This is a genomic window from Rhodosalinus sp. K401 (assembly GCF_041365735.1).
GTDB lineage: Bacteria > Pseudomonadota > Alphaproteobacteria > Rhodobacterales > Rhodobacteraceae > Rhodosalinus.
Genome location: NZ_JBGFSI010000004.1, coordinates 270,642 through 314,815, shown reverse-complemented (window position 1 = coordinate 314,815; position 44,174 = coordinate 270,642). Strand labels below are relative to the sequence as shown.

Sequence of the window (44,174 nt, the reverse complement as noted above, 5' to 3'; positions counted from 1 at the left end):
TCGGTGGTCATCTTCATGGGGATTGGTTCCTTTCGCGGGTTGGATGTGTGTCTCGGGCCGTCCGGGCGCCGGAGATGGCCGACGTCCTGTCCTCGAGGATGAGGTCGGACGCCTTTTCGCCGATCATGATCGCGGGCGCGTTCGTATTGCCCGAGACGATCTCGGGCATGATGGAGCAATCCGCCACGCGCAGGCCCGCGATGCCGTGTACCCTCAGCCGCGCATCGACGACGGCGTTGCTGTCCCGACCCATCCTGCAGGTGCCGGTGGGGTGATAGATCGTCGTCGAGTAATTGCGCGCCCAGTCGAGCGTGCCTTCGTAGTCGTCGATCTCCAGCGTCCGGTTCGGACGGAACTCCTCCGAAATCTTGTTGCTGAGCGGCGCATGGCGGGCGATGCGGCGGGCGATGCGGATCCCGTCCACGATGGTCCGGCAATCGGTTTCCGTGGAAAGGTAATTCGGATGGATTTCCGGGTAGCGCGCGCCGTCGGCGGAGGCGAGGCGGATCTGCCCGCGGCTTTCGGGGCGCAGCTGGCATACCGACATGGTGAAGGCCGAGAAGGGATGTACGCCTTCGCCGGGGCTGTCGGCCGACCATGGCTGCACGTGGAACTGGATATCGGGGGTCNGGATGTACGCCTTCGCCGGGGCTGTCGGCCGACCATGGCTGCACGTGGAACTGGATATCGGGGGTCTCGACATGATCCCCGCTGCGCATGAACCCCGTCGCGAGGCTTGCGGCCATGGCCATCGGACCGGCGCGGAACATCGCGTATTTCAGCGCGATCCGCGCCTGGTTGTAGAGGCTGCGCACCTCGTCGTTCAGCGTGGGCTCGTTGCATTTGAAGACGAGCCGCGCCTGGAGGTGATCCTGCAGGTTCCTGCCGACGCCGGGCAGATCGTGGCGCACCTCGATCCCGTGGTCCTGCAGATGCGCCGCGTCGCCCAGCCCGGAGAGCATCAGGAGATGCGGCGAGCCGATGGCTCCGGACGACAGGACCACTTCGGTTCCCGCGCGCACCACATGCTCGGCACCCGCGCGGTCGCGCCAGACGACCCCCGTGGCCCGCTTGCCCTCGAGCAGGATGTGGCTGGCCTGTGCCCTGGTCAGGATCGTCAGGTTCTCGCGCTTGCGCACCGGATTGAGAAACGCGACGGCGGCGGAACAGCGCCGCCCGTTCCGCGCGGTAAGCTGGAAGTAGCCCACGCCTTCCTGCGTGGCGCCGTTGTAATCGGGGTTGAAAGGGTATCCGGCCTCCTGCGCCGCGGCGACCCAGGCATCGCAGATGGGCCGCTGAAGCCGCATGTTGGACACCGACAGGGGGCCCTCTTCGCCGTGAAACGCGTCGGCGCCGCGCTCCTGTTTCTCGGAGCGCTTGAACAGCGGCAGGACGTCGTCCCAACTCCAGCCCGGGTTGCCCATCTGGGCCCAGCGGTCGTAATCCTGCGGCTGGCCGCGCACGTAAAGAAGCCCGTTCAGCGAGGACGAACCGCCCAGGACCTTTCCCCGCGGCCAGTCGAGCCGCCGTCCGTTCAGGCCCGGGTCCGGCTCGGTCCGGTAGCACCAGTCCACCGACGGGTTGTGCATCATCTTGAAATAGCCGACCGGGATATGGATCCACGGGTTCCAGTCACGACCGCCGGCCTCCAGCAGGACGACCTTGATCGACGGGTCGGCAGAGAGACGATTCGCGAGCACGCATCCGGCAGAGCCCGCGCCGACGATCACGTAGTCTGCTGAAATTTCCGACATTTGGCCGCCTTCTGTGCGTTCTCTGTGCGCGGAAAAGTTTTTCTTGCCAGCGCGACAATAGTTCGACGAATATTGAGACTGCAAGTATCAAAAATTTGCATTCTAGGGAGGAGACCATGAAAGTATCGAAAGCCCTGGGCGGGATTTCCCGTCGGGATCTGTTTCGTCTGTCGGGTCAGTTCGGCCTGTCTTCGGTGGTATTGGGCGCGGGCGCGCTGACGGGGGCGGTGTCTTTGCCGTCTCTCGCGCGCGCAGCCGAAAGCACGTATGAAAAGCGCTTCGCCAAGGAGCCCAAGCATACGTTGACGCTGGGTGCGTCCGGCTTCAACGCGCGCAACCTGCTGATCGAGCGCGCCGGCGTTCTGGAATTCGCCCGCGACCTGGAGGAGCGGACCGAGGGCGAGATCCGCGTGGAATTCATCGGCGACAACCAGATCTGCGGCCAGCTCAACTGCGTGGAAAAGACCCAGACCGGCGTGATCGACATGTACGCCGCCTCCACCCAGAATTCCGCTGGCGGAGCGCCTTACCTGAACGTACTCGACTACGCCTACATGTTCCCGAGCCGGGCATCCCAGTATTACTTCCTCTACAGCCCCGCGTCGCAGCGGATCCTGCGCGAGCCGCTCGAGCGCCGGCACGGCCTGAAGTTCCTGTTCAGCCATTGCGAGCTGCGCGGCATCCAGCTGGGCAACTCCTTCGCCGACAGGCCGACGGTGACGAAGCTGGAGGAGCTTTTCGGCACCAAGAACCGCGTCACCGGCACGCAACTCGGCCGGATCGCCATGCAGCAGCTCAACCTCAACCCGGTTCCGGTCGCGTGGGAGGAAACGCTCGACGGGCTCAAGCAGGGCCTGATCGACGGGGCAGAGACCTGGGCATCCGCGGTGGCCTACGCCAACATGGCGCCCGTGGTCAGCCAGTCGGTCGATCTGAGGTTCTTCTGCGGCACCGAGCACACGTCGATGTCGTTGCGGGTGTTCGACGCGATGGAGCCGCATCTGCAGGATGCGATCATGGAGTCGGCCTATCTGGCGCAGGTGCACGTTCAGGCGGCGAACGAGGCCGCGCTGGTCAAGACGGTCGGTTTCTCCGATCCGCAGCTGCCGGGCACGATCTTTGCCGAGAACAACGTGCGCCCTGCCTTCCTGCCGGAAGACCAGATCAGGATGGCCGAGGAAATGTGCTCCCCCGAGTTCAACCCGGAGCCGTGGGCACAGTGGCGCGAGCGGCTGAACAACTGGGCGGGTGGTATCGACACCTACCAGGAGATCTACGACGTCGCGCGCGAGATTCCCGTCGACATGCCGCCGGAGAACGTCGAGCCGCGGCGCTGGTGGCGCTCGGCCTGATCGGACGCGGCGATCGCGGGCTGCCCCTCTAAAGGGCAGCCCGTCTTCACGATCCGCGCGGCGCGCGGCAATAATCATACCGGACCCCCAACGGGAGGAGTGGGCATGACGGAGTGGTTTCAGGGCTCGGGAGAGATCCTGAGCGCCCTTGCTGCGGGCGACTCATGGATGTTGAGCGAGGCGATGCGGCAGCCGGCGGTCTGGCCGCTGGGCCTTGTCGCGATGCTTGGCCTGGCGATCGTGATCCTGGTGTTCTATCGCGTCAGCCCCTGGGCGGAGCGAAACCTGGAATCCACCGTCATGGTGGTGTCCTACCTCGGCATCGGCGGCATCATCTTCGTGGAGGTGTTTCGCCGCTTCGTGCTGCAGGAACAGGCGCCATGGTCGACAACCCTGCCACCGTTCCTCTTCCTCATCATGACGTGGTTCGGCTGTTCCTACAACGTCAAGCTGCGGACCCATCTGGCCTTCGCCGAGTTCCGCGCGGCCATGCCCCGCACCGGGCAGATGGCGTGTCTGGTGCTCGACGCCGTGCTCTGGATCGTCTTTTCCTGGGTCGTTGTCGTGACGGCCTCCAAGGTGGCGGCGAACTCCGCGTCCAACTTCCAGATCATGCTGGGCACCGACAACGTCATGCAGTGGTGGTTCCTCGTATCGGTTCCGCTGGCCTTCACCACGCTGGTCGCACGCGTGATCGAGAACCTGCTGGCGGACATATCCAACTTCCGAAGCGGCGAGGTTCTCGTCACCCAAGCTGTCATCGGGGGCGACTGACATGATGGATACGTCCACGCTCGTCACGCTCATTTCGGTCGGGGTGACGTTTCTGTTCATGCTCGGCGTGCCGGTTTTCCTGGTCATCGGCTACTGGGTGATCGGCGTCTCGCTCGTCCTGGGCATGCCGCTTCAGAATATCGGCGGCGCGCTTGCCGATGTCTTCACCGACGGCTTCGCCCTGCTCGCGATGCCGCTATTCATCCTCACCGGGGATCTCATCAACCGCTCCGGGATCGCGCGGCGGCTGTCCGATTTCGCCTATGCCTGCCTCGGCTGGATCCGCGGTGGTCTGGCGATGGCATCGCTCGGGGCCTGCGGGCTCTTTGCCGCCATCTCGGGATCGAATTCGGCCACCACGGCCACCATCGGCTCCATGCTGCATCCGGAAATGGTCAAGGGAGGATATGACGAACGCTTCTCGGCGGCCACCGCCGCGGCCGGCGGCACGGTCGGGATCATCATCCCGCCCTCGATCATCTTCATCGTCTACGGGTTCCTCCTGAATCTCCCGATCTCGGAACTTTTCGTGGCCGGTATCCTGCCCGGGGCCATGATGGTCGCGGCGATGATGCTGGCGGCTTTCCTGATCAGCTGGGGCAATGCGTGGGGAGTCGTGATCCCGCTCAGCCCGCTGCGCGTGTTCAAGACGGCGATCGGCGCGTGGCTCGGCTTCTTCGCCATCGGGCTGGTGCTCTGGGGCATCTACACCGGCAAGTTCTCTCCCACCGAGGCGGCTGGCGTGACCGTGGGGTTCTGCGTGATCGTCGGGTTCCTGAGCGTGCCGCTCTACCGGATGATGGGCGGGACCGGGGGACGCGACGTGTCGGAAAAGCGCATCTCGGAGATGCTCGTCGTAGAGGGGTTCGGCCCCCTCGAACTTCCGTCGATCACGATGCGCTCGGCGCAGATCACGGGGATCCTCGCCCCGCTGATCGCCGTATCCGTGGTGATGCAGCAGATCCTTTCGGTTCTCGGCGCGCAGGACGTCATCGGGGGTTTCGTCACCTCCATGGGCGGCTATTACGCGGTGCTGTTCACGTCGATGCTGATCGTCTTCATCAGCGGCATGGTTCTGGAAAGCCTGCCGGTGACGATCATCCTCGCGCCGATCCTCGCGCCGATCGCGCATTCCGTCGGCATCGATCCCATGCAGTTCGCGGTGATCTTTCTCGTCGGTGCCTCCATCGGGTTCGTGACCCCACCCTACGGGCTCAATCTCTACGTGGCGTCTGGGGTCACGGGCGTTCCCTATTTCAGGCTTTTGCGCTACACGGTGCCCTACCTCGTGGCCCTTATCAGCGTGTGGCTGGTGATCGCCATGGTGCCCCAGCTTTCAATCGCGCTGTTGCCCCAGCGTTGACGATGGATCGCGCATGGACGCCGACAGCAAGGAAACCATTCCGACGAACCTGCGCCTGCTTCTGGTGATCGAGCAGATCGCCGAGGCAGGCGTGCCCGTCACGCCCACCCATGTGAATTCGCGGCTGGGTCTGCCCAAGCCGACCATTCACCGCCTGTTCGCCACGCTGGAGGAGGAGGGTTTCCTCCAACGCGACATGGACGGGCGGTCCTACTCGCCGGGTCCGCGGCTGCGGCACATGGCCGGGGGCATCCTGTCCTCGCTGCGGATACGGACGGCGCGGCAGGCCATCCTGAGGCGCCTGAGCCGCGAAATCGGCGAGACCTGCAATATCGCGCTGCCGGACCGCGATGCCATGACGTATCTGGAGCGAGTCGAAACCGAGTGGCCGCTGCGCATCCAGCTGCCGATCGGCACGCGCGTCCCATTCTACTGCACGGCCAGCGGCAAGATGTATCTCAGTTCGCTGGACCGAACCCACCTGAAGAAATACATCGCCACCACGCGGCTGGAACGGCGGACACCCAACACGATCACCGATCCCGCGGCCCTGATCGAAGAGATCGCGACCGTTCGCAAGAACGGGTACGCGCTGGATCGGGAAGAGTTCATGCAGGACATGATCGCCGTCGCGGTTCCCGTTCTGGACATCAACCGCCGGCTCATGGTCACGCTTTCGTTCCACGCGCCCTCGCAGCGCTTCGACGTGGAGAGGGCGCTGGGCTTTCTCGAACCGCTTCGCGCGGCGGCCGAGGATCTTTCGCAACTGGTCATCGACGGTCGGAGCGACTGATAGGGTCGCAGCGCCCCACGAAGGGGACCGCCCGGATCGATTGGCCCGGTGCCGGGCCTGCCCCCGTTTTTCACCTGTGGCGCGCAGCGTCGGAACGCGTTTCGCTCGGGCCGCATTCGCGCTCTGCATGTGCGTTCCAGGAGCCGACGGAGGCTTGGGCGGCGTCGGCCGCCGGGATGGCGTATCCCGGGGTCGAGTGCGCGCGATGCCGGTTGGCGGTCAGCGCGCCGACGCGCGACCGGCCCCTTCCCCGATCGCGTCTGAGGGATGGCGTCTTAGTCGATGGCGCATTCCGCATTCCGCCTTCGAACGCCGCGCTCGAACGGATCGAGGGAGACCGGCGTTCGTCGAGAACCCGGCGCCGCGACCACCGATGACGAATTCCGGCGCGACCGCCCGGTCACTCGGTCCGCCCGCGCAGGCCCGCGATCAGGTCGGGCTCGACATCGAGAACCCTGTCGGCTTCTGTCAGGAGCTGGCCGTCCGGCAGTGGCGGGCTCAGGTCGAGCCCGGCGCCCAGCGTTCGCGTCACGATGTCGAGCGCCGCGATACGGGCGTGGCGCTTGTCGTTCGCGGGGATCACGTGCCAGGGCGCCTCCGGCGTCGAGGTGCGGGCGAACATCTCGTCGATCGCGGCGTTGTACTCGTCCCATTTCTCGCGGTTGCGGAAGTCCTCGTATGTGAGTTTCCAGCGCTTCAGCGGGTTGCGCAGCCGCTCCTCGAACCGCGCGAGCTGACGCGCAGGCGAGATATGGAAGAAGAGCTTCACCAGACGGGCTCCATCGTCGAGGAGCGACTGCTCGAAATCCCGGATTTCCTTGTAGGCCTGCCGCCACCGCCGCTCCGGTGTCAGGGCCTCGACACGCTCGACGAGGACGCGGCCGTACCAGGACCGGTCGAATGCCGAAATCGCGCCCCGCGGCGGCAGCCGTTCCATGAAGCGCAGCAGGTAGTGCCGGTCGAGGTAATAATTCCCGGGCGGGCCGATCGGCCAGACCTTGAAGCTTCGGGGGTCCAGCGCGGCCGAAAGGCGCCGGATGGTTCCCCCCTTGCCGGCGGCGTCCCAGCCCTCGAAGACGATCACCGCCTTGTCGCCGTTGAAGAGATAGGTCTGCTGGATCCGCGCGAGGGTGAGCCGGTGCCTCGAAAGCGCCTCCCGGTAGGCCGGTTTGTCGAGGCGCCTCGTGAGGTCCGCATCCGCAAGCCTCGGCGGCTTGGCGATCTGCGCGGCATCGCGCTCCTCCCCCATGCAGGTCTCCCGAGGTCATCCGCCGTGCGGCCGGCGCCGGCCGCCGCACGTGACGCAGACTGGGCGATGCGGGTGCGAAAATCCAGCCGCAGCGTGCGCCTCAGCCTTCGACCCCGGCGAAAAGGTCGCGGTAGCGCGCGCGAAGCGCGTTCTTCTGAACCTTGCCCATGGCGTTGCGCGGCAGGCTTTCCACCACGAGAAGCCTGCGCGGATGCTTGAAACGGGCGAGCGCGCCGCGCACCGCCTCCTCAATCGCGGCGATATCCGGGCGCGCGTCGGGCTCGGCCACGATCAGGCCCACCGCGGTCTCGCCGAGATCGGGATGCGGCACGCCGACCACCGCGCTTTCCAGAACGCCGGGCTGGGCGTCGAGCACCAGTTCGATCTCCTTGGGATAGACGTTGAGCCCGCCCGAGATCACGAGGTCCTTGCTGCGCCCGACGATGTGAACGTAGCCGTCCGCATCGATCATGCCCAGATCGCCGGTGATGAAGAAGCCGTCGGGGCGCAGCTCCTCGGCGGTCTTGTCGGGCATTCTCCAGTAGCCCTTGAAGACGTTCGGGCCCCGCACCTCGATCATCCCGATCTCGCCCCGGGGCAGGGCCGCTCCGGTTTCGGGATCGGTGATCTTCAGATCGACATCGGGCAGCGGAACGCCGACGGTGCCGGGCCGGCGCTCGCCCTCGTAGGGGTTGGAGGTGTTCATGTTGGTTTCCGTCATCCCGTAGCGTTCGAGGATGCGGTGGCCCGTGCGCGCCTCGAAGCGCCGGTGGGTCTCGGCCAGAAGCGGCGCGGAGCCCGACACGAAAAGCCGCATATGCGCGACGAGCTCTCCGCTGAAGCGCTGATCGTCCAGCAGGCGGGTGTAGAAGGTGGGAACCCCCATCATGGCGGTGGCCTCGGGAAGCCGCGCGATCACCGCGTCGGGATCGAACTTCGGCAGGAAGATCATCGCGCCACCCACCGCCAGCATGACATTCGTCGCAACGAAAAGACCGTGGGTGTGAAAGATCGGCAGCGCGTGCAGCAGCACGTCGTCCGCGTCGAAGCGCCAGGCTTCGGCAAGCGTGAGCGCGTTCGACAGAAGGTTGCCCTGCGTGAGCATCGCGCCCTTGGAACGCCCCGTCGTGCCCGAGGTGTAGAGCAGGCCCGCGAGATCGTCCTCGCTCCGAGCGACGGTCTCGAAGGCGGCCGGCATGTCCCGTGCCGCGTCCATCAGCGACCCGGCGCCCCGGGCGTCGAGCGTCTCGATCTGCGCGCCCAGGCCCGCGGCCACGGGCGCGAGCGCGGCTTGCTGCCCGGGGTCGCAGACCACCAGCCGCGCGCCGCTGTTCTCGATGAAGTAGGACAGCTCCTCGACCGTGTAGGCGGTGTTGAGCGGCAGGAACACCACGCCCGCCTGCGCGCAGGCGGCATAGAGGGCCAGCGCCTCGGGCGATTTCGGAACCTGCGCCGCGAGCCGGTCGCCGGGCGCGAGCCCGGCCGCCGCGAGCACGTTGGCCAGCCGCGCGGAGAGCGCGAGGAACTCCGCGTAGCTCAGCGCGCCGCCATCGGCGAGGTGCAGGAAGGTCTCCGTCCGCCCCTCATGCGCGGCGAAGAGGCGATCGTGGAGCGGGTTGGCCATGGCGCTCTCCCTGTCAGGCGGCGGTCGTCTCGGACGCGGCGGCGAGGGCGCGGACCTCGCGCGCGGCGGCGACCTCCCGCGTGGCGGCGAAACGCTCGTGGTTCTGCGCCAGGGCATCGAGATCGTAAAGATAGTTCACCATGGTTCCGAAGGACTGCGCGCGGCCCTTGTCGGAGGTGTCGGCCTCGGCATGGACGGCATGCACCACCGCGCCGTTCCCGAGATGGAAGCGCGCCACCGGGTCGCGCGGCAGCCCGTCCTCGCGCTTCGCGGTCAGCAGGTAGCGCGCGGCGAGCCGGCGCAGCGCCTCGGGGTCGCCGCTCTGGACGGTCTGGCCGGTCTCTTCGACCCAGCGCGCGAGCCCGGGGATGGGCGAAAGCGTCACGAAGGTCTTCAGCGATGGCAGTTCCGCCGAAAGGTCCGCGGCAACCTGCTTTATGAGCGAATTGCCGAAGGAGATGCCGCCAAGCCCCGCCTGGCAGTTCGAGATCGAGTAGAACACCGCCGTGTCGGCCTTCGCCGAGGGAAGCGGCGCGCGGTCCTCCGCCAGAAGCGCCTGGATCGAGCCGGGAACGCCGGAGGTGAGCGCCACCTCGACGAAGATGAGCGGCTCGTCCGGCATCGCCGGGTGGAAGAAGGCGAAGCAGCGCCGGTCCGCCGGCGCGAGGCGGCGGCGCAGGTCGTCCCAGCTGTCGATGGCGTGCACCGCCTCGTAGGCGATGATCTTGTCGAGGATGTGCGCGGGGCTTTCCCAGTTGATCGGGCGAAGCACGAGGAAGCCGCGATTGAACCACGACAGGAAGAGGTGCCTGAAATCGAGATCCAGCGCCTCGAGCTCGGGATCGCCCGCCCCGAGGCGCAGAAGGTCGGCGCGCATCCGCACGAGCCGGCCCGTCGCCCCGGGCGCCTGGTTCAGCCGGCGCAGAAACTCCTGCCGCGGCGCCTCGGCTGCGGCGACGAAGGCACGGTAGGTGGCCTTGCTCGGTTCGGCCTCGTAGGCCGCGAGCGCGGTGCGCACGGCGTCGGGCGTGACGTTCATGTCCCGTGCGAGGTGACCGAAGAAGGCGCGCTTCTCGGCGTCGTCCATCGTTTCGAAGCGGTTGAGGATATGCTGCGCGATGGCAAGGCCCGACACCTCCCCGGTCGCGCCGACGAGCGCCGAGGCGAGTTCCCCGGTGGACCGGTCGTCGCGGCCGAGCGGACGCGACGCCCGAAACCGGCGTTCGAAGATCGTGGAAAGAAGATCGGCAAAAAGCGTCATCTCAAGGGTTCCGTTGCGTGGCAGGTTTTCCCTGCGTCACCTGCCGGCGGAGGCGGCTTGCAGCCCGCCGCGCCGCGATCTAGGGGGATGGTGCGGCCGGCGGCCGGCAAGATCAACCCGATCCCGCATGGACCGACGGCGCCCGCCTAGACACGCGTGCGCGCAGCGCTAGCTCGCGCAGCGACGGAACAAGGGAAAAACCGATGGATGGACAAGATGTCTCGCCCGCCGCCACAGCGGCCGATTCCGCAGATTCGAGGACGGAGGCCCTGCGCCGTCGCCGCGAGCTCGCCATGGCGTCGATCGAGCGCGAGCGCCTGCGACGCGAAGCCGCGGGTTTCGTCGCGGGCGCCGCGATCATGAATTTCACCGCCGCCAACGAACCGGGATCCCTGCTGGCCCGCGCGGTCCATGCCAGCAAGCTATTCCTGATCGCCTTCGTCTGCGTCGCCCCGAACTACCTGGTCTGGAGGCTGCTGCTGGCGGGCTGATGCATGCCGCCCCCGTCGCCTGCGTTGAGGGCGGCGGGCCGGGCTGATTTCGGGGGATTGGTGGAGCCTACCGGGATCGAACCGGTGACCTCTTGCATGCCATGCAAGCGCTCTCCCAGCTGAGCTAAGGCCCCTTTGAGCGACGGTCGCTTCCGACCGTGCGCCGGTGTCTAGGCAAAGGCCGGGGCGGGATCAAGCGGAAAAATCCGCGGCCGCCACGACGCTTCCGCGATGGGCGTCAGCCCTCGTCGTCCTCGTTGGACACATCGGCGATATCGTCGAGAGAGACGTTGCTGTCCTCGTCGTCATCCTCGAGAACGTCGTCCCCCAGTTCGACGTCCACGTCGTCCTCCTCGATGACCGTGTCGTCGGTCTTCTTGGCCTTCGACTTCGCGGTGGCCTTGTCCTCCGCATCGGCCGCGATCATGCGCCCGCGGCTCTTGTCGAGCTCGACGACTTCGCCCGTGTAGGGGCTGACGATGGGATCGCGGTTGAGGTCGTAGAACCGTTTCCCGGTTGTCGGGCACACGCGCTTGACGCCCCATTCTTCCTTGGGCATGGAAATCCCTCGCAACTGCTCTTGCCGGTGACTCGGCGCTCCTGCCACAAGGCCGGGGGCGTGTCAAAGCCTTTGGCCGAGCGCGGAACGGAGATGATGGATATGGGTGAGCACGTCCTTCCGGGCAACCCCCCGATCCAGCTCACGCTGCGCCACTCGGCGCGCGCGCGGCGCATCTCGTTGCGCGTCTCCTCCCTCGACGGGCGGGTGACGCTGACCCTGCCGCCCGGCGTGCGGGAAAGCGAGGCGCTGGCCTTCGCCCGCGACAAGGAGGGCTGGCTTCGCACGCATCTCGCAAGCCACCCCGGAACGCTCGACGTGCGCCACGGAACGGAACTGCCGGTGGAGGGCCGCCCGCTCGTCATCGCCGCCGGGACGGGCCGCTCGGTGCGGGCCGAAGCCGGACGGCTTCTCGTGCCGGGCGCCGAGGCCGACTGCGCGGCCCGCCTGCGCGGCTGGCTCAGGGCACTGGCGCGCACGCGCCTCGCACAGGCCTCGGACCGCTACGCGGCGGTCCTCGGCCGGCCCTATGCCGGTCTTGCCGTCCGCGACACGCGCTCGCGCTGGGGATCCTGTTCGGCGCGGGGCACGCTCAGCTATTCGTGGCGCCTGGTGATGGCGCCGCCGGAGGTGCTGGACTACGTCGCGGCGCATGAAGTCGCGCACCTGGAGGAGATGAACCATTCGCGCGCCTTCTGGGCCGTGGTGGAACGGCTGCACGGCCCCTTCGACGGCCCGCGCCGCTGGCTGCGACGGAACGGGCCCACGCTTCACCGCTACCGCTTCTGAGAAGGCGGCAGGGGTGGAAAGCCGATTGACCCCCGCGGCGACCGTGATCACATTCCGGGTCGATGCTGCTGAACCCCCGACCCTCCGATGCGGCGCCGCCGGCCGCCCATGACCGCGTGTACCGCGGGCTGCGCACCCGCATCATGCACGGCCAGCTGGCGCCGGGCCAGGCGCTCACGCTGCGCGGCATCGGGCGGGAGTTCGATGTCTCGATGACCCCCGCGCGCGAGGCGTTGCGGCGGCTCGTGGCGGAAGGCGCGCTGTCGATGTCCGCCTCCGGGCGCGTCGCCACCCCCGAACTGTCGAACGAGCGGATCGAGGAGCTGGCGGCGCTTCGCGCGCTTCTCGAGGTGGAACTGGCCAGCCGCGCCCTGCCGCGCGCCCACATGGCGCTGATCGAGCGCCTTCAGACGATCAACACCGGCGTCGCCGAGGCCGTGGCCCGCCACGATGCCGTGGCCTATATCCGCGCCAACCTGGAGTTTCACCGGGCGCTCTACCTGCGCGCGCAGGCGCCGGCGATGCTGGCCATGGCAGAGACGGTGTGGCTTCAACTCGGCCCCACCATGCGGGCCCTCTACGGAAAGCTGCGGCGCAAGGAGCCGCCCCACTTCCACCGGCTCATCATCGCCGCGCTCAAGGCGGGCGACGAGCCGGGGCTGCGCCTCGCCGTGCGTTCGGACGTGACGCAGGGGCTGAAGATGCTCACGGCGTGACGGGCCACGGCGATCCCTCCGGCCTGGCGCCGCTTTTCGTGGCGCTCGGCGCGCTCTTCCTCTCGGGTCTGGTCGCGGATGCGCTGGGCCAGCGCACCTCGCTGCCGCGGGTCACGCTGCTTCTGGGGATCGGGATCGTTGCGGGCGGGTCGGGGCTCGACCTGATCCCGGCCGCCGCCCGCGAGGCGTATTCCTTTCTCTCGGTCACGGCGCTCAGCCTCGTCGCCTTCCTTTTGGGCGGCACGCTGAAGCGCGAGACGCTCGCCGCCCACGGCCGTTCGATCCTGCTGATCTCGCTTGCCATCGTGGTGGTCACCGTCCTGGGTGTCGGCGCGGGCCTATGGGCGCTCGGCCTGGCCCCCGGGGTCGCACTGGTTCTGGGCGCGATCGCGACGGCGACCGATCCCGCGGCCGCGACCGACGCGATCAACCAGTCCGGCGCCAAAGGCGGCTTCGTCGACACGCTGCGGGGCATCGTCGCCATCGACGACGCCTGGGGCATGCTGACCTTCGCGCTCGCCGTGGTGGCGGCGAAGGCGCTCGCCGGCGCGGCAGGCGGCGAGATGCTGCTTGAGGCCGCTTGGGAGATCGGCGGCGCGCTCGCCCTCGGGCTGGCGCTCGGCCTGCCCGGCGCCGTGCTCACCGGACGGCTGAAGCCCGGGGAGCCCTCCCTGACCGAGGCGCTCGGGCTCGTGTTCCTGGCCGCGGGGCTGTCGCTCTGGCTCGAGGTCTCGTTCCTGCTTACCGCGATGACGGCGGGCGCGGCGATCGTGAACCTCGCGCGTCACCACGAGCGGGCGTTCCATGAGATCGAGCATGTGCAGTGGCCCTTCATGATCCTGTTCTTCGTGCTCGCGGGCGCCTCGCTCGAGATCGGGAAGCTCCTGGCGTTGGGCGCGCTCGGGGCGGGGTACGTCGCGCTGCGGATCGCCGCGCGTCTCGCCGGCGGCTGGGCCGGCGGATGGCTCGCCGGCGCGTCGGCGCGGGACCGCGCGCTTTACGGCCCCGCCCTGCTGCCCCAGGCCGGGGTGGCGGTGGGCATGGCGCTCGTGGCCGCGCAGGAGTTTCCCGAGGCGGCGGACACGATCCTCACGCTGACGCTCGGGACGACGGTGCTTTTCGAGCTGATCGGCCCGGCCGTCACGGTCTGGGCGGCCCGTCGCGCCCGGGACGAGGGCTAGGCCATCCGGCGCAGGCTGTCGCGACTCGTGCGGGCGCCGCGCGACCGGCGGATGCCGCGCGTGCGGTTCTGGCGTAAGCGATGCCGCTCAGGCGGCCAGGCCGCGGGCCCCCATGTCGAGGAACTTCTGCCGGCGGTCGGCGCGCAGCTTGTCGCGATCCTGCCCGTCGAGCTCTGCCAGCATCTCGCGGAGCGATGCGCCCACCGCGTCGATCGAGGCGCCCGCATCGCGGTGCGCCCCGCCCAGCGGCTCCGGCACGATGCGGTCGATCACCCCGAGCTTCAGCAGGTCTTGCGCCGTCAGCCGAAGCGCCTCGGCCGCCTCGCGCATCTTTTCCGCGTCCTTCCAGAGGATCGACGCGCAGCCCTCGGGCGAGATCACGGAATAGACCGAATGCTCCAGCATCGCCACGCGGTTCGCCGTGGCGAAGGCCACCGCGCCGCCCGAACCGCCCTCGCCGATCACGACCGAGACGAGCGGCACGCCGAGCTTCAGGCAGGCCTCGGTGGAGCGGGCGATCGCCTCGGACTGGCCGCGCTCCTCCGCGCCCTTGCCGGGATAGGCGCCGGGCGTGTCGACCAGCGTGACCACCGGCAGGCCGAAGCGATCCGCCAGGTCGATCAGCCGGATCGCCTTGCGGTAGCCCTCGGGCCGGGCCATGCCGAAATTGCGTTCTATCCGGGATTTGGTGTCGAAGCCCTTCTCGTGGCCGATCACCATCACCGGCCGGTCGCCGAGCCGCCCGAGTCCGCCGATCACGGCATGGTCATCCGCGAAGTTGCGGTCGCCCGCGAGCGGCGTGAACTCCTCGAACAGCCGGCCGACGTAATCGATGCAGTGCGGACGCTGCGGATGGCGCGCCACCTGGCATTTCCGCCAGGGCGTCAGGTCCTTGTAAAGCTGGGCGAGCATGGCCGCGGCCTTGCGGTCGAGCGCGACGGCCTCCTCCTCGACATCCATGCCTTCGGACGTCCGCGCGAGCGCGCGCAACTCCTCTGCCTTGCCCTCGATCTCGGCAAGCGGTTTCTCGAAATCCAGATAATGGGTCATCGGCGTCCTCGCTTGCGGCGTGTATGCCGACCGCTGCGGCCGGATGCAATGCGCTGGATCAGAGAAGAACGGGCAACATTGACGCGATCAGCAGCACCGCCATGACCCGGTTGAAGACCCGCAACCGGCGCAGATCGGCCATCAGGCGTCGCGCGGCGGTGCCCAGCGTCACCCAGGCAAGCGCGGACAGGGTGCCGAGCGCCGCGAAGACCCCGGCGATCCAGAGAGTGGAGGAGAGATCGCGCTCGGCCGCGTAAAGCGTGATGGCCCCGAGCGCCATGGACCACGCCTTGGGATTGACCCACTGGAACCCCGCCGCCTGGAAGAACCCCAGCGGCCGGGCGTTGGTCTGCGCCTCGGGCGGCGGGGCGGCATGCGCGATCTTCCACGCGAGCCAGAGGATGTAGGCGACCGAGAAGACCGTCAGCAGCGTGTAGGCGGTCGGCCAGAGGTCGAAAAGCTGCATGACGCCCAGGCCCACGGGAACGATCATCAGCGGGAAGCCGAACGCCACCCCCGCCAGGTGCGGAAGCGTGCGCCGCAGGCCGAAATTCGCGCCGGATGCCATGAGCATCAGGTTGTTCGGCCCCGGGGTGAAAAGCGTCGCGCCGGCGAAAAGGGCGAGGGCGAGAAGGATATCGGGCGTCATGGCACAATACTTCGCCACTTTTCGTGGCGATAAATTGCAATCATGCGGCGCCCGAAGGTATGTACGCAATTCATGACCGAGTTGGACGACATGGACCGCCGGATATTGCGCGAACTGACCCGCGACGGCCGGATCAGCAATCTCGCCCTGGCGGAGCGGGTCGGCCTGTCGCCCTCCGCCAGCTTGCGCCGGGTGGCCGCGCTCGAGAAGGCGGGCGTGATCGCGGGCTACCGCGCCGTGCTGTCGCCGGAAAAGACCGGGATCGGTTTCGTCGCCTACGTGACGGTCGGGCTCAACCACCACACGAAGTCGAGCCAGGACGCCTTCGAACGCGCCATGGCCCGCGCGCCGGAGGTCCGCGAATGCCACAACATCACCGGCGCGGTGGAATATCTGCTGCGGGTCGAGGTGCCGGACCTGCCCGCCTACAAGCGGTTCCACACCGACATCCTGGGCGCCCTGCCGCAGGTGCAGACCCTGCAGACCTACGTGGTGATGGCATCGCCGAAGGACGAAAGGGGCTGACGGAAGGACGCGCCACCCGGCGCGCCCGCCCGGGCGCAGGGGCGCCCGGGCGGGCCTTCGAGGTGCGCCTTCTAGTGCGGTCTACTGCGCCTCGATCAGTTCGGACTGGCGCACGATCACCTCGGCCTGCTTGATCGACGCGATGTCGATGAGCTTGCCGTTGTAGGTTACAGCACCCTTGCCCGCGGCTTTCGCCTCCTCCATGGCGGCGATGATGGCGCGGGCGTTGTCCACCGCGGCCTGCGAGGGGGTGAAGATCTCGTTGGACAGCTCCACCTGGCTGGGATGGATCGCCCATTTGCCGACGCAGCCCAGCGTGGCCGAGCGCAGCGCCTGCGCCCTGAACCCGTCGGGATCCGAGAAATCCCCGAAGGGTCCGTCCACCGGCAGGAGGCCGTGCGTCCGGCAGGCCGCGACGATCGCCACCAGCGGATAGTGCCACGGATCGGCGTAATGCGTCTGGCGGGCGCCGTCCCCCTCTTTGGGCGACAGCATGTAGTAGTTGTCCTGCGTCCCGCCGATGTGGGTGGTCGCCATGCCCATGTAGGCGGCGTAGTCCGCGGGTCCCAGGTGCAGCGACTCCATCCGCGGGCTCGCCGCCGCGATCTCCTCGACATGGGCGAGGCCCGCCGCCGTCTCGATGATCGCTTCGAACCCGATGCGCTTGTCCTTGCCGCTGGCGGCCTCGACGGCCGTCACCAGCGCATCCACGGCATAGATGTCGCCCTCGCACCCCGCCTTCGGGATCATGACGGCATCGAGCCGCCCGTTCGTCTGCTCGAGCAGGTCCACCACGTCGCGATACCAGTAGGGCGTGTCGAGCCCGTTGATCCGGACGCTCAGCGTCTTCTTGCCCCAGTCGAGGCCGTTGATCGCCTCGACGACGTTCGCGCGCGCCTTGTCCTTGTCGTCGGGTGCCACGGAATCCTCGAGATCGAGGTTGATGACGTCGGCCGCGCTCGCCGCCATCTTCTCGAAGAGTTCCGGGCGCGAGCCCGGGCCGAAGAGCTGGCAGCGGTTGGGGCGCGCGGGCGGCTGCGGGGGGATGCGGAAGCTCATGGGCCGTTCCTCGTCTGATGTCACTGTCCGTCCGCACCGGGGCTAGACAATCGGCCCCTCGCGCGCAAGACGCTTTCGCGGGAGAGGCCGCGCGCGACGCGATCTTGCGCGAACGCGGGCGACCCGCCACCGGACCGTGGGCGAGGCCCGACGCGCATCCGGACTGGCGCACGCGCTTAGCGACGCCATTTCCCCAAGGGGCGGCTATCGTCGGCCGACCGCCGCCGCAATCGAAGGAAGTGATCCCTGGCGCTGCGAAGGGCGGAGCATCCTGCGCGGATTCGGGGCAACTTTTCGAAGAACCTTGCGTCCGGCCCCTCTCAGTCTTCAGCTTTGCAATGCAATTGCTTCAGCCCGCGGTAAGGTGGCAGAACGAAGGACGGGAGGCCCGCGATGATCGAAACACCCTATCTGCTCTTCCTTGGCGACGCGCCGGATCCGCTGGCCGCGAAGGTGGCGCAGGGCATCAAGGACTGGCGTCCCGAGAACGCCGTCGGCCAGTACCGGATGGAGGGCTGCAAGGCCGATCTCGGCCTCGAGGACATGGATCTCGCGGCTGCGAGGGCCGCCGGCGCGAAAACGCTCGTGATCGGCGTGGCCAACCGCGGCGGCGTGATCTCGAAGGCGTGGAAGAAGGTGCTGGTGACCGCGCTCGAGGAAGGGTTCGACCTCGCCTCGGGGTTGCACAACCTGCTGCGCGACGAACCCGATCTGGTGGCGGTGGCCAAGGCCACGGGCCGCGCGCTGCACGACGTGCGCGTGCCCGAGGTGAAGTATCCCATCGCCGACGGCAAGACGCGCTCGGGCAAGCGCGTGCTCGGCGTCGGCACCGACTGCTCGGTGGGCAAGATGTATACCGGGCTCGCGATCGACGCGGAGATGCGCGAGCGCGGCATGAAGTCGAGTTTCCGCGCCACCGGCCAGACCGGCATCCTCATCACCGGCGACGGTGTGCCGCTCGACGCGGTGGTGGCCGATTTCATGGCCGGCGCGGTGGAATGGCTCACCCCCGATAACGACCCCGACCACTGGGACGTGATCGAAGGGCAGGGCAGCCTGTTCCATGTCAGCTATTCCGGCGTCACGCTCGCGCTCGTCCATGGCGGTCAGCCGGATGCGCTGATCCTGTGCCACGAACCCACGCGCCAGCACCTGCGCGGCCTGCCCGATTACGCGGTGCCGAGCCTCGAAGCGCTGCGCGACACGGCGCTGCCGCTCGCCCGCGTTGCCAATCCGGCCTGCGAGGTGGCGGGCGTGTCGGTGAACACCCAGCACATGGGCGAGGACGAGGCGCGCGATTACTGCGCGACGGTCGAGGCGCGCATGGGCCTGCCCACGGTCGATCCGTTCCGCCACGGCGCGGGCCGTCTCGTGGACGCGCTCGCCGCCATCTGACGGCGGCGCGCCCGCGGAAAGGAGTCGGACCCTTGGCCATCGAAACCAGCCGCGACGTGTTCCCGCTCGCACAGGCGTTCACCATCTCGCGCGGCTCGCGCACCGAGGCGCGGGTTCTGACCGCGCGGGTGACGCGGGCTGACGCGACCGGGTGGGGTGAATGCGTGCCCTACGCGCGCTACGACGAGACGCTGGAGAGCGTGGAGGCCGAGATCGCCGGCCTGCCCGACGGCATCGACCGTGCGGCCCTGCAAGAGGCGCTGCCCCCCGGCGCGGCGCGGAACGCGGTGGACTGCGCGCTTTGGGACTGGGAGGCGAAGCGCGCCGGAAGGCGCGTCTGGGAACTCGCGGGATTGCCCGCGCCCGGCCCGGAGATCACCGCCTACACGCTCTCGCTCGACACGCCGGAGGCGATGGAGGCGCAGGCCGCGCGACATGCGCATCGCCCGCTTCTGAAGATCAAGCTCGGCACGCCCGAGGACATGCCGCGCGTGGAAGCGGTGCGGCGGGGCGCGCCGCGGTCGCGGATCATCGTGGACGCCAACGAGGGCTGGAGCGCCGAGGTCTACGCTGATCTCGCGCCGCATCTCGTGCGGCTCGGCGTGGAGATGGTGGAGCAGCCCCTGCCCGCCGGAGAGGACGACGCGCTCGCCGGCATGGCGCGCCCGCTGCCCGTCTGCGCCGACGAAAGCTGCCACGACAGGGCGAGCCTGCCCGCGCTCGCGGGCAAGTACGACATGATCAACATCAAGCTGGACAAGACAGGCGGCCTGACCGAGGCGCTCGCTCTGCGCGACTCGGCGCGGCAGGCGGGCTACGGCATCATGGTGGGCTGCATGGTGGGCTCCTCGCTCGCCATGGCGCCCGCGGTTCTGGTGGCGCAGGGTGCGGCGGTGACGGATCTTGACGGGCCGCTTCTTCTGGCAGAGGACCGCGCCGCGCCGCTCGCCTACGACGAGACCGGCGTGCACCCGCCCGCGCCCGCCCTCTGGGGCTGACAAAGGAGACTGCCCATGCGCACCGTTTACGTGAACGGCGACTACCTGCCGGAGACCGAGGCGAAAGTGTCGGTCTTCGACCGCGGCTTCCTTTTCGCGGACGGGGTCTACGAGGTGACGAGCGTGCTCGACGGCAAGCTGATCGACTTCGACGGCCACGCCGCGCGGCTGGACCGGTCGCTCACCGAGCTTTCCATGTCCTCGCCGGTGGACCGCGACGAGCTGCTGGAGATCCACCGCGAACTGGTGCGCCGGAACGGCATCGAGGAGGGGCTGGTGTATCTCCAGATCACGCGGGGCAATCCGGGCGACCGTGATTTCGCCTTTCCCGACGCGGAAGAGACGGCGCCGACCGTGGTGCTCTTCACGCAGTCGAAGCCCGGCCTCGCGGACAGCCCGCAGGCCGAAACCGGCCTCAAGGTGATCTCGATCGCCGACATCCGCTGGGGGCGGCGCGACATCAAGACGGTGCAGCTGCTCTACCCGTCGATGGGCAAGATGATGGCGAAGGCCGCGGGCGCCGACGACGCCTGGATGGTCGAGGACGGCAAGGTGACCGAGGGCACCTCCAACAACGCCTACATCGTCAAGAACGGCAAGATCGTCACGCGGCATCTCGGCAACGAGATCCTCCACGGCATCACCCGCGCCGCCGTGCTGCGTTTCGCCCGCGAGGCGCAGATGGAAGTGGACGAGCGCGGCTTCACCCTCGAGGAGGCGAAAACGGCCGACGAGGCATTCGTGACCTCGGCCTCGGCCTTTGTCATGCCGGTGGTGCAGATCGACGACGAGACGCTGGGCGACGGCACGCCGGGTCCCGTCGCGCGGCGCCTGCGGGAGATCTACCTCGAGGAAAGCCGGAAGGCGGCGATCTGATCGGCCACGCGGGCCGGGGCGCATGCGCCTGTCGCCCGCGCGCCGGGCGGCGTCAGCCCTTGTCACCCACGTTGGCGGCGAAACTCTTTTCGAAGGCGGCCTGCGTCTCCGCGTTCGCCTCCGTCTGGTTCCGAGCCTTCCAGTCGGCATAGGGCATGCCGTAGAAAACCTCGCGGGCCTCTTCCTTGCCCATCTCGATGCCGCGCTCGGCGGCGGCCTCCTGATACCAGCGCGACAGGCAGTTGCGGCAGAACCCGGCGAGGTTCATCAGGTCGATGTTCTGCACGTCGGGCCGGTCCTCCATGAGGTGCCGGCGGAGCCGGCGGAAGGCGGCGGCCTCGAGTTCGATGCGGGTCTGGTCGTCCATGGCGTCCTCCTCGGTCACGCCGGAAGCTGGGCTTCGGCAAGCGCCGCGTCAAGCATGGGCGCGAGGCGGGCCGCCCAGCCCCGCTGCTCCGCCTCGGTGCGGATGATGTCGTTGCGAAGCTCGATCAGCACGTTGAGCCTGCCCTCGGCTAGCGCGTGCCGCGCGATGGAATCCCCCGGCAGATGCCCGCCATAGGGCTGGTTGCGCCCGACGCAGAGGTCCGGCTCCGCCATCAGCCGCGCGATCATGGGATCAGCGAGCCGCCGGTCGTGCCCGTGCAGCACGCCCACATGCCAGGGCCGGGGCGGGCGCCCGCGCAGCTGGCGCGTGTAGGAATGGATGGCCACGATCACCGTGTCCGGGCGCCGCGCGGCCAGCCCGGCCAGCGCGGCGTGGTAGGGCCGGTGGAAAAGGTCGAGCCGGCGCTCCACCTCCGCCGCGTCGGCGCGGCGGTTCGCCGGGATGATCGTGCCGTCGTAGAGCTTCATCAGCAGCGTCGGATCGTCCTCGCCGCGGTTGGGATCTATCACGAGGCGCGAGAAGTTCGACAGGATCGCGGGCGCGCCCAGCGAGTCGGCCAGCGCGCGCGAGAGCCCCGCGGCGCCGGGGTCGTAGGCGATGTGGCGCGCCATCTCCTCGGCGGGCAGGCCCAGGCAGCCGCCATTCACGCTTTCGGGCACCGTGTTCGCCGCGTGATCGCAGGTCACGAGCCAGCGGCTCTCCCTCGCCGCGCCATGAACATGGAAGGGGTGATATGTCATTTCCGCGTCACCTTGCCGGGCCATTGCATAGGACAGTTGCGGGCGGAAGTGAAATGCCCATGATGCGCCGCGACGCGACGGGCATGCCCGGCCCGGTCCGGTTGAAGGAAACCCCATGAGACGCCTGCGCAACGTCAAGATCGTCGCCACGCTTGGCCCGGCCTCGAACGATCACGCCCGCATCCGCGCGCTGCACGAGGCCGGTGCCGACGTGTTCCGCCTCAACATGAGCCACGGCACCCACGAGGAGATCGCGGAGCGTCACCGCATCATCCGGCAGGTGGAAAAGGAGCTCGACAGTCCCATCGGTATCCTCGCCGACCTGCAGGGGCCGAAGCTGCGGGTCGGGACCTTCGCGGACGGCGAGGTCGAGCTTGCCGAGGGCGCGCGGTTTCGCCTCGACCTCGACGCGGCGGAGGGCGACGCCACGCGGGTGCGGCTGCCGCATCCCGAGATCTTCGCCGCGCTCGAACCGGGCGCGCAGCTTCTCGTGGATGACGGTAAGGTGCGCCTCCGGGTCGAGGATTGCGGCGCGGATTTCGCCGACTGCACGGTGATCACCGGCGGCACGGTCTCGAACCGCAAGGGCGTCAATGTGCCAGACGTGGTGCTGCCCCTGGCCGCGCTGTCCGACAAGGATCGGGCCGACCTGGAATTCGTCTGCGCGCTCGGCGTCGACTGGCTCGCGCTGTCCTTCGTGCAGCGCCCCGAGGACGTGATCGAGGCGCGGCAGCTCGTCCAGGGCCGCGCGGCGGTGCTGTCGAAGATCGAGAAACCCGCCGCGGTGCGCTGCATCGACGACATCATCGCCGCCTCGGACGGGATCATGGTGGCGCGGGGTGATCTGGGCGTGGAACTGCCGGTGCAGAACGTGCCGCCGATCCAGAAGCGGATCGTCCGCAAGTGCCGCGCCGCCGCGAAACCCGTGATCGTGGCCACGCAGATGCTGGAAAGCATGATCGAAAGCCCGATGCCCACGCGCGCCGAGGTCTCGGACGTTGCCACCGCGATCTACGAGGGGGCGGACGCCATCATGCTCTCGGCGGAGAGCGCGGCGGGGCAGTACCCGGTGGAGGCGGTGACGACAATGGACGCGGTCGCCCGCGAGGTGGAAAGCGATCCGACCTACACCGAGATCATAGAAGCCTCCCGGGTGGCCCGGCGCGAAAGCATCGCCGACGGCATCGTCGCGGCGGCGCGCGAGATCGCGGAGACCACCGAGATCAAGGCCATCGCCTGTTTCACCCAGTCGGGCACCACCGCGCTTCTGATCGCGCGCGAGCGTCCGCGCGTGCCGATCATCGCCATGACGAACCTGCGCGGCGTGGCGCGGCGCCTCGCGCTGACCTGGGGGACGCATTGCGTGATGACGGCCGAGCTCCACCGTTTCAAGCAGGCCGTCGTGAATGCCGCGCGCGCGGCGCGGGCCGCGGGCTATGCCGATGGCGACGACCAGATCGTCGTCACCGCGGGCGTGCCGTTCAACGTCCCCGGCACCACGAACATCCTGCGCGTGGCGCCCTGCGACGAGCGTTTGATCTACAAGTCCGATCCGGAGTAGCCTTCCCCTGCGGAAAGCCAGCGGAGGCGCGCGCCATGGACGCCGACACGGCGTTGGTCATCGGGCTTGGAATCGGGGTGTTCGCCATTCCGGCCATGGTCTCGGCCTATTCGGAAAGGCGCGTGTCACGCGTGGCCATGCTCGCCCTGCTGGGGGCGGGCGGGCTCGTGGTCTGGGCGCTCACGCAGAAGCCGGGCGGCTACAGGCTGGCCGACGTGCCCGAGGCGGTGATCGCCGTGATCGGCCGGGTGCTTCAGTAGCCCTTGCCAGAGGCGCGCGCGGCCTGTAAGAGGCGCGCTCGCACCGCGCGGCCGGCCGGAACGGCATGCCGAGTCGCGCGCCCACCGACCCTGAAGGAGACGGAAATGCCGAAGCTCAAGACGAAGTCGAGCTGCAAGAAGCGGTTCAAGGTGACGGCCTCGGGCCGGATCAAGTTCCAGCCGGCGGGCAAGCGCCACGGGATGATCAAGCGGACGAACAAGTTCATCCGCAACGCCCGCGGCACGGACGTGATGTCGAAGGCTGACGAGCAGATCGTCAAGCCGATGATGCCCTACCAGCGCTGAGGAGGATTCGGGATGTCGAGAGTCAAGGGCGGAACCGTCACCCACGCGCGCCACAAGAAGGTCATCAAGGCCGCAAAGGGCTATTACGGCCGGCGCAAGAACACCTTCAAGGTGGCCAAGCAGGCCGTCGACAAGGCCAACCAGTACGCCACCCGCGACCGCAGGAACCGCAAGCGCAGCTTCCGCGCGCTCTGGATCCAGCGGATCAACGCCGCGGTGCGCGCCCATGACGAGGCGCTGACCTACTCGCGCTTCATCGACGGGCTGAACCGCGCCGGGGTCGAGGTGGACCGCAAGGTGCTCGCCGATCTCGCCGTGCGCGAGCCGCAGGCCTTCGGCGCCATCGTCGAGAAGGCCAAGGGCGCGCTGGCGGCCTGATCGCCGCGGGCGGAAAGGCGACGCACCGCCCGTAACGCACGGGCAACAAACTGGTGCCATGATCGGGGCGCAGGCTTTCCCAGGCCCGCGCCCCTTTGCTATGGAACGCGCAGGGCAGGGAAGCCGGGCAACGAAACCGGTGCGTCCGGCCGCACGCGGTCACCGCCGCGACGGCTGGCAGGAGCAGGCATCAGATGCCGAATTATTCGGTCTGGGCGCTTGGCGCGTCCAACATCACGGTCAGCGGCGGCAAGTCGCTCAGCGGCGTCACCCAGGGCGACGGCACGCATCTGGTGGGCGAGACGATCCGCCTCGATTCGCGCGCGTGGCAGGAAACGCGCATCGGTGACAACGATACCACCTTCGACGACAACGACGGCAACCAGGTCCTGCGCGGGAACCAGAGTTTCGACGGCACGTCCTATTCCAACAACACGGTGGTGGAGGGCGAGTATCGCCTCACCCTGCGCAACGAGGCGACCGGCGAGGAATGGGACGTCGTCGGCTACAACATCAACGAGCCGGGGCAGTCGCCCGCCTACGGCACGGTCGAGGGGCTGGCCTTCGTCGGCGATCCCGGGGCCTTCCCGCCCGCCGGGGTCGATCTGCGCGTGGTCGGCGCCTTCGAGGGGCCGGGCTTCGCCGGGGAGCCCACGATCGAGGCCGGCGATCTGGTCTCGCCGATCTGCTTCGCCGCCGGCACCCGGATCGCCACCCCCGACGGGGAGGTTCCCGTCGAGAAGCTGCGGCCCGGCGATCCGGTGCGCACCGCGGCGGGGCAGGTGCGCCCGCTGCGGCTTTGCCTGTCGCGATGCGTTCGGCCCGAGGCCTTCGCGCAGGAGCCCCGCCTGCGCCCCGTGCGGATCGAGGCCGGTGCGCTCGGCGGCGGCCTGCCGCACCGGACGCTGCGCGTCTCGCGACAGCACCGGATGCTCGTCACCTCGCCGATCGTCTGGCGCATGTTCGGAACATCCGAGGTCCTGATCCCGGCCGTGCGCCTGCTCGGCCTGCCCGGCATCCGCAGCGAGACGCCCGCCGGGGCGCTGACCTATGTCCACCTCGTGCTCGACCGTCACGAGGTGATCCTGGCCGAGGGGGCGCCGAGCGAAACGCTCTTGCTGGGGCCCGAGGCCGCGCGCCGGCTGGAACCGGCGGCGCTGCGGGAACTCGAACTCGTGTTCCCGGGCGTCACGGTCACGCGTCTGTGCGATCCGGCGCGCCCGATCCCCGCCGGTCACCGCCAGCGCGGCCTCGTGCGGCGGCATCGCCGGAACGGCATGGCGCTGACGGGCCTGCCCGCCTGAGCCGCTTGCGCCGCCGCGGACCGCCCGCTAGGTAGACCGCGCAATTCCCGGGGGGCGGCATGGACGATCTGCGCGAGACATACCTCAACGCCATCGCGGAAGCGGGTGACGAAGCCGCGCTCGAGGCGCTGCGCGTCCAGGCCCTGGGCAAGAAGGGCGAGATCAGCCTGAAGATGCGCGAGCTGGGCAAGATGAGCCCCGAGGAGCGCCAGGTCGCGGGCCCGGCGCTCAACGCGCTGAAGGACGAGATCAACGCGGCGCTGGCCGCCAAGAAGGCCGCGCTCGCCGACGCCGCGCTCGACGAGCGGCTGCGCGCGGAATGGCTCGACGTGACGCTGCCCGCCCGCACCCGGCGGCAGGGCACGATCCACCCGATCAGCCAGGTGACCGAGGAGGTCACCGCCATCTTCGCCGACATGGGCTTCTCGGTGGCCGAGGGCCCGCAGGTGGAAAGCGACTGGCACAATTTCGACGCGCTCAACATCCCAGGCCACCATCCCGCGCGCGCCGAGATGGACACCTTCTACATGCACCGCGCCGAGGGCGACGACCGGCCCCCCCACGTGCTGCGCACCCACACCTCGCCCGTCCAGATCCGGGCGATGGAGATGGCGGGCGCGCCGCTCCGGGTGATCTGCCCTGGGCGCGTCTACCGTGCCGACTACGACCAGACCCACACGCCCATGTTCCACCAGGTGGAGGGGCTCGCGATCGACCGCGACATCTCCATGGCGAACCTCAAATGGGTGCTGGAGGAGTTCGTGCGCGCCTTCTTCGAGGTGGAGGAGGTGGAGCTGCGCTTCCGCGCCTCGCATTTCCCGTTCACCGAGCCCTCGGCGGAGGTGGACATCCGCTGCTCCTGGGAAGGCGGCCAGCTCAAGGTCGGAGAAGGCGACGACTGGCTGGAGATCCTCGGGAGCGGCATGGTCCACCCCAAGGTGCTGATGGCCGGCAACATCGACCCGGCCTACTGGCAGGGCTTCGCCTTCGGTATGGGGATCGACCGCATCGCCATGCTGAAATACGGCATCCCCGACCTGCGCGCCTTCTTCGACAGCGACCTGCGTTGGCTCCGCCACTACGGCTTCGCCGCGCTCGACGTGCCGACGCTGCATGGCGGATTGAGCCGGTAAGGCGGGCGCGTTTCACCGCGGAACGTCGCGCGCTTCGGTTTCCTGAATTAACCCTCTGTTAGCACATTCCCGCGACGGTGATGGCGACGGTTGTCGCATCCGCCTGACGATCGCGCCGTCATGTCTTGTTGCGCCATGAGCCGAGGGAAAGATGAACTGGACCAGAATACTTGTCGCCGTGCCGTTCCTTGTCGCTGCCTGCACGGAGGTTACCAAGGTTCCGGTTCCCACGGCCGGCAGTCGTGCCGACGCGAACGTCGTGTTGTCTTACCAGCAATCCTCCTACGAGATGGTCACGCCCGACTGGGAGGCCGCACAAGGGTCCGCGGATGCGCGCTGCCGCGCATGGGGCTACAGGAAGGCCGAGCCGTTCGAAGGCACCAACACGCAGTGCCAGGCTTTCGACGGTTGGGGCAATTGCATGATGTCGACGGTATCCAGAACCTACCAGTGCCTCGGGCGCGGATAACGCGCCGCATCGCGGTCACGGCTGGGGCGTTGCGTTGCCGCTGGGCACCCCGCGACCGCGGCGAGACGCCCGGACGCGGAACGGCAAGGCCCGGCTTTCCGGCCGGTGTCCCACTCCGACCGGCTCACCCCCGCATGACGTGCGCCGGCGTCGGCGTCGCGTCCTTCGAGGAACGTGCAACAGGGTCGCGATGGGGCGGGACATGAACCCGACCGCGTTGAGAGGGGCTGAAACCGGGCGATGACGCACGGGGCGGGGTCCGGTATCCTGCCGACCCATGCATACTGCCCTTCGCGCCTTCGCGGTCCTAGCCGTCCTTGCGGCACCGTTCCCTGCCACGGCAGAGATCGTGCCGGAGCGCGAGGACTGCATGCGCCCCTCGCCCGCTCTCGTCGCCGCGCTGTTCGACTGGATCGGGGCGGCGTCGGGCTACGAGGTGGCCGGGGTGAAGACGGACCCGCCGGCCATCTTCTTCTGTGACGAGGGCGACGTGCTGGACTATCCCGGCGGCAACGCGCTGGTGGAGCCCGGGGAGCGCGGCGTCTACGACTACGAGGCCCGGGTGATCTACCTCGTCGGGCCATGGGATCCGGAGGACCCGCGCCAGCGCTCCGTCCTGCTGCACGAGCTCGTCCACGACGTGCAGTTCGCCAACCGCGCCTGGGAATGTCCCAACGCGACGGAGTGGGAAGCCTACAAGCTGCAGGAAGCATGGATGGCCGAGCAGGGCCTCGTGGCGGAATTCGACTGGCTTCAGATCTGGTTCTGGTCGAAATGCGGGCAAACCCCGCACCCCTGACGCGGCGCGCCGGCGCGCTACCATCCCTATATGCGCATTCTTTTCGCAATCGGCGTCGTCGTGCTCGTGATCCTCGGGAATGTCGGGCTCTGGGCCTCGCCCCACGTGCCGCCGGAACTGAAGGCGGAGCTGACGCGGATCAACGTCCTGGCCTGGGCCGTCGTGCTTCTGCCGGCGGGCGCGGTGGCGCTCTGGCTGCGTGCGCACCGGCGCGACCGACAGGACCGGGCCGCCAGGGACGACGGACAGGCGCCGAAGGAAAGGTGACGCCTCGGCCCCGCGCCGCGGCGCGTGCCCCCTGACGCGGCGCACCCGCCGGCCCCCGCGCCCGCCCCACGCCGAGCATGCTTGACCCGGGTCCCGGCCCGCGCCAAGGGGGGCCGGTCCGCACGACACCGGAGGCGCCATGACCCGCACGCTCACCATCGCCGCCGCGCAATGCGCGAGCCATATCGGCGATCTCGAGGCCAATTTCGCCGAGCATCAGCGCTGGGTGGACGAGGCCCGCGCAGCGGGGGCGGATCTTCTGGTCTTCCCCGAGCTCAGCCTCGTCGGGCATTACGGCGCCGAGCGACTTCTCGACATCACCATGAAACGCGACGACCCCCGCCTGCTGGAGCTGAGCCGCGCCGCGGGCGACATGATCGTGGTCGCCGGTTTCATCGAGGAGGGGCCGGCGGCGCAGTTCTACAACGCGGCGGGCGTCTACAGGGGCGGGCGCTGCATCTACCTGCACCGCAAGATCAACCTGCCCTCCTACGGCAAGCTGATCGAGACGAAGTACTACGCGCAGGGCCGCTTCGTGGACACCCACGCCGTCGACGAGGACTGGCGTCTCGGGCTGCTCATCTGCGCCGATCTGTGGAACCCGGCGCTGACGCATCTTGCGTTCCTGCATGGCGCGACGCTCCTCGTCTCGCCGATCTCGTCCGGGGTGGAAGCCGTGGGCGAGGGCTTCGACAACCCGGCCGGCTGGGCGGCCACAATGCATTTCTACTCGATGATATACGGCGCACCCTCGGTCATGGTGAACCGCGTGGGCCCGGAACTCGACCTGACGTTCTGGGGCGGCTCGCGCATCCTCGGGCCTTTCGGCGAGGCGCTCGCCGTGGCGGGATCCGAGCCCGAACTCATCACCGCCGAGGTCGACTACGCGCAAGTGCGCCGCGCCCGGGCGCTTCTGCCCACGGTGCGCGACAGCAACATCGGCCTCGTCGCGCGCGAGACCGACCGCCTGCTCGACCGGCTCGGCGTGCCGGACATCATCCGCGAAGAGGATTGAGGGCGCGGTCTCGGACCTCGCTGGATGCGGGAGACCGCCCTCCCCTCGAACACGAAAGGCCGGCGGCATGAACGAACGCAGGGGCGTCAAGACCGGTGGGACCGCGCCGCGCAACATGCCGGCCGCCTTCGGGGGTGGCGCGGTGATCGGCATCCTCGGCGGGCTGATCGGCCTCGGCGGGGCGGAGTTCCGGCTTCCCCTGCTGATCGGCCTGTTCCGGTTCGCCGCCCTCGAAGCGGTCATTCTCAACAAGGCCGTCAGCCTTGTCGTCGTGGCGAGCGCCCTTCCGTTCCGGGCCGGGTCGGTGCCCTTCGCGGAGATCGCGGCCAACTGGCCGATCGTCGTCAACCTCCTGGCCGGCAGTCTGGCGGGCGCCTGGCTCGGTGCGGGGTGGGCGACGCGGTTGCGCTCCGAAACGCTTTACCGGGTGCTCGCCGTGCTGCTCGTGCTGATCGCGGGAGTGCTGCTTCTGGGCCATGATCCGTCGGCGCGGGGCGCCCTCCTTTCCGGTCCGGCCCTGACGGCCGCCGGCCTCGCGGCGGGTTTCGGCATCGGGGCCGTGGCGTCGCTGATGGGGGTCGCCGGGGGCGAGCTTCTGATCCCGACGCTTGTGCTGCTATTCGGGGCCGACGTGAAGCTGGCCGGATCGCTCTCGCTCGTCGTCAGCCTGCCGACGATGCTGATGGGGTTCGCTCGCTACAGCCGGGACCGCAGCTTCGCCGTCCTCGGGCGGAACAAGGGCTTCCTTCTGTGGATGGCCGCCGGGTCGATCCTCGGCACGTTTCTCGGCGGCCTTCTCCTCGGGATCGTCCCCGGCAGCGTGCTTCTTCCGGTGCTGGCGGCCATCCTGCTCCTCTCCGCGGTCAAGGTGTGGCGCCACGGGTAGAGCGAACGCGAGGGGCCCCGGCCGGGCGCGCCGGCCGTGGGCCGGTAGCGCCCCTTCCCCCCCGCCGGCGGATGGGCTATGCCCGCCCGCGACCGCGCGGGATCCGAGGGACGCTTCACGATGAAATTCACGCTCTCCTGGCTCAAGGACCATCTCGAGACCACGGCCACGGTGGCCGAGATCGCCGAGGCGCTCACCGATCTCGGGCTCGAGGTCGAGGAGGTGTCGGACCCGGCGACGCGGCTGGCCGGGTTCACGCTCGGCCATGTTCTCTCGGCCGAGCAGCACCCAGACGCCGACCGCCTTCGGGTCTGCCGGGTGCAGACCGACCTGGGCGAGAAGCAGATCATCTGCGGTGCGCCCAACGCGCGCGCCGGCATCACCGTGGTGGTGGCCCATCCCGGCACCTACGTGCCCGGCATCGACACCACGATCCAGGTGGGCAAGATCCGCGGCGTCGAGAGCGAGGGCATGATGTGCTCCGAGCGCGAGATGGAACTCTCCGAAGAGCATGACGGCATCATCGAGCTTTCCTCGGGCGAGGTGGGCGAGAGCTTCGCCGACTGGCTTGCCGCGCATGATCCGGCGAAGGTGGACCCGGTGATCGAGATCGCCATCACGCCCAACCGCTCCGACGCGCTGGGCGTGCGCGGCATCGCGCGCGACCTGGCCGCCCGGGGGCTGGGGCGTCTTCGCGAGCGCGTCATCGGCCCGGTTCCGGGCGAGTTCCCGTCGCCCATCGGCGTGCGGATCGAAAAGGATACGCTGGATGGCTGCCCGCTTTTCGCGGGTCGCGTGATCCGGGGCGTGAAGAACGGGCCGTCGCCCGCCTGGCTTCAGGCGCGCCTGCGCGCCATCGGGCTGCGCCCGATCTCGGCCCTGGTGGATATAACCAACTTCTTCACCTTCGACGCGAACCGCCCGCTGCACGTCTTCGACGCCGACAAGGTCGAGGGCGGCCTCCGCGTCCACCGCGCCCGGGGCGGCGAGACGCTGACCGCGCTCGACGAGAAGACCTACACCCTGCCCGCCGGCGCGATGGTGATCTCCGACGACGCCGGCCCGGAAAGCATCGCCGGCATCATGGGCGGCGCGGCGACCGGCTGCACCGAGGAAACGGTGAACGTGTTCGTCGAAAGCGCCTTCTGGGATCACGTGCAGATCGCCTCGGCCGGGCGCGCGCTCAGGATCAACTCCGACGCGCGCTACCGCTTCGAGCGCGGCGTGGATCCCGAGTTCACGCTGCCGGGGCTCGAGGCCGCGACGCGGATGATCGTGGATCTTTGCGGCGGCGCGCCGTCCGGGGTGGTCGTGGCGGGCGAGGTTCCCGATCACGCCCGCGCCTACCGTCTCGACTCGGATCGCGTACGCTCCCTCGTGGGGATGGAGATTTCCGAAGCGCAGCAGCGCCAGACCCTGACCGCGCTCGGCTTCCGGCTGGACGGCGACATGGCGCATGTGCCGCCCTGGCGTCCCGACGTCGGCGGCGAGGCCGACCTCGTGGAGGAGGTGGCGCGCGTGGCCAGCCTCACGAAACTCAAGGGCAAGCCGCTGCCACGCCCCGCCGCGCGGGTGACGAAGCCTGTGCTCACTCCGCTTCAGCGCCGGGAACAGGCCGCGCGCCGGGCCATGGCCGCGCTCGGCTACAACGAATGCGTGACCTACAGCTTCATCGACCGGGAGGCCGCGCGCCTCTTCGGCGGGGGCGGCGACGGCACGCGGCTGGAAAACCCGATCTCGTCCGAGATGAGCCACATGCGTCCCGATCTGCTGCCGGGCCTCTTGCGGGCGGCCGCCCGCAACCGGGCGCGCGGCTTCTCCGATCTGGCGCTTTTCGAGGTCGGCCCGGCCTTCGGGGGCGGCGAGCCGGGGGAACAGCACCTGCAGGCGGCCGGGCTCCTCGTGGGGCGCACGGGCCCCAGGGACGTGCACGGCGAAAACCGCCCGGTGGACCTCTTCGACGCCAAGGCCGACGCCGAGGCCGCGCTGGCCGCGATCGGCGCCCCGGCCCGGATGCAGATCTTCCGGGACGGCGCGGGCTGGTGGCATCCGGGCCGGCACGGGCGGCTCTGCCTCGGACCGAAGAAGACGCTCGGCGCCTTCGGGGAACTGCACCCCAAGGTCCTTGAGACGCTCGACATCAAGGGGCCCGCGGTCGCCTTCACGGTCTGGCCCTCCGAGGTGCCCCAGCCGCGCAGGGCGGGCGCCGCACGGCCGGCGCTGCACCTTCACGACCTGCAGGCGGTGGAGCGCGATTTCGCCTTCGTGGTCGACGAGAGCGTCGCCGCGGGGGATCTCGTGACCGCGGCGCAGGGGGCCGACAAGACGCTGATTTCCGAGGTGCGCGTCTTCGACGAGTTCTCGGGCCCGAAGGCCGAGGCGCAGATGGGCGCGGGCAAGAAGTCCGTTGCGCTGACCGTACGGCTGCAACCCTTCGAGAAGACGCTCAAGGACGCCGAGATTGAGTCGGTGGCCCGGCGCATCGTCGAGAAGGTGGCCAAGGCCACGGGCGGCACGCTGCGCAGCTGAGCCGCCCGCGCGGGTGGCCCGCGGCGCGCTTTCATGCTTTGATGCCCGGGCGATCCACGCAGCGCGAGACCGCCCGGGAAGGGATGTTCATGTTCAGCGACCGGACCGACGCTGGTGAAAGGCTGGCCGACGCCGTGGCGAAGGCAGAACCGGCCCATCCGGTCGTGCTCGCCCTGCCGCGGGGCGGGGTGCCGGTGGCCCTGCCCGTGGCCCGCGCGCTCGACGCGCCGCTCGACCTGCTGCTCGTGCGCAAGATCGGCATGCCCGGCCAGCCCGAACTCGCCGCCGGCGCGCTGGTCGAGGGCGACCCGCCGGAGGCGGTATACAACGCGGAGATCCTGCGACTCTCCGGGCTGTCGGAGGACGATTTCGCGGGGCAGGTCGCGGAAAAGACCGAGGAGATCGCCGAACGCCGGCGGCTCTGGCTGGAAGACCGCGCGCCGGTCCCGCTGGAGGGCCGCACCGCGGTGGTCGTGGACGACGGCATCGCGACGGGCGCGACCGTGCGCGCGGCGTTGAGCGGACTGCGCGCCCGGGGGCCGGCATCGGTCTGGCTTGCCGTGCCGGTGGCGCCCGTGGACACGCTGCGGGCGCTCCGGTCGCTCGCCGACCGGGTGATCTGCCTTTCGACGCCCGCGGATTTCCAGGCCGTCGGGCTGCACTACCGGCGGTTCGGGCAGGTTTCCGACGCCGAGGTTGCGGAGCTGATGCGGCAGGACGACAGCGAAGAGTGAACGAGAACGGAGGCGAGCGGATGCTCAGTGTCCATCTTTCCGGCGAGATCCATACCGACTGGCGCGACCGGATCGTCGACGCCGCGCGGGGGCTCGACGTGGCTTTCACCGCACCCGTGACCGACCACGCAGCGAGCGACGATTGCGGCGTGGCGATCCTTGGCGCGGAGCCCGACAAGTTCTGGCACGACCGCAAGGGCGCGATGCTGAACGCCATCCGGACGCGCACCGAGATCGAGCGGGCGGATGTCGTGGTGGTCCGCTTCGGCGACAAGTACAAGCAATGGAACGCCGCCTTCGACGCGGGCTATGCCGCGGCGCTCGGCAAGCCGCTCGTGATCCTGCAGCCGCCCGAGCACGATCACGCGCTCAAGGAGGTGGACGCCGCCGCCCTCGCCGTGGCGCGCGAACCCGAGCAGGTCGCGGACATCCTGCGCTACGTGCTGACGGGACGCCTGCCGGGCTGACGGGCGTTCGGGAGCGGCCGCGCCTTCGGCGCGACGCTGTCCAGGCGCTTGCCTTCGTCAGCCGCGGCCTCCGGCGGGAGTATTTCGGCCAAGAAGAAGGTCAAGGACCGTCCGTCCTCACTCCGCCGCCCCGCGCCCGGTGCAGGGCGCGAGCGCCGCGATGGCGTCGTGCTGCGAAAGGAATACCCGGCCGGTCAGGTCGTGCAGGAAATGGCTGCGCCTGAGGCGGTCCATCACCGGGCCCTTCACCTCGCTCAGATGGAGCTTGATCCCGAGGCTCGCCAGGCGGTCGTTGATGGCCTCGAGGCTTTCGAGCGCGCTCATGTCCACCGCGTTCACCGCCGAGAACATCAGCACGACGTGGCGGATCGCGTCGTCACCCACGACCCGGTCGTAGACATGGTCCTGGAGAAACGCGGCGTTGGCGAAATAGAGGCTTTCGTCCACGCGAAGCGTGACGATCGAGGGATGCGTTTCGACCTCGTGGCGCAGGATGTTGCGGAAATGCTGGGTGCCGGGCACGCGGCCCACCTCGGCCACGTGCGGGCGCGAGGTCTTGTAGAGGTGGAGCGCCACCGAGATCACCACGCCCGCGGAGACGCCGATCTCGACCCCGAGGCCGAGGGTGAGCAGGATGGTGGCGGCGACGGCGGCGAAATCCACCTTCGAATAGCCCCAGGCCTTTCGCAGGATCGACAGGTCCACGAGGCTGAGCACCGCCACGATGATCGTCGCGGCGAGCGTGGCCTTGGGCAGGAAGTAGAGCAGCGGCGTGAGCAGCAGCGCGGCGAGAAGGATGCCCACGGCCGTGAACGCCCCCGCCGCGGGCGTCTCGGCGCCCGCGTCGAAGTTCACCACGGAGCGCGCGAAGCCGCCGGTGACCGGGTAGCCGCCGGAGAAGGCCGCGGCGAGGTTCGCGGTGCCGAGTCCGACCAGTTCCTGGTCGGGCAGGATCCTCTGCCGGCGCTTGGCGGCCAGGGTCTGCGCGACCGAGACGGATTCCACGAAGCCGATGATCGAGATCAGCAGTGCGGGGACGAGCAGTTGGCCCAGCAACTCCGCGTCGAGCATGGGCACGGTCAGGGGCGGCACCCCGGTGGGCACCTCGCCCACGATCGCGACCCCGCGCGTGTCGAGGCCGAACCCCCAGACAAGGAGCGTGGTGACCGCGACGGCGGCGACGGGACCGGCCTTGGCCAGCACGCCCGCGAGGCGGGGGCCGAGGCCGGCGCGGGCGAGAAACGGCCGCAGCCCCTTGCGGACCCAGAAGAGGAACCCGGTGGCCGCCGCGCCGATGGCGAGGGTGTAGGGATTGGTGTTGCCCAGGTGAGCGAGAAGCGAGCCCGCCGTTTCGACCAGCGTGTGGCCTTGCGCCTCGATCCCGAGAATGTGCTTGAGCTGTGAGGCCGCGATCAGGATCCCGCTCGCCGTGATGAAGCCCGCGATCACCGGATGCGACAGGAAATTGGCCAGGAAGCCGAGGCGCAGCACGCCCATCACGGTGAGGATCGCGCCCGAGAGGAACGCGAGCGTGATCGCTGCGGCGGCGTATTCCGCGGGATCCTGAAGCCCCAGGTTGCCGATCGCCGCCGCGGTCATCAGCGACACGACCGCGACGGGCCCGACCGCGAGGGCCCGCGAGGTGCCGAAGATCGCGTAGGCCACGAGCGGCAGGATCGAGGCGTAAAGGCCCATCTCGGGCGGCAGCCCGGCGAGCAGCGCATAGGCGAGCGACTGGGGAATGAGCATGATGGTCACGATGACCGCCGCCACCAGGTCGGAGGTGAGCGTCTCGCGGTCGTAATGTCGCGACCAGTCGAGGATCGGCAGATGGCGTTCTAACGCGGCGCGGGCGGGTCGTGCCATGGGGTCCTCCGGAGGCCGGCTTGGCGCCGTATATATTCAGAAAGCGGAATAGGTAAAGCCCCCTCACCGCGTCGTGAGCAGAACCGCCTCCACGCGCCGGTTCGCCTCGCGTCCCTCCGCCGTCAGGTTGCTCGCCCGCGGCGCGAGGTAGCCCGTGCCTTCCGCGCCCAGTCTCGCCGGATCGACGCCATGCGTCTCGACGAGCCGGGTCCTGACCGCCTCGGCCCGCCGGCGCGAGAGCCCGATATTGGCGTCGAGGTCGCCGACCGCGTCGGTGTGACCCACCAGCACGACGCGTGCGTCCGGATTTTGTCGCAGATATGCCGCGAGCGCCGCGAGCGAGGCGAAAGGACCCGGGCCGAGCGCGATCGCGCCGCTTTCGAAGGCGAGATCGTCGAGCACGGCGTGGCCCGCCCGCTCCAGCGCCTCGCCCAGCGGGGTGCCGGGCCCGACAGGCGCGGCGGCGGGACCGCCCGATGCCTGCAGGCGGCCATCGGTTCCCGACGCGACACGCACGATCTGGAGAAAGCCGCCCGACGGCGAGCGGCTCGCGAGGAGCGAGACGAAATCCGCCGCGTCGCCCTCCGTCGCCCGGATCGCCGAAAGAACGCGATAGCGCGAGAGGTCGACATGCATGGCCGGCGCCGGCAGTACCTCGATCGCGTGACGGAAGTCGAACCCGCCGCAGGCGGTGTCCCGGCACTCGAAGACGATCTCGAAGCCCGCCGCGCGAAGCTGCTCGCGCAGCGGCGCGATGATCTGCAGCGTGGTGCGTCCGGGGCCGGGCAGGCGCCAGGCCTGCCGCGTCACCCGGCCCTCGGCCGTGATCGAAGGCACCCCCGCGCCGTCCCAGGCCGCAACCGGCAGCGCGTGGCTGCCCGCGACGCTCGTCTCCTCGGCCTGCAGGCGGGCCGTGTCGGGCAGGACGAACTCCACCGCCGCGGCGACCGGCGCGGCAAGCAGGAGGCCCGCCAGCGCCAGCGCCAAGGCGCTAGCGCGCCTGCGCGTGATACTCATCGTTGGGGCGCATGTCGGTGGCACTGGCCAGCCGGTTGGTCATGTTGAAGAAGGCGGCGACCGACGCGATGTCCCAGATGTCGCGGTCCGAGAACCCTTGCGCCCGCAGCTCGTCGCGGTCGATCTCCTCAATCTCGGCGCTGGCGCGGGTCATCTTCTCGGCGAAGGCGAGCATCGCGCGCTGGCGCGGCGGCAGATCGGCCACGCGCCAGTTCATCACCAGCGTCTCGCCGAGTTTCGGGTCGCCCGAAAGCTGCCGGACCGCGGCGCCGTGGGCCGTCAGGCAGTAGAAGCAGCGGTTCACCGCCGAGACCACGACGGCGATCATCTCGCGCTCGAGCTTCGTCAGGGCCGAGTCGCCCAGCATCAGGTCGTTGTACATCGCGCTGAACGCGTCGAGCTTGGCCGTGTCGAAGGCGAAGGCACGCAGCACGTTCGGCACGAAGCCGAGCTTCTCTTCGCAGACGGCGAAGTATTTCGCCGTGGGCCCGGGCAGCGGGTCGGCCTCGGGCAGGTCGAGCGCGGTGGGGCGTCGGGTGTCCGTCATGCGGCGTCCTCCCCGGTCAGGATGCGGTAGTGATAGCCGCCCGCGGGCGTCATGCCCAGTGCCGCGTAGAGCGCGTTGCCGGGGGCGTTGTCGCGGGTGACGAGGGCGGCGACATGCGCCGCGCCCTGCGCCGCGGCCCACAGCGCGGCGGCGCGCATCATCCAGCCGGCCACGCCCTGCCGGCGCTGGTGGGCCAGCACCTCGAGGGCGTGCACCATGGCCACCCCGTCGTGGACGCCGACATAGGCCGCCCCCGCGGGACTGTCGTTCCACCGGCCGAGGATGCCCGTCCGGGCGCAGTCGGCGCGTTCCATCACCGCCTGCCGGGCCGGGCCGATGCCGGCCTCCGTCCAGATCTCGCGCATGATCTGCAAGGGTTCCCAGATCGTGAGGGCGGTCACGCGCGGCAGGGGGCGGTCGGTAAGCCTCGCGATCTCGCACAGATAGATCGTCGTCGGGTCGATGAGGGCGTAGCCACGCCGCGCGAGCCGCGCGTCGAGCGCCGCATCGCCGGGCCGGATCATGAAGAGCGGCGTCTGTTCCAGCGCGCGCATCTCCGTCTCGGCGGCGTCGAGACAATCGTCGCCCGCCTCTCCGTCGACGGTGGCCGCGCTGACGCGCTTGCCGCCTCCCTGCCCGTCGCGGAGGGTCACCGGACCGATCCGCGTCACCGCCGCGGGGGGCCAGGTGGCCTCGGACACGGCGAGCAGATCGGCGGCGTCGGGCGTCGTCATGTCTCTTCCAGCAGGGCCGAAAGGCGCACCACGGCGCCGTCGATCCGGCCCGCGTCGGTGCCCCGAACGACGACGTTCACGCCATGCGCCCCGGCGCGGATGAACGGGTAGGAGCCGACCGAGAGATCGGGAAACTCGGCCGCGATCGTGCCCACCGCCGCGGCGATGTCGCCTTCTCCGCGCGCCACCGTCAGCGTCTGCGACAGGACGGGCGCCCCGCCGGTGATCGTGGGCAGGACGCTCGCCACCATCGCCTCGAAGATCTGGGGCACGCCCGCCATCACATGCACGTTGCCGATGGTGAAGCCGGGCGCGGCCGAGATCGGGTTCTCGATCAGCGTCGCGCCCTCCGGGATCCGCGCCATCCTGAGCCGTGCATCGTTCACCTCCAGCCCCTGTGCGTCGTAATGGGCCTGCAGAAGCGCGCGGGCGTCCTCGCGCACGCCGATCGGAACGCCCATCGCCTCGGCCACCGCCTCCGCGGTGATGTCGTCGTGGGTGGGCCCGATGCCGCCCGAGGTGAAAAGGTGATCCACCGCCCCCGCAAGCGTCCGCACGGCCCCGACGATCGTCGCGTGATCGTCCGCGACCACCCGGGCCTCGCGCAGCGCCACCCCGGCGCGCGACAGCGCCTTCGCGAGATGGTGCATGTTCGAGTCGCGCGTTCTGCCCGACAGGATCTCGTCGCCGATCACGAGCATGGCGGCCGTGGGATTGGGCATGGGGCGCGTTCCTTGCGAGGCTTGCCGACCCGGTATAAGCGCCCGCCCATGCGCTTTCAAACCCCCCTCGTCCCCGCGACGCTGCTGCGCCGCTACAAGCGTTTCCTCGCCGATGCGCGGCTCGCCTGCGGACGCGAGGTCACGGCGCATGTGTCGAATCCGGGCTCGATGATGGGCCTCGCGGAGCCGGGCAGGCGCATCTGGCTCGAGCCCGTGGACCACCCGCGCCGCAAGCTGAGCTGGGCTTGGCGCCTCGTGGAGGATGACGCGGGCGCCCTGATCGGCGTGGACACCGGCGCGGGCAACCGGCTGGCCCGCGCGGCGCTGGAGGCGGGCCTTGTCCCCGACCTTGCGGGCCACGACGAGATCCGCGCCGAGGTGCGCGCGGGACGATCGAGCCGCATCGACTTCCGCCTCTCCGCGTCGGGCGGGCCCGACACCTATGTGGAGGTGAAGAGCGTCACGCTTTCGCGCCGGGCCGGCGTCGCGGAGTTTCCCGACAGCGTGACCCGGCGCGGCGCGAAGCATCTGGCCGAGCTCTCGGCGCTGGCGGCGGCCGGCCACCGGGCGGTGATGCTCTACGTCGTGCAGCGCAGCGATGCGCGGCGCGTGACGCTGGCCGCCGATCTGGATCCGGACTACGCCCGTGCCTTCGCCGCGGCGCGGGCGGCGGGCGTCGAGGCGGTGGCGCTGGGCTGCCGGCTCTCTCCCGACGGGATCGCGCCCGCGGGTCCGCTGCCCTTCGACGTGCCTGCCGGCTGACCGGCCCCGCGGCCGTCACATTTTCGTCAGCACCCGGCGCCGCGCCGGCCCCGTGCGCGCCGGCACTGGCCCTTTCGGCACAAAGCCATTAATTACAGGCGCAAGGAGCGGCGCATGGAGCGAGACGTGAACCAGACCCATCATGGCCGGCTGACCCGTGACGGCATCCGCATCCACGAGGCGGCGGACTTCGCCGGGATGCGCGCGGCTGGCGCGCTCGCCGCGAAACTGCTCGACGAGGTGATCCCGATGATCGAACCCGGGGTCATGACCGGCGACATCGATGCCTTCATCGAGCGCCGGGTCGGGGAAGAGGGGGCGACCTCCGCCACCATCGGCTACAAGGGCTACCGCCACGCCTCCTGCATCAGCGTGAACCATGTCGTCTGCCACGGCATCCCCGGCGACAAGCGGCTGAAGGACGGCGACATCCTCAACATCGACGTCACCGTCATCCTCGACGGCTGGTTCGGCGACACGAGCCGCATGCTCGTGGCCGGGCGTCCCAGCCGCAAGGCAGAGCGCCTCATCGACGTGACCCACGACGCTCTGTTCGAGGGCATCGCCGCGGTGAAGCCCGGCAATACCTTCGGCGATATCGGCCATGCCATCCAGAGCTTCGTGGAGGGCAACCGCATGTCGGTGGTGCGCGATTTCTGCGGCCACGGCCTCGGGCGCGTCTTTCACGCCCCGCCCAACGTCCTGCACTACGGCCGCCCCGGCACGGGGCCCGTTCTGGAAGAGGGCATGTTCTTCACGATCGAGCCGATGGTGAACCTCGGCCGCCCCGAGACCAAGGTGCTGGCCGATGATTGGACCGCGGTGACCCGCGACAAGTCGCTCTCGGCGCAGTTCGAGCATTCCATCGGTGTGACGGCGGACGGGGCGGAGATCTTCACCCTCTCTCCCGCGGGCCGGTTCCACCCGACCTATTCGCCCGACTGATCCCGCGTGTCTGGGCGATCCGCGCGCGCCTCCGCCGCCCGCCATTCGCGCAGGAAGACCGGCGTGCCGGCCTGGCTTGCAAGGATGTCGCCCATCAGCAGCGGCCCGGTGACGCGCCTGGGCGGCGCCGGGGCGGCACGTTCGGCCGCTTCGGACGTGAAGGGCACGGGGGCCCACCGCGCGAGTGTCGCCATCTTGCACCTCCATTGCGTGGCTTCGCACTTGCCTCGCCGGCCAGAGTGCCCCAGCTACGTCGCAGGACAAACAGGAGAATTGAATGTCGGACCTCACGCTTCTCGGGCTTTCGGGATCGCTTCGCAAGGGTGCGCTCAACCGCCGTCTCCTCGCAGAGGCGGTAACGCGTTTCCGACCGGCCACCTATCTCGAGGGCGATCTGCGCCTGCCCCTTTACGACGGGGATCTGGAAGAGGCCCGGGGCGTGCCCGAAGAGGTCACGCGCCTGGCCGAGCAGATCCGGACGGCCGACGCGGTCGTGATTTCCTCGCCCGAATACAACAAGGGCATCACCGGCGTGCTGAAGAACGCGCTCGACTGGATCAGCCGGGCCGAGGGACAAGTCTTGGCCGGAAAGCCCACCGCCGTCATCTCGGCCAACGCCGGGCGCACCGGCGGCGAGACCGGGCAATACATGCTTCGGGCCTGCCTCGTGCCGCATGGCGCGCGCGTGCTGACCGGCCCCCCCGTCCTTGTCGCCAATGGCGAGAAGGAATTCGACGATGACGGCCGGCTTGTGACCGAAAGCTACCAGAAGGCGCTTGACGGGCTGATAGCGGCGCTCCGCGAGGAGGCCGAGGCGCGGCGCGGCTAGCCCGCGCCGCCGCGCGGCAGGCTTCGTTCGGGGCGCAGGGCGTCGGGGATCGCGTCCTCCCTGCCCTCGAGCAGCAGGTCCGCCATCGCCTCTGCCGCCTTCGGCGCCATGCCGAAGCCGATCTTGAAACCGCCATTGGCGATGAACTGGCCAGGGCGCGCCGGATGCGGCCCCAGCACGGGCGCCCGGCTGCGTGCGCGCGGGCGCAGACCCGCCCAACGCTCCATCACGCGCGCGCCTTGCAGGACCGGCACGGCGGCCGCGGCGCGTGCGATCACCTCGTCGAGCTGTTCGTCGGTCGAGGCGGGATCGTCATAGGCGCGCTCGGTGGTCGAGCCCACCGCGACCGTCCCGTCGGCGTGGGGCACGACGTGAAGCCCCTCCGCGTAGAGCTGCGGACGATCGCGCGCGTCGAAGTTGAGCAGTGCCGCCTGTCCCTTCACACCGGTGCCGAAGCCGCCGCCGATCTCGGCGAGGCCGGCCGCGCCGGTCGCCCGGACCACCCGGCCGGCATCCGCGCCCTCGGCCGTGACCTCGCCGCCGCGCGCGACGATGGCGGCCGCCAGCGCCGCACAGGCGCGGCGCGGATGCAGCCGGGCCGATAGCGTGTCGCGCACCAGCCAGCCCGTGGGCGATGCGGGCGCCCAGCCGCGGGCCTCCGCCGCCGGGATCACCTCCCAGCCCGCGCGACCCTGCCAGTGCGCCGCGGCCCCGACGGCCCGCTCGCGCGCCCGCGCCAGCGCCGCCGCGTCGGCCACTGGCTGAAGGCGACCCAGCCGGGCATAGCCCGGATCGATGCCGCCGGTGTCGCGGACCTCGGCCCAGAACGCTTCGGCCATGAGCAGGCTGTCGAGCTGGAAGGCCTTCAGCGCGTTCCAGCCCTCGGGCGCATGCGGGGCGAGCGCGCCCACCACGCCGCCGCTCGCCCCCGCGCCCGGCCCGCCCGGGTCGATCACGCGCACCCGCGCGCCGCGACGGCAGCACGCCCAGGCCACCGAAAGCCCGAAGATCCCCGCCCCGCGCACCGTCACCTCTGGCGTTGTCATCCGGTCACCCCTTCGCCACTCTCGCCGCGTTCCGGGAAGGCTTAGGGCAAAGGGCGATGAGCGACCAGTACGCGGGGCTGACATGGAAGGAAGGCGTGCCCGTCTCGGGCCGCTTCGACGATCCCTACTACTCCTTCGCCGACGGGCTGGCCGAGGCGCGCCACGTCTTTCTCGCCGGCAACGGGCTGCCCGGTCGCTTCGGCGCGGGGTTCCGCATCGCCGAGCTGGGCTTCGGAACCGGCCTGAACCTGCTGGCCGCGCTCGGTGCGTGGCGGCAAGGCGGCGGGCCCGGCCCGCTCAGCTACACGAGCTTCGAGGCCTTCCCGATGGCGGCGGCCGACATGGTGCGAGCGCAGGCAGCCTTCGGGGAGCTTGCGCTGCTCGCCGCGGAACTCGCGCCCTTCTGGCGGGACGGCGTCCGCCGGATCGAGCTGCCCGACCTTCACTTCACGCTGGTCGTCGGCGACGCGCGCCGCACGCTTCCCGACTGGACCGGCATGGCGGATGCGTGGTTCCTCGACGGCTTCGCGCCCGCGAGGAACCCCGAGCTGTGGGAGCCGGCGCTTCTGGCCGAGGTCGCCCGCCACACCGCGCCCGGCGGCACGGCGGCCACCTACACCGCCGCCGGGCATGTCCGCCGCGCCCTCGCCGCGGCGGGCTTCGAGGTGACCCGCGTGCCCGGGTTCGGCGCCAAGCGGCACATGACGCGAGCGCGGCGGCCGTGATCGAGCAGAACACCCGGCTCGGCATCGCGCTGATGGTGGCGACCACCTTCGTCTTCGCGGTGCAGGACGGAATCTCGCGTCACCTGGCCAGCGAGTACAACGTGCTGATGGTGGTGATGATCCGCTACTGGTTCTTCGCCGCCTTCGTGATCGCGCTGGCCTCGCGCAAGGCCGGGGGCGTGCGCACCGCGGCGCGGACCCGGCAGCCGCGTCTCCAGGCGTTCCGCGGCGCGCTGCTGGCCGTCGAGATCTGCGTGATGGTGCTGGCCTTCACCCTGCTCGGCCTCGTGGAAAGCCATGCCGTCTTCACCTCCTACCCGCTTCTCATCGCGGCGCTCTCCGGGCCCGTCCTGGGCGAGCGGGTGGGCTGGCGGCGCTGGACGGCGATCGGGGTCGGCTTCGCGGGCGTGCTGATCATCCTGAAGCCGGGCTGGGGCGTCTTCGCCCCCGAGGCGGCGGTGCCGCTCCTCGCGGCCTTCCTCTTCGCGCTCTACGGGCTGCTCACGCGCTTTGCCGCGCGCGAGGACAGCGCCGCCACCAGTTTCTTCTGGACGGGCACCGTGGGCGCCGTGGTGATGACGGCCGCAGGCCTCTGGACGTGGGAGCCGATGAGCCGCCCTGACTGGGCGTGGATGGGCACGCTCTGCCTCACCGGCGCGCTCGGCCACTGGCTGCTCATCAAGTGCTACGAGGTGGCCGAGGCGAGCGCGGTGCAGCCCTTCGCCTATCTCCAGCTCGTCTTCGCCAGCGTGATCGGCATCGGCGTCTTCGGCGAGACGGTGGCGCCCAACGTGGCCATGGGTGCGGTGCTGGTGGTCGCGGCGGGGCTCTTCACGCTCTGGCGGGCGCGGCGGGCCGGCTGATCTCAGCCCCCGAGCAGGGTGCGCCCCTTCAGCTCCTCGGAGAACGGGACAGGGTGCGGGTCGCGGCCGAGGCGCGCGCGGTAGACAGGCAGGCTCTCGGTCACGCGCATGACGTAGTTGCGCGTCTCGGCAAAGGGGATCGCCTCGATCCAGTCCACCACGTCCACGTCGCCGAGGCGGGGATCGCCGTTCTCCCCGATCCAGCGGATCGGGCGCGAGGGCCCAGCGTTGTAAGCCGCCGCCACCAGCACCGGGTTGCCGTCGAAGCGCTTCACCAGTTCGGCCAGGTAGGCGGAGCCGAGCGTGGCGTTGTAGCGCCAGTCCGACAGCACACGGGCGAGCGAGAACTCGAGCCCGAGCGCGTCCGCCATCTCCCGCGCGGTGCCCGGCATGAGCTGCATGAGCCCGCGCGCCCCCGCGCCCG

The 44,174-nt window shown here is 69.7% G+C and carries 48 protein-coding genes, 1 tRNA gene and 1 pseudogene (1 of these 50 only partly in view); 31 read left to right on the top strand and 19 right to left on the bottom strand.

Annotation, left to right across the window (positions count from 1 at the left end; translation table 11 throughout):
• Positions 1-13: 13 nt before the first annotated feature.
• A pseudogene (locus AB6A66_RS07470) lies at positions 14-1,754 on the bottom strand (GMC family oxidoreductase).
• Positions 1,755-1,870: 116 nt separating this feature from the next.
• On the opposite strand from AB6A66_RS07470, the gene AB6A66_RS07465 reads away from it, so the two are divergent.
• From AB6A66_RS07465 to AB6A66_RS07450, 4 genes are all read left to right on the top strand, one after another.
• A complete protein-coding gene (locus AB6A66_RS07465) occupies positions 1,871-3,106 on the top strand; it encodes a TRAP transporter substrate-binding protein (RefSeq protein ID WP_371039441.1) in 1,236 nt (411 codons plus the stop codon).
• Positions 3,107-3,211: 105 nt separating this feature from the next.
• Entirely contained in the window at positions 3,212-3,880 is a 669-nt protein-coding gene (locus AB6A66_RS07460) for a TRAP transporter small permease (protein ID WP_371039440.1), read from the top strand.
• A gap of 4 nt (positions 3,881-3,884) precedes the next feature.
• Positions 3,885-5,243, top strand: coding sequence for a TRAP transporter large permease (locus tag AB6A66_RS07455; protein ID WP_371055402.1), 1,359 nt, complete (start codon positions 3,885-3,887; stop codon positions 5,241-5,243).
• A gap of 13 nt (positions 5,244-5,256) precedes the next feature.
• Positions 5,257-6,036 (top strand): IclR family transcriptional regulator, encoded by a 780-nt coding sequence (locus AB6A66_RS07450; protein ID WP_371039439.1) that lies wholly within the window; start codon positions 5,257-5,259, stop codon positions 6,034-6,036.
• A gap of 400 nt (positions 6,037-6,436) precedes the next feature.
• Here AB6A66_RS07450 and AB6A66_RS07445 read toward each other — a convergent pair whose 3' ends face one another.
• The 3 genes from AB6A66_RS07445 to AB6A66_RS07435 all read right to left on the bottom strand — a co-directional run bounded on the left by AB6A66_RS07445 (position 6,437) and on the right by AB6A66_RS07435 (position 10,170).
• Positions 6,437-7,285, bottom strand: a complete 849-nt coding sequence (locus AB6A66_RS07445) for a polyphosphate kinase 2 family protein (protein WP_371055390.1) — start codon at positions 7,283-7,285, stop codon at positions 6,437-6,439.
• Between the two features lie 100 nt (positions 7,286-7,385).
• On the bottom strand, positions 7,386-8,909 hold the full coding sequence (locus tag AB6A66_RS07440; RefSeq protein ID WP_371055389.1) for a malonyl-CoA synthase: 1,524 nt from the start codon (positions 8,907-8,909) through the stop codon (positions 7,386-7,388).
• A gap of 13 nt (positions 8,910-8,922) precedes the next feature.
• On the bottom strand, positions 8,923-10,170 hold the full coding sequence (locus AB6A66_RS07435; RefSeq protein WP_371055388.1) for a malonyl-CoA decarboxylase: 1,248 nt from the start codon (positions 10,168-10,170) through the stop codon (positions 8,923-8,925).
• A 293-nt stretch (positions 10,171-10,463) separates the two neighbouring features.
• Here AB6A66_RS07435 and AB6A66_RS07430 point away from each other — a divergent pair, with 293 nt between their 5' ends.
• Positions 10,464-10,661 (top strand): hypothetical protein, encoded by a 198-nt coding sequence (locus tag AB6A66_RS07430; RefSeq protein WP_371055387.1) that lies wholly within the window; start codon positions 10,464-10,466, stop codon positions 10,659-10,661.
• 58 nt (positions 10,662-10,719) lie between these two features.
• On the opposite strand, the gene AB6A66_RS07425 is transcribed toward AB6A66_RS07430, so the two are convergent.
• Positions 10,720-10,795, bottom strand: a tRNA-Ala gene (locus AB6A66_RS07425).
• Between the two features lie 104 nt (positions 10,796-10,899).
• A complete protein-coding gene (locus AB6A66_RS07420; protein ID WP_371039434.1) occupies positions 10,900-11,220 on the bottom strand; it encodes a TIGR02300 family protein in 321 nt (106 codons plus the stop codon).
• Positions 11,221-11,322: 102 nt separating this feature from the next.
• Between AB6A66_RS07420 and AB6A66_RS07415 the strand changes: the two genes are divergently transcribed.
• The 3 genes from AB6A66_RS07415 (at position 11,323) to AB6A66_RS07405 (ending at position 13,906) form a co-directional block, all read left to right on the top strand.
• A complete protein-coding gene (locus AB6A66_RS07415) occupies positions 11,323-12,009 on the top strand; it encodes a M48 family metallopeptidase (RefSeq protein WP_371055386.1) in 687 nt (228 codons plus the stop codon).
• 62 nt (positions 12,010-12,071) lie between these two features.
• Positions 12,072-12,725, top strand: coding sequence for a GntR family transcriptional regulator (locus AB6A66_RS07410; RefSeq protein ID WP_371039432.1), 654 nt, complete (start codon positions 12,072-12,074; stop codon positions 12,723-12,725).
• A complete protein-coding gene (locus tag AB6A66_RS07405) occupies positions 12,722-13,906 on the top strand; it encodes a cation:proton antiporter (RefSeq protein ID WP_371055385.1) in 1,185 nt (394 codons plus the stop codon). The genes AB6A66_RS07410 and AB6A66_RS07405 overlap by 4 nt, the downstream gene beginning before the upstream one ends.
• 87 nt (positions 13,907-13,993) lie before the next feature.
• On the opposite strand, the gene AB6A66_RS07400 is transcribed toward AB6A66_RS07405, so the two are convergent.
• Together AB6A66_RS07400 and AB6A66_RS07395 are read right to left on the bottom strand one after the other, a co-directional pair.
• Positions 13,994-14,956 (bottom strand): acetyl-CoA carboxylase carboxyltransferase subunit alpha, encoded by a 963-nt coding sequence (locus tag AB6A66_RS07400; RefSeq protein ID WP_371055384.1) that lies wholly within the window; start codon positions 14,954-14,956, stop codon positions 13,994-13,996.
• 58 nt (positions 14,957-15,014) lie between these two features.
• Positions 15,015-15,605, bottom strand: a complete 591-nt coding sequence (locus AB6A66_RS07395) for a LysE family translocator (RefSeq protein WP_371055383.1) — start codon at positions 15,603-15,605, stop codon at positions 15,015-15,017.
• 72 nt (positions 15,606-15,677) lie between these two features.
• Between AB6A66_RS07395 and AB6A66_RS07390 the strand changes: the two genes are divergently transcribed.
• A complete protein-coding gene (locus AB6A66_RS07390; RefSeq protein WP_371055382.1) occupies positions 15,678-16,130 on the top strand; it encodes an Lrp/AsnC family transcriptional regulator in 453 nt (150 codons plus the stop codon).
• An 81-nt stretch (positions 16,131-16,211) separates the two neighbouring features.
• Here the strand turns inward: AB6A66_RS07390 and AB6A66_RS07385 are convergent, their stop codons facing one another.
• Entirely contained in the window at positions 16,212-17,189 is a 978-nt protein-coding gene (locus AB6A66_RS07385) for a CoA ester lyase (protein WP_371037986.1), read from the bottom strand.
• Between the two features lie 393 nt (positions 17,190-17,582).
• On the opposite strand from AB6A66_RS07385, the gene dgcN reads away from it, so the two are divergent.
• From dgcN to AB6A66_RS07370, 3 genes are read left to right on the top strand one after another with little or no spacing between them, the layout of a single operon-like run.
• On the top strand, positions 17,583-18,584 hold the full coding sequence (dgcN, locus tag AB6A66_RS07380; protein ID WP_371055381.1) for an N-acetyltransferase DgcN: 1,002 nt from the start codon (positions 17,583-17,585) through the stop codon (positions 18,582-18,584).
• A 32-nt stretch (positions 18,585-18,616) separates the two neighbouring features.
• Entirely contained in the window at positions 18,617-19,582 is a 966-nt protein-coding gene (gene dgcA / locus AB6A66_RS07375) for an N-acetyl-D-Glu racemase DgcA (RefSeq protein WP_371055380.1), read from the top strand.
• A 15-nt stretch (positions 19,583-19,597) separates the two neighbouring features.
• Positions 19,598-20,458 carry a D-amino-acid transaminase gene (locus tag AB6A66_RS07370; protein WP_371055379.1) on the top strand — a complete coding sequence of 287 codons (861 nt, stop codon included), beginning with the start codon at positions 19,598-19,600 and terminating at the stop codon, positions 20,456-20,458.
• 52 nt (positions 20,459-20,510) lie between these two features.
• Here AB6A66_RS07370 and AB6A66_RS07365 read toward each other — a convergent pair whose 3' ends face one another.
• Together AB6A66_RS07365 and AB6A66_RS07360 are read right to left on the bottom strand one after the other, a co-directional pair.
• Positions 20,511-20,825 (bottom strand): DUF1244 domain-containing protein, encoded by a 315-nt coding sequence (locus AB6A66_RS07365; RefSeq protein ID WP_371055378.1) that lies wholly within the window; start codon positions 20,823-20,825, stop codon positions 20,511-20,513.
• Between the two features lie 14 nt (positions 20,826-20,839).
• The gene (locus tag AB6A66_RS07360; protein ID WP_371055377.1) at positions 20,840-21,586 is read right to left on the bottom strand and encodes an N-formylglutamate amidohydrolase; all 747 of its coding nucleotides are present in this window, start codon (positions 21,584-21,586) and stop codon (positions 20,840-20,842) included.
• 115 nt (positions 21,587-21,701) lie between these two features.
• Between AB6A66_RS07360 and pyk the strand changes: the two genes are divergently transcribed.
• The 14 genes from pyk to AB6A66_RS07290 all read left to right on the top strand — a co-directional run bounded on the left by pyk (position 21,702) and on the right by AB6A66_RS07290 (position 33,694).
• The gene (gene pyk / locus AB6A66_RS07355) at positions 21,702-23,147 is read left to right on the top strand and encodes a pyruvate kinase (RefSeq protein WP_371037992.1); all 1,446 of its coding nucleotides are present in this window, start codon (positions 21,702-21,704) and stop codon (positions 23,145-23,147) included.
• A 35-nt stretch (positions 23,148-23,182) separates the two neighbouring features.
• Positions 23,183-23,407 carry a hypothetical protein gene (locus AB6A66_RS07350; RefSeq protein ID WP_371055376.1) on the top strand — a complete coding sequence of 75 codons (225 nt, stop codon included), beginning with the start codon at positions 23,183-23,185 and terminating at the stop codon, positions 23,405-23,407.
• A 105-nt stretch (positions 23,408-23,512) separates the two neighbouring features.
• On the top strand, positions 23,513-23,713 hold the full coding sequence (gene rpmI, locus AB6A66_RS07345) for a 50S ribosomal protein L35 (protein ID WP_371055375.1): 201 nt from the start codon (positions 23,513-23,515) through the stop codon (positions 23,711-23,713).
• Positions 23,714-23,725: 12 nt separating this feature from the next.
• Positions 23,726-24,091 (top strand): 50S ribosomal protein L20, encoded by a 366-nt coding sequence (gene rplT, locus AB6A66_RS07340; RefSeq protein ID WP_371037995.1) that lies wholly within the window; start codon positions 23,726-23,728, stop codon positions 24,089-24,091.
• Positions 24,092-24,285: 194 nt separating this feature from the next.
• Positions 24,286-25,395 (top strand): Hint domain-containing protein, encoded by a 1,110-nt coding sequence (locus AB6A66_RS07335; RefSeq protein WP_371055374.1) that lies wholly within the window; start codon positions 24,286-24,288, stop codon positions 25,393-25,395.
• A 59-nt stretch (positions 25,396-25,454) separates the two neighbouring features.
• Positions 25,455-26,528, top strand: a complete 1,074-nt coding sequence (gene pheS, locus AB6A66_RS07330) for a phenylalanine--tRNA ligase subunit alpha (RefSeq protein ID WP_371055373.1) — start codon at positions 25,455-25,457, stop codon at positions 26,526-26,528.
• 151 nt (positions 26,529-26,679) lie between these two features.
• Positions 26,680-26,997, top strand: coding sequence for a YecR family lipoprotein (gene yecR / locus AB6A66_RS07325; protein WP_371037999.1), 318 nt, complete (start codon positions 26,680-26,682; stop codon positions 26,995-26,997).
• A gap of 277 nt (positions 26,998-27,274) precedes the next feature.
• Positions 27,275-27,796, top strand: coding sequence for a DUF6647 family protein (locus AB6A66_RS07320; RefSeq protein ID WP_371055372.1), 522 nt, complete (start codon positions 27,275-27,277; stop codon positions 27,794-27,796).
• Between the two features lie 30 nt (positions 27,797-27,826).
• Positions 27,827-28,063 (top strand): phenylalanyl-tRNA synthetase subunit beta, encoded by a 237-nt coding sequence (locus tag AB6A66_RS07315; RefSeq protein WP_371055371.1) that lies wholly within the window; start codon positions 27,827-27,829, stop codon positions 28,061-28,063.
• 139 nt (positions 28,064-28,202) lie between these two features.
• Entirely contained in the window at positions 28,203-29,078 is an 876-nt protein-coding gene (locus tag AB6A66_RS07310; protein WP_371055370.1) for a nitrilase-related carbon-nitrogen hydrolase, read from the top strand.
• A 67-nt stretch (positions 29,079-29,145) separates the two neighbouring features.
• Entirely contained in the window at positions 29,146-29,964 is an 819-nt protein-coding gene (locus AB6A66_RS07305) for a sulfite exporter TauE/SafE family protein (protein WP_371055369.1), read from the top strand.
• Between the two features lie 120 nt (positions 29,965-30,084).
• A complete protein-coding gene (pheT, locus tag AB6A66_RS07300; protein WP_371055368.1) occupies positions 30,085-32,493 on the top strand; it encodes a phenylalanine--tRNA ligase subunit beta in 2,409 nt (802 codons plus the stop codon).
• 89 nt (positions 32,494-32,582) lie between these two features.
• Positions 32,583-33,227 (top strand): phosphoribosyltransferase, encoded by a 645-nt coding sequence (locus AB6A66_RS07295; protein ID WP_371055367.1) that lies wholly within the window; start codon positions 32,583-32,585, stop codon positions 33,225-33,227.
• A 20-nt stretch (positions 33,228-33,247) separates the two neighbouring features.
• Entirely contained in the window at positions 33,248-33,694 is a 447-nt protein-coding gene (locus tag AB6A66_RS07290) for a YtoQ family protein (RefSeq protein ID WP_371055366.1), read from the top strand.
• Positions 33,695-33,811: 117 nt separating this feature from the next.
• Here AB6A66_RS07290 and AB6A66_RS07285 read toward each other — a convergent pair whose 3' ends face one another.
• The 5 genes from AB6A66_RS07285 to AB6A66_RS07265 all read right to left on the bottom strand — a co-directional run bounded on the left by AB6A66_RS07285 (position 33,812) and on the right by AB6A66_RS07265 (position 38,580).
• Positions 33,812-35,560 (bottom strand): SulP family inorganic anion transporter, encoded by a 1,749-nt coding sequence (locus AB6A66_RS07285; RefSeq protein ID WP_371055365.1) that lies wholly within the window; start codon positions 35,558-35,560, stop codon positions 33,812-33,814.
• Positions 35,561-35,623: 63 nt separating this feature from the next.
• Positions 35,624-36,547: an OmpA family protein gene (locus AB6A66_RS07280; RefSeq protein WP_371055364.1), complete on the bottom strand. Its 924-nt coding sequence runs from the start codon at positions 36,545-36,547 to the stop codon at positions 35,624-35,626.
• A gap of 4 nt (positions 36,548-36,551) precedes the next feature.
• The gene (locus AB6A66_RS07275; protein WP_371055363.1) at positions 36,552-37,124 is read right to left on the bottom strand and encodes a peroxidase-related enzyme; all 573 of its coding nucleotides are present in this window, start codon (positions 37,122-37,124) and stop codon (positions 36,552-36,554) included.
• Positions 37,121-37,858: a GNAT family N-acetyltransferase gene (locus AB6A66_RS07270; RefSeq protein ID WP_371038009.1), complete on the bottom strand. Its 738-nt coding sequence runs from the start codon at positions 37,856-37,858 to the stop codon at positions 37,121-37,123. Before AB6A66_RS07270 ends, AB6A66_RS07275 begins: the two co-directional genes overlap by 4 nt.
• Positions 37,855-38,580 carry a competence/damage-inducible protein A gene (locus tag AB6A66_RS07265; protein WP_371055362.1) on the bottom strand — a complete coding sequence of 242 codons (726 nt, stop codon included), beginning with the start codon at positions 38,578-38,580 and terminating at the stop codon, positions 37,855-37,857. Before AB6A66_RS07265 ends, AB6A66_RS07270 begins: the two co-directional genes overlap by 4 nt.
• 48 nt (positions 38,581-38,628) lie before the next feature.
• On the opposite strand from AB6A66_RS07265, the gene sfsA reads away from it, so the two are divergent.
• Both sfsA and map read left to right on the top strand, forming a co-directional pair.
• The gene (gene sfsA, locus AB6A66_RS07260; protein WP_371055361.1) at positions 38,629-39,342 is read left to right on the top strand and encodes a DNA/RNA nuclease SfsA; all 714 of its coding nucleotides are present in this window, start codon (positions 38,629-38,631) and stop codon (positions 39,340-39,342) included.
• A 114-nt stretch (positions 39,343-39,456) separates the two neighbouring features.
• On the top strand, positions 39,457-40,287 hold the full coding sequence (map, locus tag AB6A66_RS07255) for a type I methionyl aminopeptidase (RefSeq protein WP_371055360.1): 831 nt from the start codon (positions 39,457-39,459) through the stop codon (positions 40,285-40,287).
• Here the strand turns inward: map and AB6A66_RS07250 are convergent.
• The gene (locus AB6A66_RS07250) at positions 40,272-40,481 is read right to left on the bottom strand and encodes a hypothetical protein (protein ID WP_371055359.1); all 210 of its coding nucleotides are present in this window, start codon (positions 40,479-40,481) and stop codon (positions 40,272-40,274) included. The genes map and AB6A66_RS07250 overlap by 16 nt on opposite strands.
• Before the next feature lie 83 nt (positions 40,482-40,564).
• Here AB6A66_RS07250 and AB6A66_RS07245 point away from each other — a divergent pair, with 83 nt between their 5' ends.
• Positions 40,565-41,116, top strand: coding sequence for an NADPH-dependent FMN reductase (locus tag AB6A66_RS07245; RefSeq protein ID WP_371055358.1), 552 nt, complete (start codon positions 40,565-40,567; stop codon positions 41,114-41,116).
• On the opposite strand, the gene AB6A66_RS07240 is transcribed toward AB6A66_RS07245, so the two are convergent.
• Complete coding sequence (locus AB6A66_RS07240) at positions 41,113-42,162, bottom strand: NAD(P)/FAD-dependent oxidoreductase (protein WP_371055357.1); 1,050 nt, start codon at positions 42,160-42,162, stop codon at positions 41,113-41,115. The two genes, AB6A66_RS07245 and AB6A66_RS07240, sit on opposite strands and share 4 nt — an antisense overlap.
• Before the next feature lie 56 nt (positions 42,163-42,218).
• On the opposite strand from AB6A66_RS07240, the gene mnmD reads away from it, so the two are divergent.
• Positions 42,219-42,887 (top strand): tRNA (5-methylaminomethyl-2-thiouridine)(34)-methyltransferase MnmD, encoded by a 669-nt coding sequence (mnmD, locus tag AB6A66_RS07235; protein WP_371055356.1) that lies wholly within the window; start codon positions 42,219-42,221, stop codon positions 42,885-42,887.
• Positions 42,884-43,750 carry a DMT family transporter gene (locus AB6A66_RS07230; protein WP_371055355.1) on the top strand — a complete coding sequence of 289 codons (867 nt, stop codon included), beginning with the start codon at positions 42,884-42,886 and terminating at the stop codon, positions 43,748-43,750. Before mnmD ends, AB6A66_RS07230 begins: the two co-directional genes overlap by 4 nt.
• Positions 43,751-43,752: 2 nt before the next feature.
• On the opposite strand, the gene AB6A66_RS07225 is transcribed toward AB6A66_RS07230, so the two are convergent.
• A protein-coding gene (locus AB6A66_RS07225; RefSeq protein ID WP_371055354.1) for a transglycosylase SLT domain-containing protein crosses the window boundary here: on the bottom strand, positions 43,753-44,174 show its end. 1,531 nt of this gene lie beyond the right edge of the window; the window shows 422 of its 1,953 coding nt (coding positions 1,532-1,953); the start codon falls outside the window, past its right edge; the stop codon is at positions 43,753-43,755.

Bases quoted from the DNA above. Each gene is read 5' to 3' on its own strand.
- AB6A66_RS07465 (WP_371039441.1), top strand. From the start codon at position 1,871: ATGAAAGTATCGAAAGCCCTGGGCGGGATTTCCCGTCGGGATCTGTTT.
- AB6A66_RS07460 (WP_371039440.1), top strand. From the start codon at position 3,212: ATGACGGAGTGGTTTCAGGGCTCGGGAGAGATCCTGAGCGCCCTTGCT.
- AB6A66_RS07455 (WP_371055402.1), top strand. From the start codon at position 3,885: ATGGATACGTCCACGCTCGTCACGCTCATTTCGGTCGGGGTGACGTTT.
- AB6A66_RS07450 (WP_371039439.1), top strand. From the start codon at position 5,257: ATGGACGCCGACAGCAAGGAAACCATTCCGACGAACCTGCGCCTGCTT.
- AB6A66_RS07445 (WP_371055390.1), bottom strand. From the start codon at position 7,285: ATGGGGGAGGAGCGCGATGCCGCGCAGATCGCCAAGCCGCCGAGGCTT.
- AB6A66_RS07440 (WP_371055389.1), bottom strand. From the start codon at position 8,909: ATGGCCAACCCGCTCCACGATCGCCTCTTCGCCGCGCATGAGGGGCGG.
- AB6A66_RS07435 (WP_371055388.1), bottom strand. From the start codon at position 10,170: ATGACGCTTTTTGCCGATCTTCTTTCCACGATCTTCGAACGCCGGTTT.
- AB6A66_RS07430 (WP_371055387.1), top strand. From the start codon at position 10,464: ATGGCGTCGATCGAGCGCGAGCGCCTGCGACGCGAAGCCGCGGGTTTC.
- AB6A66_RS07420 (WP_371039434.1), bottom strand. From the start codon at position 11,220: ATGCCCAAGGAAGAATGGGGCGTCAAGCGCGTGTGCCCGACAACCGGG.
- AB6A66_RS07415 (WP_371055386.1), top strand. From the start codon at position 11,323: ATGGGTGAGCACGTCCTTCCGGGCAACCCCCCGATCCAGCTCACGCTG.
- AB6A66_RS07410 (WP_371039432.1), top strand. From the start codon at position 12,072: ATGCTGCTGAACCCCCGACCCTCCGATGCGGCGCCGCCGGCCGCCCAT.
- AB6A66_RS07400 (WP_371055384.1), bottom strand. From the start codon at position 14,956: ATGACCCATTATCTGGATTTCGAGAAACCGCTTGCCGAGATCGAGGGC.
- AB6A66_RS07395 (WP_371055383.1), bottom strand. From the start codon at position 15,605: ATGACGCCCGATATCCTTCTCGCCCTCGCCCTTTTCGCCGGCGCGACG.
- AB6A66_RS07390 (WP_371055382.1), top strand. From the start codon at position 15,678: ATGACCGAGTTGGACGACATGGACCGCCGGATATTGCGCGAACTGACC.
- AB6A66_RS07385 (WP_371037986.1), bottom strand. From the start codon at position 17,189: ATGAGCTTCCGCATCCCCCCGCAGCCGCCCGCGCGCCCCAACCGCTGC.
- dgcN (WP_371055381.1), top strand. From the start codon at position 17,583: ATGATCGAAACACCCTATCTGCTCTTCCTTGGCGACGCGCCGGATCCG.
- AB6A66_RS07370 (WP_371055379.1), top strand. From the start codon at position 19,598: ATGCGCACCGTTTACGTGAACGGCGACTACCTGCCGGAGACCGAGGCG.
- AB6A66_RS07365 (WP_371055378.1), bottom strand. From the start codon at position 20,825: ATGGACGACCAGACCCGCATCGAACTCGAGGCCGCCGCCTTCCGCCGG.
- AB6A66_RS07360 (WP_371055377.1), bottom strand. From the start codon at position 21,586: ATGACATATCACCCCTTCCATGTTCATGGCGCGGCGAGGGAGAGCCGC.
- pyk (WP_371037992.1), top strand. From the start codon at position 21,702: ATGAGACGCCTGCGCAACGTCAAGATCGTCGCCACGCTTGGCCCGGCC.
- AB6A66_RS07350 (WP_371055376.1), top strand. From the start codon at position 23,183: ATGGACGCCGACACGGCGTTGGTCATCGGGCTTGGAATCGGGGTGTTC.
- rpmI (WP_371055375.1), top strand. From the start codon at position 23,513: ATGCCGAAGCTCAAGACGAAGTCGAGCTGCAAGAAGCGGTTCAAGGTG.
- rplT (WP_371037995.1), top strand. From the start codon at position 23,726: ATGTCGAGAGTCAAGGGCGGAACCGTCACCCACGCGCGCCACAAGAAG.
- AB6A66_RS07335 (WP_371055374.1), top strand. From the start codon at position 24,286: ATGCCGAATTATTCGGTCTGGGCGCTTGGCGCGTCCAACATCACGGTC.
- pheS (WP_371055373.1), top strand. From the start codon at position 25,455: ATGGACGATCTGCGCGAGACATACCTCAACGCCATCGCGGAAGCGGGT.
- yecR (WP_371037999.1), top strand. From the start codon at position 26,680: ATGAACTGGACCAGAATACTTGTCGCCGTGCCGTTCCTTGTCGCTGCC.
- AB6A66_RS07320 (WP_371055372.1), top strand. From the start codon at position 27,275: ATGCATACTGCCCTTCGCGCCTTCGCGGTCCTAGCCGTCCTTGCGGCA.
- AB6A66_RS07315 (WP_371055371.1), top strand. From the start codon at position 27,827: ATGCGCATTCTTTTCGCAATCGGCGTCGTCGTGCTCGTGATCCTCGGG.
- AB6A66_RS07310 (WP_371055370.1), top strand. From the start codon at position 28,203: ATGACCCGCACGCTCACCATCGCCGCCGCGCAATGCGCGAGCCATATC.
- AB6A66_RS07305 (WP_371055369.1), top strand. From the start codon at position 29,146: ATGAACGAACGCAGGGGCGTCAAGACCGGTGGGACCGCGCCGCGCAAC.
- pheT (WP_371055368.1), top strand. From the start codon at position 30,085: ATGAAATTCACGCTCTCCTGGCTCAAGGACCATCTCGAGACCACGGCC.
- AB6A66_RS07295 (WP_371055367.1), top strand. From the start codon at position 32,583: ATGTTCAGCGACCGGACCGACGCTGGTGAAAGGCTGGCCGACGCCGTG.
- AB6A66_RS07290 (WP_371055366.1), top strand. From the start codon at position 33,248: ATGCTCAGTGTCCATCTTTCCGGCGAGATCCATACCGACTGGCGCGAC.
- AB6A66_RS07285 (WP_371055365.1), bottom strand. From the start codon at position 35,560: ATGGCACGACCCGCCCGCGCCGCGTTAGAACGCCATCTGCCGATCCTC.
- AB6A66_RS07275 (WP_371055363.1), bottom strand. From the start codon at position 37,124: ATGACGGACACCCGACGCCCCACCGCGCTCGACCTGCCCGAGGCCGAC.
- AB6A66_RS07270 (WP_371038009.1), bottom strand. From the start codon at position 37,858: ATGACGACGCCCGACGCCGCCGATCTGCTCGCCGTGTCCGAGGCCACC.
- AB6A66_RS07265 (WP_371055362.1), bottom strand. From the start codon at position 38,580: ATGCCCAATCCCACGGCCGCCATGCTCGTGATCGGCGACGAGATCCTG.
- sfsA (WP_371055361.1), top strand. From the start codon at position 38,629: ATGCGCTTTCAAACCCCCCTCGTCCCCGCGACGCTGCTGCGCCGCTAC.
- map (WP_371055360.1), top strand. From the start codon at position 39,457: ATGGAGCGAGACGTGAACCAGACCCATCATGGCCGGCTGACCCGTGAC.
- AB6A66_RS07250 (WP_371055359.1), bottom strand. From the start codon at position 40,481: ATGGCGACACTCGCGCGGTGGGCCCCCGTGCCCTTCACGTCCGAAGCG.
- AB6A66_RS07245 (WP_371055358.1), top strand. From the start codon at position 40,565: ATGTCGGACCTCACGCTTCTCGGGCTTTCGGGATCGCTTCGCAAGGGT.
- AB6A66_RS07240 (WP_371055357.1), bottom strand. From the start codon at position 42,162: ATGACAACGCCAGAGGTGACGGTGCGCGGGGCGGGGATCTTCGGGCTT.
- mnmD (WP_371055356.1), top strand. From the start codon at position 42,219: ATGAGCGACCAGTACGCGGGGCTGACATGGAAGGAAGGCGTGCCCGTC.